General features: G+C 74.6%; 41 protein-coding genes and 1 pseudogene (1 of these 42 cut by a window edge). 26 read left to right on the top strand and 16 right to left on the bottom strand.

What is annotated here, in order from left to right; genetic code table 11:
- Positions 1-866 precede the first annotated feature (866 nt).
- The 4 genes from rsgA (at position 867) to QSK45_RS02860 (ending at position 7306) form a co-directional block, all read left to right on the top strand.
- Positions 867-1961: a ribosome small subunit-dependent GTPase A gene (gene rsgA, locus QSK45_RS02875; RefSeq protein WP_285552849.1), complete on the top strand. Its 1095-nt coding sequence runs from the start codon at positions 867-869 to the stop codon at positions 1959-1961.
- Positions 1962-2527: 566 nt separating this feature from the next.
- Positions 2528-5356, top strand: coding sequence for a SpoIIE family protein phosphatase (locus QSK45_RS02870; protein WP_490993496.1), 2829 nt, complete (start codon positions 2528-2530; stop codon positions 5354-5356).
- A 79-nt stretch (positions 5357-5435) separates the two neighbouring features.
- A complete protein-coding gene (locus QSK45_RS02865) occupies positions 5436-6830 on the top strand; it encodes an AlkA N-terminal domain-containing protein (RefSeq protein WP_285553386.1) in 1395 nt (464 codons plus the stop codon).
- A complete protein-coding gene (locus QSK45_RS02860) occupies positions 6827-7306 on the top strand; it encodes a methylated-DNA--[protein]-cysteine S-methyltransferase (protein ID WP_285552847.1) in 480 nt (159 codons plus the stop codon). Before QSK45_RS02865 ends, QSK45_RS02860 begins: the two co-directional genes overlap by 4 nt.
- On the opposite strand, the gene QSK45_RS02855 is transcribed toward QSK45_RS02860, so the two are convergent.
- Positions 7296-7985 (bottom strand): TetR/AcrR family transcriptional regulator, encoded by a 690-nt coding sequence (locus tag QSK45_RS02855; RefSeq protein ID WP_285552845.1) that lies wholly within the window; start codon positions 7983-7985, stop codon positions 7296-7298. The genes QSK45_RS02860 and QSK45_RS02855 overlap by 11 nt on opposite strands.
- A 97-nt stretch (positions 7986-8082) precedes the next feature.
- On the opposite strand from QSK45_RS02855, the gene QSK45_RS02850 reads away from it, so the two are divergent.
- The 3 genes from QSK45_RS02850 to QSK45_RS02830 all read left to right on the top strand — a co-directional run bounded on the left by QSK45_RS02850 (position 8083) and on the right by QSK45_RS02830 (position 11017).
- Positions 8083-9099: an alpha/beta fold hydrolase gene (locus QSK45_RS02850; RefSeq protein WP_285552843.1), complete on the top strand. Its 1017-nt coding sequence runs from the start codon at positions 8083-8085 to the stop codon at positions 9097-9099.
- A gap of 1090 nt (positions 9100-10189) precedes the next feature.
- The gene (locus tag QSK45_RS02835) at positions 10190-10618 is read left to right on the top strand and encodes a peptidase inhibitor family I36 protein (RefSeq protein WP_285552842.1); all 429 of its coding nucleotides are present in this window, start codon (positions 10190-10192) and stop codon (positions 10616-10618) included.
- Between the two features lie 24 nt (positions 10619-10642).
- A complete protein-coding gene (locus QSK45_RS02830; protein WP_285552841.1) occupies positions 10643-11017 on the top strand; it encodes an SH3 domain-containing protein in 375 nt (124 codons plus the stop codon).
- 165 nt (positions 11018-11182) lie between these two features.
- Here QSK45_RS02830 and QSK45_RS02825 read toward each other — a convergent pair whose 3' ends face one another.
- Positions 11183-15046: an nSTAND1 domain-containing NTPase gene (locus QSK45_RS02825; RefSeq protein WP_490993495.1), complete on the bottom strand. Its 3864-nt coding sequence runs from the start codon at positions 15044-15046 to the stop codon at positions 11183-11185.
- A gap of 259 nt (positions 15047-15305) precedes the next feature.
- On the opposite strand from QSK45_RS02825, the gene QSK45_RS02820 reads away from it, so the two are divergent.
- Positions 15306-16313 (top strand): ArsR/SmtB family transcription factor, encoded by a 1008-nt coding sequence (locus QSK45_RS02820; protein WP_285552837.1) that lies wholly within the window; start codon positions 15306-15308, stop codon positions 16311-16313.
- A 298-nt stretch (positions 16314-16611) separates the two neighbouring features.
- Positions 16612-17844, top strand: a complete 1233-nt coding sequence (locus tag QSK45_RS02815; RefSeq protein ID WP_285552835.1) for an SGNH/GDSL hydrolase family protein — start codon at positions 16612-16614, stop codon at positions 17842-17844.
- 124 nt (positions 17845-17968) lie between these two features.
- On the opposite strand, the pseudogene QSK45_RS02810 reads toward QSK45_RS02815, so the two are convergent.
- Both QSK45_RS02810 and QSK45_RS02805 read right to left on the bottom strand, forming a co-directional pair.
- Positions 17969-18449 (bottom strand): annotated as a pseudogene (locus QSK45_RS02810) (DUF456 domain-containing protein).
- 49 nt (positions 18450-18498) lie between these two features.
- Positions 18499-19488, bottom strand: a complete 990-nt coding sequence (locus QSK45_RS02805; protein WP_285552834.1) for a helix-turn-helix transcriptional regulator — start codon at positions 19486-19488, stop codon at positions 18499-18501.
- A gap of 1496 nt (positions 19489-20984) precedes the next feature.
- Here QSK45_RS02805 and QSK45_RS38295 point away from each other — a divergent pair.
- The 3 genes from QSK45_RS38295 to QSK45_RS02790 all read left to right on the top strand — a co-directional run bounded on the left by QSK45_RS38295 (position 20985) and on the right by QSK45_RS02790 (position 24615).
- The gene (locus QSK45_RS38295) at positions 20985-21842 is read left to right on the top strand and encodes a protein phosphatase 2C domain-containing protein (RefSeq protein WP_490993494.1); all 858 of its coding nucleotides are present in this window, start codon (positions 20985-20987) and stop codon (positions 21840-21842) included.
- Positions 21843-21917: 75 nt separating this feature from the next.
- Positions 21918-23660 (top strand): pyruvate dehydrogenase, encoded by a 1743-nt coding sequence (locus QSK45_RS02795; RefSeq protein ID WP_285552831.1) that lies wholly within the window; start codon positions 21918-21920, stop codon positions 23658-23660.
- A 562-nt stretch (positions 23661-24222) separates the two neighbouring features.
- Entirely contained in the window at positions 24223-24615 is a 393-nt protein-coding gene (locus QSK45_RS02790) for an ATP-binding protein (protein ID WP_285553384.1), read from the top strand.
- A gap of 70 nt (positions 24616-24685) precedes the next feature.
- Here the strand turns inward: QSK45_RS02790 and QSK45_RS02785 are convergent, their stop codons facing one another.
- Positions 24686-25735 (bottom strand): DUF2637 domain-containing protein, encoded by a 1050-nt coding sequence (locus QSK45_RS02785; protein ID WP_285552830.1) that lies wholly within the window; start codon positions 25733-25735, stop codon positions 24686-24688.
- Between the two features lie 448 nt (positions 25736-26183).
- Between QSK45_RS02785 and QSK45_RS02780 the strand changes: the two genes are divergently transcribed.
- Positions 26184-26846, top strand: a complete 663-nt coding sequence (locus QSK45_RS02780) for a GntR family transcriptional regulator (protein WP_285553382.1) — start codon at positions 26184-26186, stop codon at positions 26844-26846.
- A 129-nt stretch (positions 26847-26975) separates the two neighbouring features.
- Here the strand turns inward: QSK45_RS02780 and QSK45_RS02775 are convergent, their stop codons facing one another.
- The 3 genes from QSK45_RS02775 to QSK45_RS02765 form a co-directional block, all read right to left on the bottom strand.
- Complete coding sequence (locus QSK45_RS02775) at positions 26976-27497, bottom strand: DUF2231 domain-containing protein (protein WP_285552828.1); 522 nt, start codon at positions 27495-27497, stop codon at positions 26976-26978.
- Positions 27498-27606: 109 nt separating this feature from the next.
- Positions 27607-28374, bottom strand: a complete 768-nt coding sequence (locus tag QSK45_RS02770; protein ID WP_285552826.1) for a hypothetical protein — start codon at positions 28372-28374, stop codon at positions 27607-27609.
- A 164-nt stretch (positions 28375-28538) separates the two neighbouring features.
- Positions 28539-30221 carry a PucR family transcriptional regulator gene (locus tag QSK45_RS02765; protein ID WP_285552825.1) on the bottom strand — a complete coding sequence of 561 codons (1683 nt, stop codon included), beginning with the start codon at positions 30219-30221 and terminating at the stop codon, positions 28539-28541.
- 342 nt (positions 30222-30563) lie between these two features.
- On the opposite strand from QSK45_RS02765, the gene QSK45_RS02760 reads away from it, so the two are divergent.
- The 5 genes from QSK45_RS02760 (at position 30564) to QSK45_RS02740 (ending at position 36599) form a co-directional block, all read left to right on the top strand.
- A complete protein-coding gene (locus QSK45_RS02760; RefSeq protein WP_285552823.1) occupies positions 30564-31457 on the top strand; it encodes an FAD binding domain-containing protein in 894 nt (297 codons plus the stop codon).
- Entirely contained in the window at positions 31457-32029 is a 573-nt protein-coding gene (locus tag QSK45_RS02755; RefSeq protein WP_285552821.1) for a (2Fe-2S)-binding protein, read from the top strand. Before QSK45_RS02760 ends, QSK45_RS02755 begins: the two co-directional genes overlap by 1 nt.
- A 1-nt stretch (position 32030) precedes the next feature.
- Complete coding sequence (locus QSK45_RS02750) at positions 32031-34451, top strand: xanthine dehydrogenase family protein molybdopterin-binding subunit (protein ID WP_285552819.1); 2421 nt, start codon at positions 32031-32033, stop codon at positions 34449-34451.
- Between the two features lie 270 nt (positions 34452-34721).
- Entirely contained in the window at positions 34722-35858 is a 1137-nt protein-coding gene (locus QSK45_RS02745) for an XdhC family protein (protein WP_285552817.1), read from the top strand.
- 99 nt (positions 35859-35957) lie between these two features.
- Positions 35958-36599, top strand: a complete 642-nt coding sequence (locus QSK45_RS02740; RefSeq protein WP_285552815.1) for a LysE family translocator — start codon at positions 35958-35960, stop codon at positions 36597-36599.
- A 47-nt stretch (positions 36600-36646) separates the two neighbouring features.
- Here QSK45_RS02740 and QSK45_RS02735 read toward each other — a convergent pair whose 3' ends face one another.
- Both QSK45_RS02735 and QSK45_RS02730 read right to left on the bottom strand, forming a co-directional pair.
- Positions 36647-37087, bottom strand: coding sequence for an SRPBCC family protein (locus tag QSK45_RS02735; RefSeq protein WP_285552813.1), 441 nt, complete (start codon positions 37085-37087; stop codon positions 36647-36649).
- A gap of 82 nt (positions 37088-37169) precedes the next feature.
- The gene (locus tag QSK45_RS02730; RefSeq protein ID WP_285552811.1) at positions 37170-37988 is read right to left on the bottom strand and encodes a polysaccharide deacetylase family protein; all 819 of its coding nucleotides are present in this window, start codon (positions 37986-37988) and stop codon (positions 37170-37172) included.
- Positions 37989-38105: 117 nt separating this feature from the next.
- Between QSK45_RS02730 and QSK45_RS02725 the strand changes: the two genes are divergently transcribed.
- Genes QSK45_RS02725 through QSK45_RS02705 form a run of 5 tightly spaced genes read left to right on the top strand, consistent with a single transcriptional unit; the run spans position 38106 to position 45980 of the window.
- Complete coding sequence (locus QSK45_RS02725) at positions 38106-39983, top strand: S1 family peptidase (RefSeq protein ID WP_285552809.1); 1878 nt, start codon at positions 38106-38108, stop codon at positions 39981-39983.
- Positions 39980-42217, top strand: a complete 2238-nt coding sequence (locus QSK45_RS02720; RefSeq protein ID WP_285552807.1) for a serine/threonine-protein kinase — start codon at positions 39980-39982, stop codon at positions 42215-42217. The genes QSK45_RS02725 and QSK45_RS02720 overlap by 4 nt, the downstream gene beginning before the upstream one ends.
- A 30-nt stretch (positions 42218-42247) precedes the next feature.
- Positions 42248-43744: a VWA domain-containing protein gene (locus tag QSK45_RS02715; protein WP_285552806.1), complete on the top strand. Its 1497-nt coding sequence runs from the start codon at positions 42248-42250 to the stop codon at positions 43742-43744.
- Positions 43741-44712 (top strand): GlnX family signal transduction membrane protein, encoded by a 972-nt coding sequence (locus QSK45_RS02710; RefSeq protein ID WP_285552804.1) that lies wholly within the window; start codon positions 43741-43743, stop codon positions 44710-44712. Before QSK45_RS02715 ends, QSK45_RS02710 begins: the two co-directional genes overlap by 4 nt.
- 38 nt (positions 44713-44750) lie before the next feature.
- Positions 44751-45980, top strand: a complete 1230-nt coding sequence (locus QSK45_RS02705) for an ABC transporter substrate-binding protein (RefSeq protein WP_285552802.1) — start codon at positions 44751-44753, stop codon at positions 45978-45980.
- A 220-nt stretch (positions 45981-46200) separates the two neighbouring features.
- Here the strand turns inward: QSK45_RS02705 and QSK45_RS02700 are convergent, their stop codons facing one another.
- Complete coding sequence (locus QSK45_RS02700; protein ID WP_490993493.1) at positions 46201-47097, bottom strand: patatin-like phospholipase family protein; 897 nt, start codon at positions 47095-47097, stop codon at positions 46201-46203.
- Positions 47098-47190: 93 nt separating this feature from the next.
- Positions 47191-48027, bottom strand: coding sequence for a helix-turn-helix domain-containing protein (locus QSK45_RS02695; protein ID WP_285552800.1), 837 nt, complete (start codon positions 48025-48027; stop codon positions 47191-47193).
- A gap of 160 nt (positions 48028-48187) precedes the next feature.
- Here QSK45_RS02695 and QSK45_RS02690 point away from each other — a divergent pair, with 160 nt between their 5' ends.
- Positions 48188-48967, top strand: a complete 780-nt coding sequence (locus QSK45_RS02690) for an NAD(P)H-dependent oxidoreductase (protein ID WP_285552797.1) — start codon at positions 48188-48190, stop codon at positions 48965-48967.
- Positions 48968-49077: 110 nt separating this feature from the next.
- Here the strand turns inward: QSK45_RS02690 and QSK45_RS02685 are convergent, their stop codons facing one another.
- The 3 genes from QSK45_RS02685 to QSK45_RS02675 all read right to left on the bottom strand — a co-directional run bounded on the left by QSK45_RS02685 (position 49078) and on the right by QSK45_RS02675 (position 53991).
- Positions 49078-49869 carry a S1 family peptidase gene (locus QSK45_RS02685; RefSeq protein WP_285552795.1) on the bottom strand — a complete coding sequence of 264 codons (792 nt, stop codon included), beginning with the start codon at positions 49867-49869 and terminating at the stop codon, positions 49078-49080.
- Between the two features lie 208 nt (positions 49870-50077).
- Positions 50078-52897, bottom strand: coding sequence for an ATP-binding protein (locus QSK45_RS02680; RefSeq protein WP_285552793.1), 2820 nt, complete (start codon positions 52895-52897; stop codon positions 50078-50080).
- Positions 52898-53052: 155 nt separating this feature from the next.
- The gene (locus QSK45_RS02675) at positions 53053-53991 is read right to left on the bottom strand and encodes a response regulator transcription factor (protein WP_285553379.1); all 939 of its coding nucleotides are present in this window, start codon (positions 53989-53991) and stop codon (positions 53053-53055) included.
- A gap of 61 nt (positions 53992-54052) precedes the next feature.
- Between QSK45_RS02675 and QSK45_RS02670 the strand changes: the two genes are divergently transcribed.
- The gene (locus QSK45_RS02670; protein ID WP_285552791.1) at positions 54053-55723 is read left to right on the top strand and encodes an AMP-binding protein; all 1671 of its coding nucleotides are present in this window, start codon (positions 54053-54055) and stop codon (positions 55721-55723) included.
- The gene (locus QSK45_RS02665; RefSeq protein WP_285552790.1) at positions 55720-57333 is read left to right on the top strand and encodes an AMP-binding protein; all 1614 of its coding nucleotides are present in this window, start codon (positions 55720-55722) and stop codon (positions 57331-57333) included. Before QSK45_RS02670 ends, QSK45_RS02665 begins: the two co-directional genes overlap by 4 nt.
- Before the next feature lie 50 nt (positions 57334-57383).
- On the opposite strand, the gene QSK45_RS02660 is transcribed toward QSK45_RS02665, so the two are convergent.
- Positions 57384-57671: the 3' portion of a hypothetical protein gene (locus QSK45_RS02660; protein WP_285552788.1), read on the bottom strand. The gene runs 471 nt beyond the window's last position; only the last 288 of its 759 coding nucleotides appear in the window; its start codon lies off the right edge, out of view; the stop codon is at positions 57384-57386.

The following is a 57671-nucleotide window of genomic DNA, read 5'->3' as shown; positions in this document are numbered from 1 at the left end:
CGCAATCCGCTATTGCACCGATCATGATTGGTGATGGTCCGCAGGCGCTCCCGCCGGTGAGGCGATGCCGGGGTCGCCCAGTTGTTTCACCGTTTTATCCTGCGGGTCTTGCGCACGAAACAGAACGTTCAATGCGGCCGGTTGCCTCGATTCCTCAGGGGAGTATCAGCGATAGCCGGTCGATTCGTACACCCCCTGGCACGGATCCGTGCGGCGCGGCTCCGGCCGCAGCGGCGTCGGACCCGGCTCCGGTGCCGCTCCACGGCCGCGACGACGTCCCCTGGCGGACCTCCGGCACGCTACGGGCCCGCCGCCGACCTGCCCGTGTGCCCTCGCGTGCCGGCCCGCACCGGCTTTCCGGGGTCCCGACGGCGACCCGGCCCCCGGGGTGTGCCGGCGCGTCCCCGACCCGCGGGCCGGGCGCGGCCCGCCACCGGACAGGACCGGCCGCGCCGCCGAGGGCCGTCGGCACGGAGCCCTCGTCACCGAACGCCCGCACCGCTGGCGCGCGCCTGCGCGACGGGGGGAGCGGGTCGGTGCCGAGAGGGGGTGGCGGGGTGCGGCGCGCCGGACGACGAGGCGCGCGTGACGAGGTGCGTCACTCGCCTCCGCCACCCCGTCGCTGCGGGCGCGTCAATTCGGTGGCGCTCGCGGCGGGGTCGTCCTAGGGTGAGGGCCACTTCGCGAGGCGGCCGCCGGCCGCCGCTGGCGACCGAGCGTGGAAGAGGAGGTGTCGACGATGGCTGTCACGGTGCGGGGCGCTGCCCACATCCAGGAACTCCCCAAGTCCACCTCCGTGGCCACCGGCTGACCCGAGCGCGTCGCAGACCGCTCCTTCCCGGGGCCGCCCTTGTGAAGGGTCTCCCTTGACTTCCACCTCTGGTGTGCACTCCGCGCTGGCTCCCTACGGCTGGGACGACGACTGGGCCGACGCGTTCACCCCGCACGCGGCCGACGGGCTGCTGCCCGGCCGGGTCGTACGGGTCGACCGCGGCCAGTGCGACGTCGTCACCGCCGGCGGGGTCGTCCGCGCCGACACCGCCTTCGTCACCCCCCACGACCCGATGCGGGTCGTCTGCACCGGCGACTGGGTCGCCGTCGAGGCGGGTGGAAACCCCCGGTACGTCCGGGCGTATCTGCCGCGCCGCACCGCCTTCGTGCGGTCCACCTCCTCCAAGCGGTCCGACGGGCAGATCCTCGCGGCCAACGTCGACCACGCGGTCGTCGCGGTGTCCCTCGCGGTCGAACTCGACCTCGGCCGCGTCGAACGCTTCCTCGCGCTCGCGTGGGAGTCCGGTGCACAGCCCGTGGTCGTGCTCACCAAGGCCGACCTCGTGGGCGATCCGGTCACGCTGGCCCACCTCGTCCAGGACGTCGAGGCGAGCGCGCCCGGCGTGCCGGTGCTCGGCGTCAGCGCCCGCACCGGCGACGGGCTCGACGGCCTGCTCGCACTCGTCGGCTCCGGCACGTCCGTGCTGCTCGGCCAGTCCGGCGCGGGCAAGTCCACCCTGGCCAACGCGCTCGTCGGGGAGGACGTCATGGACGTCCGGGCCGCCCGGGACGTCGACGGCAAGGGGCGGCACACCACGACCACCCGCAACCTGCTGGTCCTGCCCTCCGGGGGTGTCCTCATCGACACTCCCGGGCTGCGCGGGGTGGGCCTGTTCGACGCCGAGAGCGGGGTCGGGCAGGTGTTCGCCGAGATCGAGGAACTGGCCGAGCGGTGCCGCTTCCACGACTGCGCCCACGAGAGCGAGCCGGGCTGCGCGGTGCGCTCCGCGGTCGACAGCGGTGAACTGGCCGCACGACGTCTGGACAGCTACCGCAAACTGGTCCGCGAGAACCAGTGGATCGTCGCCAAGACCGACGCCCGCGTCCGCGCGGAACTCCGCCGTGAATGGAAACGCAAGGGCGCGGAGGGCCGGGCCTCGATGCAGTTCAAGAGGGGCCGCTGGACCTGAGCGGTTCAGGGTGGGGCTCCGCGGGACGGCTCGGATGGCCCGGACGGCCCGGCGGCCCGGGGGCCCCGCCCGTGTCCCCGAACCCGTATCGCCCCCGCCCCGTATCGCCCCAGCCCGGGTCCGCCCCTCGCCCGGGTCCGGCCCCCGCCCCGGTTTGGTCCGGCCCGGGTTCGGGCCCCCGCCCCGGTTTGGTCCGGCCCGGGTTCGGGCCCCCGCCCCGGGTTCGGTCCGGCCCGGGTTCGGGCCCCCGCCCCGGGTTCGGTCCGGCCCGGGTCCGGCCCCCGCCCCGGGTCCGGCCCCGCCCCGGTTCGGCCCCCGCCCGGGTCCGGCCCCCGCCTCGGTTCGGCCCGGCCCGGACCGGGGCGAGGGCCACCCCGGCCGACGCGCCTCCCCGGCGCCCGCACCCTCCGTGCCCCCGTCCGGAACCCCCGGTCCCCGTCCGGAACCCCCGGTCCCCGTCCGGAACCCCCGGTCCCCGTCCGGAACCCCCACCCCGCACCCCCTGATCCGCTCTCCCCGGCAGGTCGCGCTGTGTCCCCTTCGGAGGTGAATGCTAGAAATGCACCATGAAGAGGCGTTTCGGCCTGTCTCCGGGGTGGGACGCTTCCGCCCCGGCCGGAGCGTCCTCGGCCGCCGCCGACTCCGGCCGGCTGAGGCGGCTGCCGCCGGGTGTCCGGACCGTTGCCGGACAGATGTTCGTCCTGCAGATCGTCATCCTGCTGCTGTTCGGCGCGGCGGCCGGCGTCACCCTGGTCCTCCAGGCGCGCCAGGCCGGCCTGAACGAGGCGCGGCACCGCACCCTCGCCGCCGCCGTGGGTTTCGCCCACGCGCCCGGCACGCTCGACGCGATGCGCTCCCGGGACCCCAGCGCGGTGCTGCAACCCCGCGCCGAACAGGTCCGCAGGGAGACCGGCGTCGACTACCTGGTCGCGTTCAGCCCGGCCGGCATCCGCTGGACCCACCCCGACCCCCGCCTCATCGGCAAGCACGTCATAGGCTCCTACGCGCGGCCGCTGCACGGCCACCTGAACACCCTGACCCACTCCACCCCCATCGGCGTGGCCGTGGACTCGACCGCACCCGTCCTCGACGCCCACGACAGGGTCGTCGGACTGGTCTCCGCCGGCATCACCGTGCGCAGCATCGAACAGCAGGTGATCCGCCAACTGCCCCTGCTGTTCGCCGCCGGCGGCTGCGCGCTGCTGATGGCCACCGCCGGCGGCGCCCTGGTCCACCGCCGGCTGCGGCGCCAGACCCGCGGCCTGGAACCGGACGAGCTGCGCCGGATGTACGACCACCACGACGCCGTCCTGCACGCCGCGCGCGAGGGTGTCCTCATCGTCGCCGCCGACGGCACCCTGCTGCTCGCCAACGACGAGGCCCGGCGCCTGCTCGGCCTCCCCGAGGACGCCGAGGGCCGTCAGCTCACCGACCTCGGCCTCGCGGGGCCCCTCGCCGCGGTGCTCACCTCCGACCCCCCGGCCACGGACGAGGTGTGCGAGGCGGGCGACCGGCTGCTCGCGGTGAGCGTCCGGCCGACCGCGCCGCGCGGCTGCCGGCCCTCCAGCATCGTCACCCTGCGCGACACCACCGAACTGCGTGCCGTAGCCGGCCGCGCCGCCGTCGCCCAGCGGCGGCTGCGACTGCTGTACGACGCGATGAGCAGGATCGGCACCACCCTCGACGTGGCGCGCACGGCCGAGGAACTGACCCGGTTCACCGTGCCCCGGTTCGCCGACTACGCCTGCGTGGACCTCCTCGACTCGATCCTGCGCGGCGGTGAGCCCGAGGGCACGATGATGCGCCGTACGGCCCTCACCGGCATCGACGCCGACCACCCGCTGTACCCCGTCGGCACCCTCGTGGACTTCGCCTCCCGGACCCCGCAGGCCATCGGCCTCGGCACCGGCGCGCCGGTCCTGGAGCCCGACCTGCGCAAGGACACCGGATGGCAGGAGAACGACCCCGACAACGCGCGGCGCATCCTCGATCACGGCATCCGCTCGATGCTGGTGGTGCCGGTGCGCGCCCGGGGCGTCCTCATGGGCGTGGCGAGCTTCTGGCGTTCCGCGCTCGCCGAGCCGTTCGAGGAGGAGGACCGGGCGGTCGCCGAGGAACTGGTGGCCCGCGCCGCGGTCGCCATCGACAACGCCCGCCGCTACACCCGCGAGCACACCACCGCCGTCACCCTCCAGCGCAGCCTGCTGCCGCGCGGCATCCCGGACCAGTCCGCGCTGGAGGTGGCCTACCGCTATCTGCCCGCGCAGGCCGGGGTGGGCGGCGACTGGTTCGACGTCATCCCGCTGCCGGGCGCCCGGGTGGCGCTGGTCGTCGGCGACGTCGTGGGACACGGGCTGCACGCGGCGGCCACCATGGGCCGGCTGCGCACCGCCGTGCACAACTTCTCCGCCCTCGACCTCAGCCCCGACGAACTCCTCGTCCACCTGGACGAACTGGTCAGCCGCATCGACAGCGACGAGCGCGGCGACGGCACGGCCGAGGGGTCGCCTAAGGACGGGCGGGTCGCGCGCGACGGCATCGCGCACGTCACCGGCGCCAGCTGCCTCTACGCGCTCTACGACCCGGTCGGCGGCCGCGTCACCATCGCGCGGGCCGGCCACCCCGGCCCCGCCCTGATCCTGCCCGACGGCACCGCCACCTACCCCGACGTGCCCGTCTCCCCGCCGCTCGGCCTCGGCGACGGCATGCCCGTGGAGACGCTGGAGCTGGAGCTGCCGGAGGGCTCGCACCTGGTGCTGTACACCGACGGGCTGCTGGAGGACCGCCAACGGGACATCGGCACCGGTCTCGACCTGCTGCGCGACACGCTGGCCGACTCGGCGGGGCGCGGTCCCGAGGCCCTGTGCACCGCCGTCCTCGACGCGGTGCTGCCCGCCCGGCCGATCGACGACGTCGCCCTGCTGGTGGCCCGTACCCGGCTGCTGGGCGCCGACCACGTGGCCGAGTGGGACGTGCCCCGCGATCCCGCGGCCGTGGCCCCGGTCCGCGCCGAGTGCGCCGCCACCCTGGAGGCATGGGGGCTCGGGGACGTCGGGTACACCGCCGAGCTGATCCTCAGCGAGCTGATCACCAACGCGGTCCGCTACGGCTCCCCGCCCATCCGCGTCCGCCTGCTCCGCGACCGCGGCCTGATCTGCGAGGTCGCCGACGGCAGCAGCACCGCCCCGCATCCGCGCCGGGCGGCGGCCACCGACGAGGGCGGCCGGGGGCTGTTCCTCGTCGCCCAGCTCGCCACCCGCTGGGGCACCCGCTACACCCCGCGCGGCAAGGTGATCTGGGCCGAGCTGTCCCCGCAGCAGGACGGCCCGGGGCCGGCCGAGGGCGCGGGCGAGGACAGCACGGACGACATCCTGGACCAGTGGGAGGCCCTCTAGCCTCCTCGAAGGCGCCTCAGCTGCGTGTCCGTTTTCCGCCAGCCGGCACCCGCGGCCACGGGCCACACTGGAACCCGTGATGGACGAGGACAGCAGGTACGAGGCGGTGCGCAGCCGGGACGGGCGGTTCGACGGGGCGTTCTTCTTCGCCGTCGAGACGACCGGGATCTACTGCCGGCCCAGCTGCCCCGCGGTGACACCCAGACGGCGCAACGTGCGCTTCTACCCGACGGCCGCCGCCGCCCAGCGTTCCGGGTTCCGGGCCTGCCGTCGGTGCCGGCCGGACGCGGTGCCCGGGTCGGCGGAGTGGAACGTCCGCGCGGACGTCGTCGGCCGGGCCATGCGGCTGATCGCCGACGGCGTGGTGGACCGCGAGGGCGTCGCCGGGCTCGCCGCGCGGCTCGGCTACAGCGCCCGGCAGGTGCAGCGGCAGCTCACCGCCGAGCTGGGCGCGGGGCCGGTGGCACTGGCCCGTGCGCAGCGGGCGCACACCGCACGGGTGCTGCTGCAGACCACGGAGCTGGCGGTGACCGAGATCGCGTTCGCGGCCGGGTTCGCCAGCGTGCGCCAGTTCAACCAGACCGTGCGCGAGGTGTACGCGGCGACGCCGACCGAGGTGCGGGCCGCCGCTCCGCGCGGCGGCGCCCGGCGGGCCACCGCGGGCACCGGCATCCCGCTGCGGCTCGCCCACCGCGGCCCGTACCAGGCCGCCGCCGTCCTCGACCAGCTCGCACGGGAGGCGGTGCCGGGGATCGAGGAGGTCACGGGCCGGCCCGGCGCGCGCACCTACCGGCGCACCCTGCGGCTGCCGTACGGCACCGGCATCGCCGCCGTCGCCGAGCGCCCGCGTGCCCCGCGCACGGGCACCGGCACGCATCCGGGCGGCTGGCTGGACGCCCACCTGCACCTCACGGACCCGCGGGACCTGACCACCGCCGTGCAGCGGCTGCGGCGGCTGTTCGACCTCGACGCCGATCCGTACGCCATCGACGAGCGCCTGTGCGCCGACCCCCGCCTCGCCCCCCTGGTGGCGGCCCGTCCCGGCCTGCGCGCCCCCGGCGCCGTCGACCCCCTGGAACCCGCGGCCCGCGCGCTGCTGGGGCCGGCCGGCTGCGGGCGCCTGGTCCAGGAGTGCGGCAAGCGGCTCGACACCCCGAACGGCACCCTCACCCACCTCTTTCCGGAACCGGCGGCGCTCGCGGAGGCCGGAGCGGCACCCGCACCGCTCGCCGCCCTCGCCGCCGCCCTCGCCGACGGCGCCCTGCGGCTGGACCCCGGCGCCGACCGGGACGACGCGCAGCGGGAGTTGCGCGCGCTGCCGGGGATGGACCCGGCCACGGCCGCCGTGATCCGGGCCCGCGCGCTCGGCGACCCCGACGTGCCCCCGCCCGGTGTCCGGGCGCCCGACGCCTGGCGTCCCTGGCGGACGTATGCCGTACAACACCTCTACGTGGCAGGAGAATCGTCCCGATGAACGCCGCCGGCTGCTACACCCACCTCGACACCCCCCTCGGACGGCTGCTCCTGACCGCCGACCCGGACGGCGCGCTGACCTCGCTGCACTGCGCGCGGGCCGTCCCGGACGGACTGCGCGCCGATCCCGGTCCGTTCGCCGCGGCGCGGGAGCAACTGGATGCCTACTTCGCGGGTGAACTGCGCGCGTTCCGGCTCCCGTTGCGCGCCCACGGCACCGACTTCCGGCAGCGGGTCTGGGAGGCCCTGGACGAGGTGCCCTACGGCACCACCCTCACCTACGGCGGCCTGGCCGCCCGGATCGCCGCACCCCGCGCGGCCGTTCGCGCCGTCGGCGGCGCCCTCGGCGCCAACCCCCTCCTGATCGTGCGCCCCTGCCACCGCGTCATCGGCTCCGACGGCTCCCTGACCGGCTACGCGGGCGGCCTCGACCGCAAGATCCACCTGCTGACCCTGGAGGGCGCGCTCACGGCGTAGCCGTATCGCCCCGGGAGGCGGCCTGGGCGGCGTCGGCGTGCGCCGGCGCGGACCGGCGGGGCCGGCCGCTTTCTTCGGCCGGCTGGAAGATCCGGTCCAGGTGGTACGTGAGGACCGCGGTCGCGGACCCGGCGGTGCGCTGGCCGACCAGGACGCCGGTGCCGAGTCCCGCGGACAGGGCGAGGAGGCCGGCGGCCGCGGCGGACGGGTCCGTGCCGGGGCGCAGCAGGCCGGCGCCGGCGGCCCGCCGGAGGAGGGCGGTCACGGTCGCCTCGGCCGCGTCGGGGTCCTTGATGAAGGGCTGCGCGGCGAGGGCCTCGTCCGTCACCGAGAGGACGGCGTACGCGGTGTAGAGGTGGTGGAACGTACGGCTCTCCGCGTCCACCGGGAGCGCGGCCGCCAGTAGCGCCTCGATCACCGCCCGCGGTCCCGGATCGGGTCCCGCGGCCGCGATCCGCGCGCTCACCCGTTCCCCGAACCGCCCCGCCAGGTGCTGGAGCCCGAAGAGCAGCAACTTCTCCTTGGACTCGAAGTAGTACTGCACCAGCCGCAGCGACACACCCGCCTCCGCGGCGACGTCGCGCATCCCCACGGCGTGCAGTCCGAGCCGCCCCGCCGCCCGCACCAGCGCCTCCGCGATCTCGGCCCGCCGCTCGGCGTGGTCCACGCGCCTGGGCATCTCCGCCCTCCTCCGCTCCCGCAGTCCGGTCGCCTTGATGGTACAGCCGTACCATCATTGTGATACGTTCGTATCACGAAAATCGACTGCCCCGGAGGTGGCCGTGTCCAAGCCCGCAGTCCGTCCCCCGGCCGACGTCGGCCGCTACGTCGGCGACGCCTGGCGCGAGCGCTACTTCGCCGCCTGCGACGCGCTCTACGCGCTGGGCGCGCCCGCGTCCCGGGAGGAGGACGTGGAGACGTCCTTCGGCACCACGCACGTCTACCGGTACGACCCCCCGGCCGCCCCCGGCGGCGACCGTGACGCGGCAGCCCGGGACCGCATACCCGTCGTCCTCCTGCACGGCGCCGGCAGCTGCTCGGCGATGTGGTACCCGAACACCCGCGACCTCGTCGCCGAGCGGACCGTCTACGCCGTCGACACCCCCGGGGACCCCGGCCGCAGCGTGCACCGCGCCCCCCTCCACGAGCCCGAGCGCGCCGCGCGGTGGCTGGACGAGACCCTCGTCGGGCTCGGCCTCGACCGGGTGCACCTGGTCGGCAGCTCCTACGGCGGCTGGCTCGCCCTCAACCAGGCGCACCGCCGGGCCGACCGGCTCGCCTCGGTCACACTGCTGGACCCGGGCGGCCTGGAGAAGGTCGGATTGCGCTTCTTCGTCTGGATCTTCATCAGCCTGTTCGCCACCTTCGCCCCCAAGGCGCTGCGGCCCCGCCTCGCGTCCTGGCTGGAGCAACCGGTGCTGGTCGTACCCGAACTGCGCACCATGATCCGCACCGGTGTGCGCGCCTACCGCATCCGCCGCCCGGCGCCGAAACCGCTGACCGACGCCGAACTGGCCACCGTGCGCACGCCGTTGTACCTGCTGCTCGGCCGGCGCAGCCTGCTGGTGCACCCCGAGCGGCAGGCCGAGCGCGTCCCCCGTCTCGTGCCGGGCGCCCGCGCCGAGATCATCGCGGACACCGGGCACGGCCCGCAGATCGACCACGCCGAGGCGACCAACCGGGCGATGCTCGACTTCATGGCCGACACCGAACAGGGCCGGACCGGGACGCGGCTTCCTCACGTCCCCGGCCGGGCACCAGGCTCCGACGGATCCGGACCACCTCCTCGCTGAGCCCCGGACCCAAGCCGTGCGGCCCGGCGAGGGGTGCGGCCTCGCCGCGGATGTCCCCACCGCGCACCCGCCCGGGACCGACGCGCACGACGTCGTCCACGACGAGCGCGGTCTTCGGGTACTCGGGCTCCGGGAGAGCGGACGCGACCCGCGTACCCCGGGCCTCGTGCCCCGCCGTTCGAAGAGGCCCCGTCGGCTGGTTGCCGACGCGCGCACGTACCCGTGGACGCTGCGCCACCGCCACGGCGTGGCGGACGGCGGCCGGTCTGCCGCCAGACCCTGACGCTGTACCCGCGGCCGGCCGGCGTCGGCGGCCCCCTGCGCATCGTCTTCACCGAGGGCCCCGGCAGGTATGTCCCGGGCGGGGCTCGCCTGGGATCCGGGGCCGTGGGAGAGGTCCGGAGTGCCTCCCCGAACCTTCACGAACCCGGCGCCGTCCGGGCCCTGCTCGACGTGGCGCTGACCCGCGGCCGGCACCCGGAGGTGCGGCTCGACGGCTGGTCCCCGCTGGAGGCGGCAGCCGCCGCTCGGGCCGGGACCAGAGGCCCGGCGCGTCCGCGGGCAGCCGCCCGCAGCCCTCGCGGACCACGGAGCGAACCGGGGTGACTCGGGGCCTGACGAGGAGGAGTCCGGTGATCGGCTCCTTGTCCTCGCCGGAAGCGGGGAGTGGCGCCACACGGCGCAGGTGCTCCAGGAACCGGTCCGCGGACGCCGCGCCCGTCTCGGCCCCGAAGAAGACACGGCGAGGCAGTCCGCCCGGCTGCCCTGCTCCACCGAGCCCACCTGCGGGCGCCGGTTGCGGCGTACGCGCGAAGACGCGGCACGACGGTGGTCTCCCGCCGGTCCGGCGCGGCGGTGAGCCGGTCGCAGTCCTGTGGGGCGTGCCGGTCCGGGCGTACGGCGGGTGTGCGCGCGATCCACGAACGACCGGTCCGCACGTCGGTGTCCTGGGCGCGGCCGAGTCGCCGATGCCTCCGCGTCGCCTTTCGACCAGGGTCGAAAAGCGTGGTGCGCGTGCTCCGGGCCGGGACATCCTCATGCGTACCGGATCCGGCTGACACGGCGGGATCCACCGCGAACAGGGGGAACCATGGCATTGCGTAAGGCAGCGGCGCTCGCGCTCGCGTCACTGGCGCTCGCGGGCGGCGGACTGGTGGGCTCGGCATCGGCCGCGTCGGCGACGGCGGCCGGTGACAACTCGCTCGCGACCGTCGAAGGCGTCGACGGCGTCCCGGCCAGGGGCGACGGGACGGACTGCGCGTTCGGCAGGCTGTGCCTGTACACGGAGCCGAACTACAGGGGCACCCGCTTCGACCTGTACGTCTGCCGGGACTACCGGCTGGCCCAGTGGAACGGCTTCGGATCGGCCTGGAACGCCCAGACCGTCGGTACGGTCGTCCGGTTCAAGGACCAGGAGTACCGCGTCATCGGCACCATCAAGGGACGCGACCCGAGCGGCACCATCTACGGATACAGCGCGTACGACTTCTCGCCCGTCTGGTACGCGAACAACTGCTGACACGGGAGCCGGGAGGAGCGGGACATGATGCGCACGGCAGCACGCACGGTGGCCACCCTGGCCCTGGCCGTCACTGGCGCGACGGTGACGGCGGGCTCCGCCTGGGCCGGAACCGCCACCGCCCAGGACGGGGCGATGGTGACCGCCTACGAGACGGTCAACGAGCGTTTCGCGCCCACCAGAGGCTCCGCCTCCATGGGCACCTTCCACGCCGGGGAGACCGCCCTCGGGCTGTGCTGGACGCACGGGGAAACCATCACCGACAACGGCGTCACGAACGACGTCTGGGTGTCGCTGGGCAGGGCCCGCTGGGAGGACGGATCGCTTCACCCCTCGTTCTTCGTCAGTGCGGTCTACCTCAAGGGTGACGCGACGGGCGGAGTTCCCAACCCCTGCTGACCGCGGCAGGGGAGTGCGGGCCGGCGGGCGCCTCGCGGGGAGCGGGGGCCCGCCGGCTCGTCGTCTCCGGCCTCCGGCCCGGGAAGGGGGGACGACTGCCCGGCGCACGCGGTGCCCGGCGAAGACGGTGCCGACGCCCTCCTCGCCCGTCCGCACGGCCCGGGGTCACCGGCACGGCGGGTCGTAGGACGGCGGCTGTCCGACGTAGCGGTTCCACAGAGCCCGCGTCAGATGGGGGCCGATCGCCGCGCAGATCCGCGCGGTGTCCCGGTCCGCGCGCAGGTCCCACAGCCGTACGGTCGTGTCCCAGGAGGCGCTGGCCAGCGTGTGCCCGTCGGGGCTGAAGGCGACCGAGACGACGGCGTCGGTGTGGCCGGTCAGGGGCTGCCCCAGGGCGCTCGCGCGGGTGCGGTCGCCGACGTCCCACAGGCGGACGGTGCGGTCGTTGCTGCCGCTGGCGAGGGTGTGGCCGTCGGGGCTGAAGGCGAGGGAGGTGACCCAGTCCCGGTGGCCGGTCAGGGGGCTTCCGAGGGCGGTCGGGCGGGCGGGGTCGGCGACGTTCCACAGGCGGATCGAGCGGTCCACACCGGCGCTGGCCAGGGTGCGGCCGTCGGGGCTGAACGCGACGGCCATGACCCGGTTCTCGTGCCCGGTCAGCGGCTTTCCGAGCAGGCCGGGACGGCGGCCGGCGAGGGTCCACAGCCGTACGGTGTCGTCCTCCGCGCCGCTGGCGAGGGTGCGGCCGTCGGGGCTGAAGGCGAGGGAGGTGACCGCGTCGGTGTGGCCGGTCAGGGGGGTGCCCAGGGGGGTCGGCCTGGCAGGGTCGCCGAGGTCCCACAGCCGGATCCTGCCGTCCGCCGCGCCGGCGGCCAGGGTGCGCGCGTCGGGGCTGAGGACGATCGTGTCGATCCGGCCCCCCGGGCCGGCGAGCGGCGCGCCGAGCGGCACGGGGTGCGCCGGATCGGTCACGCGGTACAGCCGTGCGGCCCCGTCGTCCCCGGCGGCGGCGAGCAGTCCTCCCTTCGGGGCGAAGGCGACCGACGTGACGGTGCCGGAGAAGCCGCGGAGGGCGGGGCCGAGGGGAACGGGGCGGGCCCGGCCGGTGCCCCACAGCTGGAGCAGGCCGTTGTCGCCCGCCGCGGCGAGGGTACGGCCGCCGGGGCCGAACGCCGTGGCCGACAGGGCGCTGCGGCTCGCCAGCAGACCCGCCGGCAGGGTCCAGAGCCGGGCGGTGCGGTCGTATCCGGCGCTGGCGAGGGTGTGGCCGTCGGGGCTGAACCGAACCGACCAGATGCCGTCGGTGTGGTCGGTCAGCGGTGCGGTGAGAGCGATCGGCCGAGCGGGGTCGGAGACGTTCCACAGCCGGATCGTGTCGTCGTACCCGGCGCTGGCGAGGATGCGGCCGTCGGGGCTGAAGGCCACCGACCACACGGCGGCGGTGTGGCCGGTCAGCGGCTCGCCCAGGGCCTTCGGGCGGGCCGGGTCCGTCACGTCGTACAGCCGTACGAGTCCGTCGTTGCCCGCGACGGCCAGGGTGGCCCCGTCCGGGCTGAACACCGCCTGGTAGACGCCCGCCGTGTTCACGGTCAGCCGGGCCAGCGGTGCCGGGTGCGCGGGGTCGGCTATCCGCCACAGCCGCACCGTGCCGTCGACGCTCCCGTCGGCGAGGGTGCGCCCGTCCCGGCTGATGGTGACGGAGTTGACCTCGTCCGTGTGACCGGTCAGGGGTGCGCCCAGGGCGGTGGCGGGAGCCGTGAGCCTCCACAGCCGTACGGTCCCGTCGTCGCTCGCGCCGGCGAGGGTACGGCCGTCCGGCGTGAAGGCGATCTGGTTGACGGCCTCGGTGGGGCCGGTCAACGGGCGGCCGACGAGCCTCGGGCGGGCTGGATCGGTGACGTTCCACAGGCGGATGGTGTGGTCGTATCCGGCGCTGGCGAGGGTGTGGCCGTCGGGGCTGAAGGCGAGGGCGTCGACCGCGCTGGCGTGGCCGGTCAAGGGGCGGCCGACGAGCCTGGGGCGGGCCGGGTCGGTGACGTTCCACAGGCGGATGGTGTGGTCGTAGCCCGCCGTCGCCAGGATGCGGCCGTCCGGGGAGTAGACCGCCGTGGTGACGATGTCGGTGTGGCCGAGCAGCGGTACCGACAGGGGGGTGGTCGCGTCCGTGATCAGGTGGGTGTAGGTGTCGGGGGCCTCGCGCATGTGGTGGGCCGTCAGGTCGAGGGCCGCCGCCAGGGAGGTCTGCGTGGACCGGGCGCCGTCGGCCTCGGCGGTGACGCGGGCGAGGACGGCGGTGTTGCGCTCGGACCGGGCGGTGGCGCGCTGCTGGAAGGCGACCACGGCGGTGGTCGAGGCCAGCAGGGCGAGCACGGCCAGCAGGGCGGTCACGGTACGGCGCATCCGGACGGACCGCAGGCGCTGGTGGCGGGAGGCGGTGAGGAAGGCCCGCTCCGCGGGGGTGAGCAGGGACTGGTCTTCCGCGGGGAACGCCTCCTCGGCCGCGGCCAGTTGGCTGCCCCGGTGCAGTAGCGCGGCGTCCTGCCCGGCCTCCTGCCAGGACCTGGCCGCCTCGGTGAGCCGGCGGTGCAGGCGCAGGCGGTGGCGCTCGGCGTCGATCCAGTCGCTCAGGCGGGGCCAGGCGGCGATCAGGGCCTCGTGGGCCAGCTCGATCGTGCCGGCGGGGGCCGTGCTCTGTCCGGGGCGGTCTGCGCCGGCCGGGGCGCCCGGTACGACGTCGAGGGGCCCCGCCGGGCCGGGGCCGGGCGGCGCGTCGACGGTGAGCAGCCGAGCCCGGACCAGCCGTTCCACCACGCTCCCCGCGTCGCCCTCGGTGCCGCCGGCGAGCTCCAGTTCGGCTTGGTCCGCGGGGCGGCGGGTGTCGGGGGTGCCGTCCTGGCCCGGGGCGACCAGGCGCAGCAGGATACGGCGGGCCAGCTCGGCCTGCGCCGGGGTGAGACCGAGGTACACGTCCTCGGCGGTGCGGCCGATGGCTCCGTGCAGACCGCCCGCGTCGTCGTAGGCCGCCTCGGTGAGGATGCGGCCCTTGCGGTGCCTCCAGGTCTCCAGCAGCGCGTGCGACATCAGGGGCAGGGCGCCGGGTTCGCCCTCCACGGCGGACAGGAGGCGCTCGGTCAGGGCGCGCTCCACGATCAGCCCGCTCACCGTGGCGGGTTTCACGATCGCCTGCCGCAGTTCCTCGCGGGACATGGGTCCGGCCAGCACGGTGCCGCCCTGAAGGGCCGCGGTCAGACCCGGGTGCTCCGTGCAGCGGCCCAGGAAGTCGGCCCGCACCGCGACGACCACCCGCAGCCCGCTGTCCGGGTCCTGGGCGGCCAGCAGCCGGTCGACGAACGCGGCCCGCTCGGCCGGGTCACCGCACAGCGTGTACAGCTCCTCGAACTGGTCCACGATCAGCCAGGTGTCGCCGTCGGCGCCGGGGGCGGGGTCCAGCCGCTCGCGGTGGGTGCGCAGCGGACGGGGCCCGGGAGTGAGCACGCGGACGGCGGCCGGCCGCGGACCGGTGCCGTCCGCGTCGCGCAGGCGCGGAATCAGTCCGGCGCGCAGCAGTGAGGACTTCCCGCTGCCCGAGGGCCCGAAGACGGCGGTGAACCGCCGCTCGCGGCATCGCTCCGCCAGGTGGGCGACGAGGTCGTCGCGGCCGAAGTACAGGCCCGCGTCACCCGGTTCGAAGCGGGCCAGCCCCCGATAGGGCGGAGTCCCGTCGTCGTGGGCGGCGGCCCGCTCCGCCGCCTCCGCCTCGGCCGCCTGCCGCCATCGCCGCTCCCATTCCCCGGGGTCCCCGCCACAGGCCCTGACGTAGGCCAGGGTCACGGGCAGCGACGGCAACCGCCGTCCTGCCGCGGCCTGCGAGAGCGTGGCGATCGAGTATCCCGCCTCCCGCGCCATCTCCCGGTAGGTGGGGGCTCCGCCGCGCTGCCGCAGCGCCCGTAATTCCGATGCGAACAGCTCCACCTTCCCCGCGCCCGGGTCCACCGGACTCTCGCGCCGACCCGTACGACCGGAATCCCGCATCCCCCACCCCGTCCCCCACCTATGTGTACATGCCAGATACCTCGGACATCACCCTACGCGGGGCCCCGGCCGGGGAAGGCGGGGTCGAGCTCCTCGGGGGCCGGCACCGGATCGGTCACCATTCGGCTTGTTCAGCACCGGCGCACCGCCCGGTGAACAACCCTCCCGCCGCCTAGCGTCATGCGACGTCCCGTCACCGAGGTACGGGGGAGCGGCCCGCCCGGACGGCAGCCGGGTCACGCTCCCCGGGAGGTTCCCCATGCCACTGCGCATGCACCTGAGCACCGACGACCTCACCCGGGTCCGCACGGCCCAGGCACCGGACCCCATGTGGGAGTCGCTGCTGAGCATGCACGTCCTGCGGTCCGCGGACGCCCCGGCCGTTTACGGGCGCTGGCGCCGCGCCACCCCCGTGACGCTGGGCGCCGCCGCCCGCCGGATCCTCCGCCTGGCCCCGCCCACCGGTTACTCCCCGGACTTCCTGACCCCCGCCGCCGGCGAGAGCGGCCTGGAATCGGGCGTCGCCGCCCTGCTGGCCACTCCACGCCACCGCCTGCGCCACGACCTGACCGAACTGGCCCGGACCGGGCCGCCACTGCCGTCCTGGGCACGCGCGCTCGCCGACGGCGAACGGGAAGCCGTACGGCAGTTGTCGGAGGGCGTGCGCGCCTACTTCCGTACGGCCCTGGAGCCGTACTGGCCCCACATCGGCAGCCGCTTCGAGGCCGAGCGGACCGCCCACGGCCACACCCTTGCCGAACAGGGCGTGTCCGGCCTGCTGAGCACCCTGCACCCCCTGCTGGTCTGGGAATCCCCCGTCCTCACCGTCCACGGTCCGCTCGGCGAACGCGACCTGCACCTCGACGGCAGGGGCGTCCTCCTGCTGCCCTCCTACTTCTGCTGGGGCGCCCCCACGGTCCTCAGGGACCCCACCCTGCCCCCGGTCGTGGTGTACCCGATGGCCCACCGGACCGGCACGACCCTGACACCGGACACCCGGGGAGAGCCGGCCGGCACCTCCCTCGAGGGCCTGATCGGCCGCACCCGGGCGGCGATCCTCAGGAACGCCGTCGGGGGACGCACCACCACCGCGCTGGCACGCGCCGCGGGCGTCTCCCCGGGAACCGCCAGCCACCACGCCTCCGTCCTGCGCGAGGCGGGCCTGGTCACGACCCGGCGGAAGGGGCCCTCGGTCCTGCATGTCGCGACGCCCCTCGGCCAGGCCCTGCTCGGGGGACGATCGCGGCACGAAGCACGCCGAGGCTGACCGGTTCCCGGCCTTCGCGTCGGCCGTCGTGACCGCCGCGGCCGCACGGCGGCTCGTCGAGGATCGCGGAGGCCAACCGCGTCACGGGCCGAGCCGAGAGCGGTCTGCCGGCGAGAGGACACCTGTCGAGGAGTCCTGGGAACGCGTCGCGTGCCCGTCGTCCCGGAGGTCATGTGGAAAGAAGGGCGGCCAACCGTCCATTGGGCCGAGCGGGTGGAATCGCGGCCGACGTGCGGCGACGCGGGCCGGTGCTGTGACACGGTCGCCTCCGGCGGATCACGGGGAAGGGCGGGCGCACATGGGCAAGGTGGGACGGGTCCTCACGGTCCTGCTGCTGGCACTGGTGCTGCCCGGCGCGAGGGCCACCGCGGGCACCGCCGCCGCACCCGGCGCCGGGCACGACACGGCGCGCTGGAGCGGCAGTTGGGAAACCGCTCCCTCCGGAACCATCGCCGCGGTGCCCGGCGCGGCCGTCCGCAACGTCGTCCATCTCAGCGTCGGCGGCACCGCCGTCCGGGTACGGCTCAGCAACCGGCTCGGCACCAAGCCCCTGCGGCTCGGCGCGGTCACCGTGGCGCTGCGCCGGGCGACCGGACCGGACGCGGTACCCGGTACCCTGCGCGCCGTCACCTTCCGGGGCGCCGCCACCGCCACCGTCCCGGTGGGGCGGGACACCGTCAGCGACCGGGTGCCGCTGGCCGTGCCGGACGCCGCCGACCTCCTCGTGACCGTGTACACCCCCGAGGACGACGGTCGCGCCACGTACCACGCCACCGCCCTGCAGACCGGGTACCTGGCCCCCGAGGGCGCGGGCCACGCCGATGACGAAAGCGGATCGTCGTACAAGACGATCGTCAAGTCCTGGTACTACGTCACCGGCGTGGACGTCCTCGGCGACGCCACCGGCAGCGTCGTGGCCTTCGGCGACTCCCTCACCGACGGCACCGGCTCCACCCCCGACGCCAACCACCGCTGGCCGGACCGGCTCGCCGCCCGGCTGCTCGACCGGGGGCTCGGCGTCCTCAACGCCGGGATCAGCGGCAACCGGCTGCTGCGCGACGGCACCGGACCGAGCGCCCTCGCCCGCCTCGACGCCGACGCCCTCGACCGGGCCGGCGCCCGGGTCCTCGTCGTCTTCGAGGGCATCAACGACATCAAGGGCCTTCCCCCGGCGAACGACCCCGCCGCCTACGCCGACGCCTACCGCACCCTCGTCTCCCGCGCCCACGCCCGCGGCATCCGCGTCGTCGGCGTCACCCTCACCCCGTTCTTCGGGTACGCCGCCTACACGGACGGCCGCGAGGAGGTACGCCAGCGGATCAACACCTTCATCCGCACCGGCGGCGCCTTCGACGCGGTCGCCGACGCCGACGCGGTCGTCCGCGACCCCACCCGGCCGAACCGCATCCTCGCGGCCTACGACCCCGGTGACCATCTGCACTTCGACGACGCGGGGATGGCGGCGGTGGCGGAGACGGTACGGCGGGCGCTGGGCGGGACGGGGAGCCGGGGTCCCGCGGGGGAGAGGTGACCGCCGGCGTCGTACCGCCGAGGCCGCGCACGGCGCGGGAGCGACCGCGGCGTCGTACGGCCCGGACCGGACGCCGGCGGCGCACCTAACGGGGACAGCCGACGGCCGTGCGGCGCGGGCCGTTTCACCCCCGCTGCGCCACTGCCGGCCACGCCCCCGCGATCAGCAGGCACGCGAACAGTTCGGTTAGAACGCGGGAGCCGCCCGTGCGCATGGTCGTGCGCGGAGCGGCCGTCGCCTCGCCGTGCCGGCCCAGGCGCAGCCGCTCGTGGAGGTCGATCCCGGCCAGGAAACCCGGTACCGCCCCCACCCCCGGCAGCGGCCCGAAGCTCAGCAGCGCGCCCACGCCGGCGTACGCCGGCGTCGCGGGCGTCGCGCCGCTCCCGCGTAGCCGGCGCGGCGGCAGGGTCCAGCGCACCACCCGCGCGAGCAGCAGCACCGCCGTGGCGCCCGCGGCACCGTCCACGCTGCGGGCGGGGATCCTTCAGCGCCCACCACAGGACCCCGGCCCACACCAGCCACGGCCCCGGCACCCCGGGCACCGGCACACCCGCCGGCCCGAACGCGACCACCACGCCGACCGGCAGGAGTTCCCGGGCGTGCATCTGCCCAGGGTGCCGGAGAACCGGCGGACCGGCGAAGCCGGCGGCGGGATCAGTCCCGCCGCTCGCGGGCGACCCAGCCGCGCTCGTGGGCGTGCCAGCCCAGCTGGAGCCGGGTGGTCACCCCGGCCAGTTCCATCAGCCGCTTCACCCGGCGCTGCACGGTCCGCAGGCCCAGGTCCAGTTGCTTGGCCACGCTCGCGTCGGTCAGCCCGGCCAGCAGCAGCGAGAGCACCTCCAGATCGGTGGCGTCCGGGCCGTCCGGCACCTCCTCGGCCGCGCCGTCCGTGTTCAGCCGCAGCGGCAGCGCCGCGCGCCACACCGACTCGAACAGCCCGGCCAACAGCTCCAGGAGGCCGCTCGCGTGCACCACCAGCGCGGCCGGCTCCGCGCTGTGCGAGGTCAGGGGCACCATCGCCAGCGCACGGTCGGCCACCACCAGCTTCGTCGGCACCCGGTCCACCACCCGCACCCGCTCGCCCCGGCCGAGCGCCTCGGTCAGCCCCTCGAACGCGCGGGGCAGATCGAGCACCGCCCGCTCCATCACCACCCGGTACCGCACCCCGCGGGCGGCCGCCTGTTCCTCCGCCTCGTTCTCCGCCGCGGAGACCGCCACGGGGTTGTCGGTCACCAGCGCGCACACCTCCTCCGCGGCGCCCAACTGGAGCTGGAGGAAGCGCTGGGCGACCGCCGAGGCACCGGTCACCACCTCCACCAGGTCGTGCACCGCGGGTTCGGCCGCCGCCGCCCGGTACTCCCGCGCGAGCAGCGCCGCCGCCAGCTCCGCCCGCTCCAACTCGTGCCGCTGCCTGGTCAGCAGCGCGCCCAGCGCCACCGCGGGCGGCGCCGCGACCCACCGGCCGGGCCGCGCCGAGGAACGGGCCGCGAGTCCGTGCCGCTCCAGCCCCCGCAACGCGCGCTCGGTCTCCTGCGTCCCCAGCGCCAGCCGCCGCGCCAGATCGGCGACATCGGCCGCGCCCACCGCCACCAGCGCCCGGTACGCCGCCTCGTGCCTCTCGTCCAGCCCTATCGCCGCCAGCATCGCCCCGCGCCCCTCCCCTGGGTTCCCTCGCGCACCCGAGTCCCTGCGTACCCGGGTACCGCATGTCTACAGCCACCTGAGGAGCGGGCCGTGCGTGCACCGGCCGTCCGAGAACAGGCTGTCGCGGAGGACCGCGGCTGGCGGAAACCGGCCACGGCGTAAACCCGCCGCCGCCCATCATCGCGGCACCGCGGGTGCCTCTGCCAAGGTGGGCCTCACCGCGGCAGGACGAGTACGCCGCGATCCGGCCACCGGGCGGGTGGCCGACATGGTCCGGTCCGGGACACGGCGCCGGGCCACTTCCTACGCCGTCGGGCGGTCTCCCCGTGGGGGGTGGGACCGCCCGGCGGCCGCCACCCTTTTCGTACGGCTGTCCGGACCATCCCTCGACACGCCGTCGCGCGCGGGCGTGCGCGCGGGAATTTCCCGATGCCCCGTTTTCCGCCCGCCCGCGTGGTGACAATCAGGGCATGAGCCAGCAGGGGGGAAGGCCCACCGCCCGTCCCGAGGACGACTGGTGGGGGCGGTTGTACGACGACTCCACCGGGGACACGGGCCCGACGACCGCGCCCGACTCCCTGGACGACCGCTTCACCTCGGTACGGAACACGGTCCGGAAGAGACCGGCCCCGCCCGATCCCCCGGTACCCGCCGACGCCCCGGGACCCATGGACATCCCGGGACCCATGGACATCCCGGGACCTGCGGACGGGCCGGCTCGGCGCGACGTCCCGGTGCGGTCCGATGCCTCGGCTCCGGCCGGCGTCCGGAGACCCGCCGATGGCCCGGGACCCGCCGGCGCCCGGCCAGACGCCCCGGGACCCGCCGTCGTCCGGAGTCCCGCCCGCGTTCCCGCGCAGCCCGGAGCCCCGGGGCCCGCCGGCGTCCGGGTGCCGGGCGATGACCCGGTGGCGCCCGACGTCCCGGCTCCACCGCGCGCCGTCCCGCCCGACGCTCCGGCTCCACCGCACGTCCCCGCCCCGCCCGATGTCCCGGAACCGGCTGACGTTGCCCTGTCGTGCGACGTTGCGGCTCCACCGCATGGCGTCCCGCCCGACCTCCCGGAACCGGTCGACGTCCCTCCGACGCCCGATGTCCCGGAACCGGCTGACGTTGCCCTGTCGTGCGACGTTGCGGCTCCACCGCATGGCGTCCCGCCCGGCCTCCCGGAACCGGTCGACGTCCCTCCGCCGCCCGACCTCCCGGAACCGGCTGACGTTCCCCTGTCGCGAGCCGTCCCGGCTCCACCGCATGGCGCCCCGCCTGACGTTGCGGCTCCATCGGAGGTCCCCACCCCGCCCGATGTCCCGGCCCTTCCCGTCCTCCCGGCCCAGCGCCCGGCGCCCGAATCCGCCTCGGCCCACCACTCGGCGTACGACCCCGCCCCCGGGCCGGCCCATGACTCCGGCCTCGACTACGTCGGCTCCGGACCCCCCACCTACGACCCCGAGCCCACCGCCCTCCCCGTCGCCGAGCCGGAGGAACTGGGGGAGCTGGTGCCGGACACGGTGGTGGACGGCGCCCGGTACGGGAGCTGGACGCTGCGGTCCGCGTCGGTGCGCGGGGACTCGGCGCGCTACCGGGGCGAGCCGCGCCGGGACGCGCTGCTGACCGCGCGGTTCGGGACCGGCGAACACGCGCTGGTGCTCGTCGCGATGGCCACCGGCGCGCGGGCCACCCCCCAGGCGCACCTGGCGGCGGCGGAGGCGTGCCGCTGGATCGGCCGGGCGGTGGGCCGCAGCCACCGGCGGCTGGCCGAGGACATCCGCGCGACCCGGCGCGCCGACCTCAAGGCGGGGCTGCACCGGCTGACCGACCGCAGCCTCGGCCGGCTCCGGGAGAGCGCCGCCGCACGGGGAGTGGAGCCGCCGGAGTACACGGCCACGCTGCGCTGCCTGCTGCTGCCCGCCGACCCGCACTGCCGCACCCGCGTGTTCTTCGGCGTCGGCGACGGCGGCCTCTTCCTGCTGAGGGACGGCACCTGGCGGGACATCGAGCCGGGCGCCGCCCCGCACGAGGAGGCGCCCGGTCCGCCCGGCGACGACCGCCTCACCCCCGCCCTCGGCTTCCCCGGCCCGCCGGGGGCGTACGACCCCGTGCCCGAGCCGCCGCCGGAGCCCGCCCGCGACCCCTTCCGCTTCCGGGTCTCGCTAGCCCGCCCGGGTGATGCGCTGATGATGTGCACGCCGGGCCTGGCCGAGCCGCTGCGCGGTGAGCCGGCGCTGAACGCCTATCTGTCCCGCCGCTGGTCCGGCCGCCGCGCGCCGGGACTCGCCGCCTTCCTCGCCGACGCCCGGGTACGGGTCAAGGGTTACGCCGACGACCGCACGGCGGCGGCCCTGTGGGAGGCGTGAAGGCCCCTTGTGTGCCTCCATGGAACCGGGAACCAGGGACGGGTCCGGGACCTCGGAAGGGGCAGACGAGAGAACATGGCCAAGCAGACCGTAGCCGAACAGTTCGTCGACATCCTCGCCCGCGCCGGCGTGCGCCGCCTCTACGGCGTCGTCGGCGACAGCCTCAACCCGGTCGTGGACGCCGTCCGCCGCCACTCCGGCATCGACTGGGTGCATGTCCGCCATGAGGAGACCGCCGCCTTCGCGGCCGGTGCCGAGGCCCAGATCACCGGGAAGCTGACCGCCTGCGCCGGCTCCTGCGGTCCCGGCAACCTCCACCTCATCAACGGCCTGTACGACGCCCACCGCTCCATGGCCCCCGTGCTCGCCCTCGCCTCCCACATCCCCTCCAGCGAGATCGGCCTCGGGTACTTCCAGGAGACCCACCCCGATCGGCTCTTCCAGGAGTGCAGCCACTACAGCGAGCTGATCTCCAGCGCCAAGCAGATGCCCCGGCTGCTGCAGACCGCCATCCAGCACGCGGTCGGCCAGAGCGGGGTCAGCGTGGTCTCGCTGCCCGGCGACATCGCCGCCGAACCCGCCCCGGAGAAGGCCGCGCAGAGCGCCCTGGTCACCTCACGGCCCACCGTGCGCCCCGGCGACGCCGAGATCGACGCCCTGGTGGACATGATCGACAAGGCCGGCAAGGTCACCCTCTTCTGCGGCAGCGGCACGGCGGGGGCGCACGCCGAGGTCATGCGGTTCGCCGAGAAGGTCAAGTCCCCGGTGGGACACGCCCTGCGCGGCAAGGAATTCATTCAGTACGACAATCCGTACGACGTCGGCATGAGCGGACTCCTGGGCTACGGCGCCGCGTACGAGGCCACCCACGAGTGCGACCTGCTGATCCTGCTCGGCACCGACTTCCCGTACAACGCCTTCCTGCCCGACGACGTCCGGATCGCGCAGGTCGACGTACGGCCCGAGGTGCTCGGCCGGCGCTCCCGGCTCGACCTCGCGGTGTGGGGCGACGTGCGCGAGACGCTGCGCTGCCTCATCCCGAGGGTCGCGGAGAAGACCAGCCGGCGCTTCCTCGACCGGATGCTGAAGAAGCACGCCGACGCGCTGGAGGGCGTGGTCAAGGCGTACACCAGGAAGGTCGACCGGCACGTCCCGATCCACCCCGAGTACGTGGCCGCCGTACTCGACGAAGTCGCCGACGACGACGCCGTGTTCACCGTGGACACCGGCATGTGCAACGTGTGGGCGGCGCGCTACATCTCGCCCAACGGCCGCCGCCGGATCATCGGTTCGTTCTCGCACGGCTCGATGGCCAACGCGCTGCCCATGGCGATCGGCGCGCAGTTCACCGACCGGCGCCGGCAGGTGGTGTCGGTGTCCGGGGACGGCGGGTTCACCATGCTGATGGGGGACTTCCTGACCTTGGTGCAGCACGACCTCCCGGTCAAGGTGGTGCTGTTCGACAACTCCGCGCTCGGCATGATCGAACTGGAGATGATGGTCTCCGGGCTGCCCGCGTACGGCACCGCCAACGTCAACCCCGACTTCGCCGCCGTGGCCCGCGCGTGCGGGGCGTACGGGGTGCGGGTGGAGAAGCCCAAGCAGCTCGCCGGCGCGCTCAAGGACGCGTTCCGGCACAAGGGCCCGGCCCTGGTGGACGTCGTCACCGACCCGAACGCCCTCTCCATCCCGCCGAAGATCAGCGCCGAGATGGTCACCGGGTTCGCGCTGTCGGCCTCCAAGATCGTGCTGGACGGCGGGGTGGGCCGCATGGTCCAGATGGCGCGCTCCAACCTGCGCAACGTGCCCCGGCCCTGACACCACCCGGACCGGGGAGTCAATTTCGGCCAGTTTCACGGCCCGTGACGGCCTGCCGACCGGCTGTGCCGGGCGCGGCTGACCGGCCGTCACGGGGCGTCAGCGGCGTCAGGTGGCCGTCCGGAAGGCCGTCCCGCGGTCCGTGCCCGCGCCCCGTGCCCGGGTGTGGCGGGCCCGGGAGGTGGCCGAACCGCCGGTCATCGGGCCGGCCCCAGGACTGGCCGTTGGTCCACTGGGCAAGCATCCCCCCGTGAACGTGTTCGACCAGGAGGGGCAGGGTTCGAGCGGCGTGCGGGCGGGGGCCATGAAGAGGCAGGCACGAGGGGGCGGTCCCGTGACCACCGGGGCCCCCTCCGCGGAACCGGGGGACGGCACGGGGGAGACCCTGGGGGAGGTTCCCGGCGGTGTCATGGAGACCGCGGGGACCGCCGGGGCCACGGGGGAGTCGCCGGGGCGGCTGGTGCGGACTCCCGTCGCGGACTCCGTGGAGGACGTGCGGGACCGGCGGGACGGGCGAGAGCGCCGGGACCGGACCGACGCGCGGGAGCGCCGCGGGCGGGCCGTGGAGCCGCCGCAGCGGCTGTGGCGCAGGCTCGGGCGGGCGGATCTGCGGGCCGTGCCGGAGGCCCGCCGGGAGCTGCGCGAGCTGCTGCGGGACTGGGGCAAGCCCGGACGGTCGGAGATCGCCGAGCTGCTCACCAGCGAACTGGTCACCAACGCGCTCGTGCACACCGACGACGACGCCGTCCTCACGGCGGTCGTGGTACCCGGCGGACTGCGCGTGGAGGTGCGGGACTTCGTGCCCCGAAGACCCCGGGTGCGCACTCCCGATCCGGACGACGACACCCACGGCCGGGGCATGGTCCTGGTGGAGTCCCTCGCGGACGCCTGGGGTGTACGGCCGCACGGGGTCGGCAAGTCGGTGTGGTTCGAGCTGGGCGCCGAGGCGGCGTGAGGGGGCGCGGGCACGGGTCGGGGGCGCGACCGCGGCGGTCACGCCCCCGACCCGTGAAGCTCCGTGTTTCCTAGCCGAACTGCTGCTCCAGGTCCTTGAGCTTGCGCTCCAGGGAGTCCAGGCGGGGCAGGGCCATGGTGTCGTCCTCCGCGGTGAGGTCGACGGTCACCGGCTCAGACCCTTTGCGGACCGGCTGGAGGGAGGGACGCGACGGTACCGGCAGCTGTTCCGCGGTCGTCGATATGGCAGGCTCCGCGGGTGCGGAAGCGGGGCCGCGCTCGACCGCCTGCACCTCGACCTGCCGCCCGCCGCCGACGCGGCCCACGAAGCGGCCGTGGCCCCGGCTGATGGCCTTGAGCTGGGCGCGTTCCATGCGCTCCTGCTCGCGCCGGCGCACGCGCGCCTGGTCCTTCTGGCGCTTGTCCTCGCGGACCTCCTCGACGGCCTCGTCCAGGCTGCGCACGCCCTCGAGGAGCATCAGCGACCAGGCCTTGTAGGTCTCGCGAGGGGCGCGCAGCCAGCGCACGATGCGGATCTGCGGCAGCGGGCGCGGCACCAGGCCCTGCTCGCGCAGGGCGGCGCGGCGGGTCTGCTTCAGCGCGCGGTCGAACAGGACCGCCGCCGACAGGGACATGCCGGAGAAGAACTGCGGGGCACCCGCGTGGTCGACGCCGCGGGGGGCGTGCACCCAGTTGAACCAGGCCGCGGCGGCGGCGAACAGCCACACCAGGATGCGCGAGCCGAGGGCCGCGTCACCGTGGCTGGCCTCGCGCACCGCGAGGACGGAGCAGAACATGGCCGCGCCGTCGAGGCCGAAGGGCACCAGGTACTGCCAGCCGTCGGTCAGGCCGAGGTTCTGCTCGCCGAAGCCGACCAGGCCGTGGAAGGACAGGGCGGCCGCCACCGCCGCACAGCAGAACAGCAGCACGTAGGAGGCGGTGCCGTAGATGGCCTCCTTGCGCCTGCGGCGCTCCTCGCTGCGCTCCCAGGAGTCGTCCGCGCTCGCGTTCTCCCCGGAGGAGCGCTTTCCGCGCGCGAGCACCGCCACCGCCACCAGCATGCCCAGGAGCAGTACGGCGCCCGGAAGCAGCCAGTTCAGCGATATGTCGGTCAGTCTCATCAGGGGTCCCTTGCATTGGGATAGGGCGTAACGCCCGCCATAGTGGCCCACTCCCGACGGCCCTCAGGGGGTTTCGCGGCAAGAGGCCGCCAAGAGGGTGCGGGGGGATGCCCAGGGACGGCGATCTGCTCGAACTGCCGCTTGAGGGGCGGGAGTTGAGTTCGAATAAGACTACCCGTACGGATGGTTCCTCGGAAAGTTCCTGCGAAGGGTGAGGAAGTTGTGAATCACCTGTCCGTGCGCGGCGGTCCGGCTCGCGTTGATCTTAATGGACGCCGGGGGCTGCTCGTCCTCGATCGAGTTTGACGTACCGCTCGGTACGTCTAGGGTGCTTGACGAACAACCGACAACCCGTCGTCAATGACCCCAAGTACCGACAAGCCGCCAGGAGGACCCCGTGAGGCAGGGCGTGCAGGGCTCCGCGGCGGCGCACACGCACGGTGAGGGGATGGTTCCGGACCAGCGGCGGCCCGACGCCGGGCGGCCCGTGATACAGCGGGCCTCGGTGCGCGGACAGATCCTGGAGGCGCTGCGTACGGCGCTGGTGGCGGGCGAGCTGAAGCCGGGGGAGGTGTACTCGGCCCCGGTGCTCGGGGAGCGCTTCGGGGTCTCGGCGACGCCGGTGCGGGAGGCGATGCAGCAGCTGGCCCTGGAGGGCGCCGTCGAGGTGGTGCTCAACCGGGGCTTCCGGGTCGTCGAGCGGGGCGCGCGGGAGCTGGCCGAGCTGGCGGAGGTGCGGGGGCTGATCGAGGTGCCGGTGATGCTGCGGCTGGCCCGCTCGGTGCCGGCGGCCCGCTGGGCCGAGCTGCGGCCGCTGGCGGAGGACACGGTCCGGGCGGCGGCCTCCGGCTGCCCCGCGACGTACGCCGAGTCCGACCGGGCCTTCCACCGCGCGATGCTGGCTCTCTCCGGCAACGGGGAACTGGTGCGCATCGCGTGCGACCTGCACCGCCGTGCGCAGTGGCCACTGGTCGGGGGCCCGGTCCGGCACGCCCGCGCGGATCTCCTCGCGGACGCGGCGGAACACGTGTCCTTGCTGGACGCGCTGGTGGCCCGGGATTTCGAGGTGGTCCGGGAGCTGGTGGCGGAACACTTCGCGGGCGCGGCCTGAACAGGGCCGGTGAACGGAGCACGCCCGGGTGCGGCCGCGGGCTCGCGGCCGCACCCGGGCGTGAACCCGTCGTGTCCGGTCGTGTCTAGACGGCGGAGCCGCACCGGGGACGCGCCCCTTCGGGACGCCTCACGAACCGTCGCCGTCGTGCTCGGCGTGCGCCGTCTTCGAGAAGCTGTCGTGCCACGCGGCCTTCGCCCCCGAGTCGCCGATGCGGTACACGTCCACCACCGCGCCCACCGCGATCACCGCGGACAGCAGCCCCAGGACGATCCGCACCGGCAGCGCGGACCAGCGCGAGCTGCCCCCCGCCGCGCTCTCCGTCCGGCGGAGTTCGCGGGCCCCCCACCACACCAGCACCGCGAGGACGAACAGCCCCAGCGCCCACGGCAGCAGCCCGTCGCCCAGCTCGGTGTGCTTGCGGACGAGCGGGTCGTCGTCGACATGGCGCTCCAGCCACTCACCGGCGTTCGTCGCGAGCGGCACGCTGGCCAGGGCGACGAGCGCCAGTGAGGGCAGCAGGACGCCCAGCCGGTTCGCGGCCCGCGGCCACACCGCCGCGGCGACCAGGGCGAGGGCGGTCAGCGGGATGAGCACCACGACGAAGTGGACAAGCAGAACATGGGCCGGAAGGCCGTTGATGAGTGACATCCGACGCTCTCCTGGAGTGGGGGGTCTCGGGCGCCTCACCCTGGCACAGCCGTCTCTGAGTTCCCTCTGAGCACGCCGGACAACCCCGGCACCACGCATCCGTCCCGGTTCACGCCGTGGCCGGGCCCGCCGCCGGAGGCGCCAGCTGGGCCGCGAGCCACGTCGGCACGCCCCCCAGCAGGCGGAAGAGCCGCCGCGCCTCGTCCCGCAGCCGCGTCGCCGCCGGTTCGTCCTCCGTGTCCGCCAGGGAGACCAGCGCGGGCGCCGTGCCGACCAGGTACCCCAGCTCCTCCCGGATCCGCAGGGACTCGGCGAAGCCGTGCCGCGCCTCCGCCAGCTCCCCGTCGCGCAGGGCGAGCCCGGCGAGATGCCGCCAGGTGAAGGACAGCAGCAGGGGATCGGCGTGCGCGGTCGCGCCCGCGTGTGCCCTGCGGTACGCGGCGCGCGCGGCCTGCGGGGAACGGGACAGGTTCTCCGCCAGCAGCCCCCGCCGGAAGTCCAGCAGGGCGCGCCCCGCGGCCCCCGGCGGGATCAGTGCCGCCGCCCGTCCCAGCGCGGCCCGCGCCTCGTCCACCCGGTCCCGGACGCCGTGCAGCGTCGCGGCGTACGCCAGCTGCCCCCGCTCGCACGCCGCCGCGCCCCGCTCCTCGTCGGTGTGCGCGAGGGCCTCCGCCGTACGCAGCGCGTCCTCCGCGTCCGCCCAGCCGCCCTCGGTGTACAGGCAGCGCTCCACCAGCAGCATCGCCCGTTGCAGCGCCGTGCCCGGCGTGTCGGGCGGCAGCAGGGCCGCCGCGTCGGCCCAGCAGGCTCGCGAGCGCAGCCGCCATACCGCGGTCTGGAGAGGATCGTCACCGGCGGTCGTTCCGTTCCCAGACATGGCGGTATACGCCACGTTGACCTCCCCAGGCACGCCATCGGGCTGTTGAGTGGTGGCGGCATTCCAGCACCGATCGCCACGCCCGGCCAAGAGGGTGGGTGAAAGTTTTCACAAAGTCGTGGGGGCGCGACGGTTCGCCATATGTCCGCTTCGTCCCCGTCGGCTCAGCTCATACGCAGTGCCAGGAAGAAATCGAGCTTGTCCTCCAGGCGCGACAGGTCCCGTCCCGTCAACTGCTCGATCCGGCCGACGCGGTAGCGCAGCGTGTTGACGTGCAGGTGCAGACGGGTGGCGCAGCGGGTCCAGGAGCCGTCGCAGTCGAGGAACGCCTCCAGGGTCGGTATCAGCTCCGCGCGGTGCCGGCGGTCGTAGTCCGTCAGGGGGTCCAGCAGCCGGGCCGTGAAGGCGCGGCGCACGTCGTCCGGGACGAACGGCAGCAGCAGCACATGGCTCGCCAGCTCCTGGTGCCCGGCCGCGCAGACCCGGCCGGGCCGGGCCGCCGCCACCCGGCGGGCGTGCCGGGCCTCCTCCAGCGCGCCGCGCAGCCCCTCCGCCGAGTGCACGGCCGCGCTGACCCCGAGCGTGAGCCGCCCGTCGTCGTCCAGGCCCGCCGACAGCGGCTCGCGCACCGCCCGGAGCAGCGCGTCGGCGAGCAGCCCCGTCTCCGCGCCCTCCTGGTCGGCGGCGACGGCCGGTACGGCGGGCAGCGGCACCAGTGCGACCGCCTCGTCCCCGGTGTGCGCCACGGCGATGCGGTCGGAGGGCTCGGGGCCGGTCGCCAGCGGGTCGACCAGCACCTCCTCCAGCAGCGACTGCGCCACCGGGCCGCCCTCGATCTCCTCGCCGTCCCACTCCACCCGGGCCACCACGACCTGCCAGTGCGGGGCGGCGTCCAAGCCGGGCAGCAGCACGGGAGCGGCCACCCGCAGCCGGGCGGCGATCTCGGCGGGCGCGGCGCCCGTCTGCACCAGCTCCAGGACCTCCTGGGCGAGCCGGCGGCGCACCGTACGGGCGGCCTCGCGGCGGTCGCGCTCCACGGCGATCAGCTGGGTGACGCCCTGGAGCAGGTCCATGCGCTGCCCGTCCCAGTCGCCCGCGTCCGCCTCCACGGCCAGCAGCCAGTCCGACAGCACCGTCTCGCGCACATCGCGCGCGGCCTGCGGGGAGCGCCCCGAGGAGCGGATCGGGAAGAGCGAGTACGTCGTCCCCCCCAGCTGGACCCGGTGCGGGCCGCGCCGGCCGGTGCGGGCCGCGGCCAACTGCTCGGCGGCCAGCCGCGCGCAGGTCTCGGCGGGCAGGTCCGGGCCCGCCACCTTGGAACCGGCGATCAGCCGGCCGGTGGGGGAGAGCACCCAGGCGCGCAGGTCGAGGTCGCTGCCGAGCAGGTCGAGTACCACGTCGGGGCCGCCGCCCGCCGGACCCGAGGTCATCATCCGGCGGTGCCGGTCCACCACGGCGGCCAGGTCTCCGGCGCGCTCGCCCGAGACCTGCCGTACGACGTGCTCGGTGATCGTCGCGAAGGCCACCGACTCGTGCACCTCGAACAGCGGCAGCCGATGCCTGGCGCAGGCCAGCACCAGGTCCTCCGGCACCATGCCCAGCTCGGCGGTGCCCGCCGCGAGGGCCGCCACTCCGGCCTGCACCAGGGTGCGCACGAACGGCTCCGAGTCCGCCGCGTCCCGCCGCCACGCGAGGCCGGTCAGCACCAGCTCGCCGCCGGAGAGGTAGCGGCTCGGGTCGCGCAGGTCGGTCGTCATCACACCGCGCACCGAGCGGTCCAGCTCGTCCTCGCCGCCGAGCAGCAGCAGGCCCAGCCCGTCGGTGTCCAGCAGTGCGCGCAGCCGCATCTCAGTTGCCGCCGTTTCTGTGTCTCGAAACCTACGATGGATCTTCGGAGGGTGACGGGAAAGGAGCCGGTGCGCCGCACCCGGGGGACCGCTCCGGGTCTCCACGCTGGTTCCCGCGTTTCTCCGGGAAAACGGAGAGGTTTCCGGTGACCTCCGTTCATACGAATCTACAAGATGCTCCCCCTGGCCAGCGAACTCCTTCATGGTTTCGGTGACTGACCCCGCCGGAGTACACGGCGGTGTACTGACCCCACTCCGCGTCAAAACGACAGGAACGAGCCGGGCCCGCCACACGGATTGGCTCAGATCCGTACGACCCCGAGACGAAGAAGAGAGCCGGTCATGGACTTCCTTCGCCCCGCCAGCTGGGAGGAGGCGCTCGCCGCGAAGGCCGAGCACCCCACCGCTGTGCCGATTGCGGGTGGCACCGATGTGATGGTCGAGATCAACTTCGACCACCGCAGGCCCGAGTACCTGCTCGACCTCAACCGCGTCGGCGACCTCTACGAATGGGAGAGGGGCGAGGACTCCGTACGGCTGGGCGCCTCCGTGCCGTACACGCACATCATGGAACAGCTCCGTGCCGAGTTGCCGGGCCTCGCGCTCGCCTCGCACACGGTCGCCTCCCCGCAGATCCGCAACCGCGGCGGCGTCGGCGGCAACCTCGGCACGGCCTCGCCCGCCGGCGACGCCCACCCCGCCCTCCTCGCCGCCGGCGCCGAGGTCGAGGTGGCGTCGGCGGCGCGCGGCACCCGGATGATCCCGGTCGACGACTTCTACACCGGCGTCAAGCGCAACGCGCTCCGGCCCGACGAGCTGATCCGCGCCGTGCACGTCAAGAAGGCGGACGGACCGCAGCAGTACTCCAAGGTCGGCACCCGCAACGCCATGGTCATCGCCGTGTGCGCCTTCGGCCTCGCCCTGCACCCCGGGACCCGCACGGTGCGCACCGGCATCGGCTCGGCCGCGCCCACGCCGGTGCGCGCGAAGGCCGCCGAGGAGTTCCTGAACGCGGCCCTGGAGGAGGGCGGCTCGTGGGACAACCGGAAGACCATCGCCCCGTCGGTCGCCCAGCGGTTCGCCGATCTGTGCTCCGCCGCCTGCAACCCGATCGACGACGTCCGGGGCACCGCGAGCTACCGCAGGCACGCGGTCGGCGTGATGGCCCGCCGGACGCTGACCTGGGCCTGGGAGTCGTACCGCGGCGCCCGCCGCGCCACCGAGGGAGCTGCGTGATGCGCGTCACCTTCACCGTCAACGGACGCCCGCAGGAGGCGGACGACGTCTGGGAGGGCGAGTCCCTGCTCTACGTGCTGCGCGAGCGGCTCGGCCTGCCCGGCTCCAAGAACGCCTGCGAGCAGGGCGAGTGCGGCTCCTGCACGGTGCGCCTGGACGGCGTGCCGGTCTGCTCCTGCCTGGTCGCGGCCGGACAGGCCGAGGGCCGGGACGTGGTGACCGTCGAGGGCCTCGCCGACCACGCCCGGCGGCGCTCGCGCGGCGACTCGGCGGGCACCCCTTTGGACGAGGCGAAGGGATGGCGGGCCGAGGGCGGCACCGACTCCCGGGCCGGCGCGGGCACCGGACTCGCCCCGGTCCAGCAGGCGTTCATCGACGCCGGCGCCGTCCAGTGCGGCTTCTGCACCCCGGGCCTGCTCGTCGCCTCCGACGACCTCTTGGAGCGCAACCCGAACCCGTCCGACGCCGACATCCGCGAGGCGCTGTCCGGGAACCTGTGCCGCTGCACGGGCTACGAGAAGATCATGGACGCGGTCCGCCTCGCGGCCGCCCGCCGGTCGGAGGGGGTCTGACATGCCTTCCCCCCAGCTCGGCTCCGCTCGCGCGGGCGGTGCCCCCACCGGCGCACCAACGAAGATCACGCAGGGCGCGGGCACCAAGGGCGGCATCGGCGAGTCCACCCTCCGCCCGGACGGCACCCTCAAGGTCACCGGCGAGTTCGCCTACTCCTCGGACATGTGGCACGAGGACATGCTGTGGGGCCAGATCCTGCGCTCCACCGTCGCGCACGCCGAGATCGTCTCCATCGACACCTCCGAGGCACTCGCCCTGCCGGGCGTGTACGCCGTCATGACGTACGACGACCTGCCCACCGAGGTGAAGCACTACGGCCTGGAGATCCGGGACACCCCGGTCCTCGCGCACGGCAAGGTGCGCCACCACGGCGAGCCGGTCGCCATCGTCGCCGCCGACCACCCGGAGACCGCCCGCCGCGCCGCCGCCAGGATCAAGGTGGAGTACCGCGAACTCCCCGTGATCACCGACGAGGAGTCCGCCCTCGCGCCGGACGCCGTCCTCGTCCACGAGCACCGCGACGACCACCACGTCGGGCATGTCGCGCACCCGAACATCGTGCACCGCCAGCCGATCGTGCGCGGCGACGCGGCGGCGGCCGCCGGGCGCGCCGAGGTGATCGTCACGGGCGAGTACACCTTCGGCATGCAGGACCAGGCCTTCCTCGGCCCCGAGTCGGGGCTCGCGGTGCCCGAGGAGGACGGCGGCGTCCACCTCTACATCGCCACCCAGTGGCTCCACTCCGACCTGCGCCAGATCGCGCCCGTGCTCGGCCTGCCCGAGCGCAAGGTGCGGATGACGCTGTCCGGCGTCGGCGGCGCGTTCGGCGGTCGCGAGGACCTGTCCATGCAGATCCACGCCTGCCTGCTCGCGCTGCGCACCGGCAAGCCCGTCAAGATCGTCTACAACCGGTTCGAGTCCTTCTTCGGGCACGTCCACCGCCACCCGGCCAAGCTGCACTACGAGCACGGGGCCACGCGCGACGGCAGGCTGACGCACGTCAGGTGCCGCATCGTGCTCGACGGCGGCGCCTACGCCTCAGCGTCCCCGGCCGTCGTCGGCAACGCCGCCTCGCTGGGCATCGGGCCGTACGTCGTGGACGACGTCGACATCGAGGCCCTCGCCCTCTACACCAACAACCCGCCCTGCGGCGCGATGCGTGGCTTCGGCGCGGTCCAGGCGTGCTTCGCGTACGAGGCCCAGATGGACAAGCTGGCGAAGGAACTCGGCATGGACCCCGTCGAGTTCAGGCAGCTGAACGCCATGGAACAGGGCACGGTCATGCCGACCGGGCAGCCGGTCGACTCCCCGGCGCCGGTCGCCGAACTCCTGCGCCGCGTCAAGGCGATGCCGCTGCCGCCCGAGCGCCAGTGGGAGTCCAGCGAGGGCGCCGACGTACGGCAGCTGCCCGGCGGTCTGTCCAACACCACGCACGGCGAGGGCGTCGTGCGGGGGATCGGCTACGCCGTCGGCATCAAGAACGTCGGCTTCTCCGAGGGGTTCGACGACTACTCCACCGCCAGGGTGCGCATGGAGGTGATCGCCGGCGAGCCCGTCGCCACCGTGCACACCGCGATGGCGGAGGTCGGCCAGGGCGGCGTCACCGTGCACGCCCAGATCGCCCGCACCGAACTCGGCGTCGCCCAGGTGACCATCCACCCGGCCGACACCCAGGTCGGCTCGGCCGGCTCCACCTCCGCCTCCCGGCAGACGTACGTCACCGGCGGCGCCGTCAAGAACGCCTGTGAACGGGTCCGCGCACAGGTCCTGGAGATCGGCCGCCGCAAGTTCGGCTCCCGCCATCCGGCGTGGGCGACCGCGGAGCTGCTGCTGGAGAACGGCAAGGTCGTCACCGACGGCGGCGAGGTGCTCGCCGACCTGGTCGACGTCCTCGAAGGGGAGGCCGTGGAGGTGGCGGAGGAGTGGCGGCACCGGCCGACCGAGGCATTCGACCTGCGCACCGGCCAGGGCAACGGCCATGTCCAGTACTCCTTCGCCGCGCACCGCGCCGTGGTCGAGGTCGACACCGAACTCGGCCTCGTCAAGGTCGTCGAGCTGGCCTGCGCCCAGGACGTCGGCAAGGCGCTCAACCCGCTGTCCGTCGTCGGCCAGATCCAGGGCGGCACCGCACAGGGCCTGGGCATCGCGGTGATGGAGGAGATCATCGTGGACCCGAGGACCGCGAAGGTCAGGAACCCCTCCTTCACGGACTACCTGATCCCGACCATCCTCGACACGCCGACCATCCCGGTCGACGTCCTCGAACTCGCCGACGTGCACGCCCCGTACGGTCTGCGCGGCGTCGGCGAGGCCCCGACCCTGTCGTCGACCCCGGCCGTCCTGGCGGCGATCCGGAACGCGACGGGGCTTGAGCTGAACCGGACACCGGTACGCCCGGAGCACCTCACGGGCACCGCCTGATCCGCCTCCGCCGCCGCGGGCACGCGTGCCCTTCCCCGAGCCTGGGGGCCCGGGGGAGGGCGGCGGCGCACCCCGGCGCCGGGCATCCGCTCACCCCTGCCGCAGACGCAAGACGCAAGACGCAAGACGCAAGACGCATGCCGCAAGACGCATGCCGCACCGGGCCGTCCTCCGAGATCGTGCACATCCCCAGTCCCGCTCAACTCGACCGGGTGCCCCGGTGAACCTCGGGAGACGGCACCATGACCGATCCCCTGAGGAGACCGACACATGCTGGACATCGCCGAGGAGCTGGACCGGTGGGCCGGGCGGGGGCGGGACTTCGCCGTCGCCACCGTCGTGGGCGTCGGCGGCAGCGCCCCGCGGCAGCCCGGCGCCGCGCTCGCGGTGGACGCCGACGGCACGGCGATCGGGTCGGTCTCCGGCGGCTGCGTGGAGGGCGCGGTGTACGAGCTGTGCCGGCAGGCGCTCCGGGACGGGGAGACCGTCCTCGAACGCTTCGGGTACAGCGACGAGGACGCCTTCGCGGTCGGCCTGACCTGCGGCGGCGTCATCGACATACTGGTCGCCCCGGTCCGGGCGGTCGACCCCGCCCGGCCGGTGATCGCCGCCGCGCTGGCCGCCGCCGCCCGCGGGGAGGCGGCGGCGCTCGCGCGGATCGTGGCGGGACCGGACGGTCCGGTGAGCCGCGCCCTCCTCGTCCGCCCCGACGGGTCGTACGACGGCGGCCTCGGTGGCCACCCCGGGCTGGACCGCGCCGTCGCCGCCGAGGCCCGCGCCCTGCTGGACGCGGGCCGCACCGGCACCCTGGAGATCGGCGCCAGGGGCTCGTGCCGCGGCGCCCCGCTCACCGTCCTGGTGGAGTCCTCGGTGCCCGCTCCCCGGATGATCGTCTTCGGCGCGATCGACTTCGCCGCCGCCCTGGTCCGCGTCGGCAGGTTCCTCGGCTACCACGTCACGGTGTGCGACGCCCGCCCGGTGTTCGCCACCCGTGCCCGCTTCCCGGAGGCCGACGAGATCGTGGTCGAGTGGCCCCACACCTACCTGGAGCGCACCGGGACCGACGGCCGCACCGTCCTGTGCGTCCTCACCCACGACGCCAGGTTCGACGTGCCCCTGCTGAAGGCGGCGCTGCGGCTCCCGGTCGCCTACGTCGGAGCGATGGGCTCCCGGCGCACCCACCTCGACCGCACCGCGCGCCTGCGCGAGGCCGGTCTCACCGAAGGGGAACTGGCGCGGCTCCGGGCGCCGATCGGCCTCGACCTCGGCGCCCGTACGCCCGAGGAGACGGCCCTGTCGATCGCCGCGGAGATCGTCGCCGAGCGGCGCGGCGGCAGCGGCGTCGCCCTGACCGGCGGACACACCCCGATCCACCACGACGCGCGGGAGGAGGCGCGGATCGGCTAGGTGGCCTGAGCCCGGGACCGGGCCGCGGGGAAACCCCGGACCGGGCCGCGGGGAAAAAGGGATTGCCGCGCGCCCCGGGCCCTGTGTTGTCATGGGCCCATGGTCTCCACCGACCGGCTGCTCGCCTTCGCGGCGCTGTCCCTCCTGCTGATCGTGATACCCGGCCCGAGCGTGCTCTTCGTCGTCGGGCGGGCGCTGGCGCACGGCCGTCGCGCCGCGCTGACCACGGTCGCCGGCAACACGCTCGGCGCCTACGTCCTCGTCGCCGCCGTGGCCCTCGGCATCGGACCGGTGGTGGAACGCTCGGTGCTGCTCTTCACCGCGCTCAAGCTCGCGGGCGCCGCCTATCTGGTGTACCTCGGGATCAAGGCGTGGCGGCGACGCGGTTCCCTGCGTGCCGCGTTCGCCGAGTCCGGTGCACCCGAGCGGGGCGGGCTGCGCACCCTGGGGGAGGGCTTCGCGGTCGGCGTGGCCAACCCCAAGACGATGGTGTTCTTCGCCGCCGTACTGCCCCAGTTCGTGGACCGCGCCCAGGGTCATGTGCCGGCGCAGATGCTGCTGCTGGGCCTGGTCTTCAACGTCATCGCGCTGGCCTCCGACAGCCTCTGGGGCCTGGTCGCCTCCGCCGCCCGCGACTGGTTCGCCCGCTCGCCCCGCCGACTGTCCGCGGTCGGCGGCGTCGGCGGCCTGGCGATGATCGGCCTGGGCGTGACGGTGGCGGCGACGGGCCGCAAGGACTGAGGTCCCGGTCGCCGCGGGATCGTCGGGGCCGTCCGGAGCGCCGCCGTTCAGGCCCGCCTGAGCAGCCTGTTCACCCCGCGCCCGAAGACCGCGCGCGCCGTACGCGTGACGACCCCGTCGAAGGCGCGCGGCAGGAACCGCACCCGCAGTTCCTCCCGCCACACCACCCGGCTGCGGCCTCCCGGCCCCGGCCGTACCTCGATCTCCGCCCAGCCGAGCACCACCCGCCCCCGCTTCTCCAGCCGGCACAGCCCGCCCTCGTCACCCACGGGCGGGCGCCAGACGGTCACCTCCATGGTGTCGTCCACGGTGAGCGGACCGATGCCGGAGCGGGCCGTGAAACGGGTGCCCACGTCGGTCGGCCCGGGGGTGAGCAGCCTGATCCGGGTCAGCGGCACGGCGCCCGCGTGGCGGGGCCACTCGGTGAGCCGGCGCCAGGTCTCGGCCAGGGGGAGCGGGACGGTGCGGGTGAGGGAGAAGGTCGGCACGCCGACGATCGTAGGCAATGAGCGCCGCCCGGCCGGGAGTTCGGCACCGCCTCACCCGGTCGGCCCAACCGTGCGCGGCGGTTCAGGGGCGGTAGACCTTGCCCGGTTCCGCCCTGCCGGGCGCGAGCAGCCGGGGGACGGTCACGAAGGTGTATCCGCGTTGCTTGAGGGCGTCGATGATGCCGGGGACGGCGGGCACGGTCCCGGGGTAGATGTCGTGCAGCAGGATGATCCCGTCCCGGTCGGCCTGGTCGAGGACGCGCTTCTTGATGAGCGCCGAGTCATTGGTCGTGTAGTCCTTGGCGGTGACGCTCCACAGAACCTCCGCGAGCCCCAGCTCCTCGCAGATTCTGTGGACGTCGGCGTCCGTGCGGCCCTGCGGCGGGCGCATCAGCGTGGGCTTGCGGCCCGTGAGCCGCTCGATGGCGTCATTGGGCCGCCGCAGCTCGTCGCGCACCTGGTCGTCGGATATGTCCGTGAGGATCCTGTGGTCCCAGGTGTGGCTGGCCACCTCGTGCCCCTCGGCCGACATGCGCTTGACCAGCTGCGGATACCTCTCGATGTGCCGCTTGCCGAGCAGGAAGAACGTCGCGTGGACCCGCTTCTCCTTCAGGATGTCCAGCAGCTTCGGTGAGTTCTCGCTGGGGCCGGCGTCGAAGGTGAGCGCGATGCACCTGGCCTTGCGGCAGTCGACGCCGCCGAAGCTCGCCGGCGCCCCCTGCGCCGCCTGCTCGCGCGCGGTGCTCGGCGAGGTGGTCTCGACCTGCGCGCAGCCGGTCAGGGCGAGTGCCACGCAGGCGGCGGCGGAGAGGAGCGCGGCCGGGCGGAACCCGCGGCGCCCTGCGCCCGTCTTCCGGGGCGCGGACGACGGCGTCCGGGTGTTCTCGAACGTACGAGGCATGCGCGGACTATACACACGATGTATAGCTCATGTGTTTGATTATGGGCGAACATTCACATGCGGCATCCTCGTGCACACCGGTAGTTCCGAGCCGGTACGGGGAGTAGCCTCGGCAGCATGACGCGCACGGGGGAACGAGCCGTCAAGTCCCGCTTACGTACACCGACTTGGATCGCCCGCATCGAGGCACCGGACGGCGAGGTGCTCGGAGCCGGGGTGCTGCTCGCGCCCGACCGGGTGCTCACCGCGGGGCATGTCGTCACGCCGGGCGAGCGGTATGTCGTACGGCTCGTCGGCGTCCCCGGACAGGGCGCGGTCACCGCCACGGTCCGCCCGGACGAGCACGTACCGGAGCAGGAGGACGCGTTCGGCGACCGCAGCGGCGACCTCGCCCTGCTGCGCCTCGCCGAACCGCTGCCCGCCGGGCACACCACCCGGCTCTACCGGCTCGCCTCGCCGCACGGACCGGTGAGCATGTACGGCTTCCCGCCCGGCGACGACGGCGGCCGCTGGCACGGCGCCACCCTGGTCGCCGCCCGGGGCCGGGACAGCCGGGTGCAGCTGCGCCCGCTCACCCCCGGCGAGCTGGCCGTCCCCGGCTTCAGCGGCGGCGGAGTGGTCGACCACGCCACCGACCAGGTCATCGGCATCGTGCTCAGCGTGGACGAGGGACAGGTCTCCGCCTTCAGCCACATGAGCCCCACCGAGACCGTCCTCAGCCATCTGCCGCAGGCCGCCGCCTGGAGCGACGGCGCCTCGGCCGTCGACCCCCGGCTGCGCAGTCGTACGCCCACCGGGGCGGGGCGGCTCGACGTGCGGTTCGCCACCGAACTCGCGGGCTGGTTCCGGGGCGAGGGCTGGCCGGTGCTCGTCACCGTCGTCCCCGCCCGGGGCGACCGCGCCTTCACCCTCGAACGGGCCGTCACCCTCGCGGACCGCGAGCTGCGCACCCACCGCAACACCAGTGCCTACAGCCACGACCCGCCCGAGACCGTGCCCCCGGCGGGCGCCCACGATCTCGCCCTGGACGTCAAGGGGCTGACCACCGCCCAGGTCATGGACCGCATCGCCGAACGCCTCGGCATCCGCGACGACCCCCGGCCCGAGCGGCTCGCCACCCTGCGCGTCCCGCTCGCCGCCGTGCTGGTCGGCGTCGACCAGTGCGCCGAACCCCAGGACCTGCTCGCCCTGCTGGACCTGCTCGCCCGGCACGGCGCCCGGCTGCTGCTGGTCCACCGCCGCCAGGGCGGCCTGGCGGCCCAGGCCGCCGAGTCCCTGGTGCACCGTCCGCTGCGCGAACGCTGGACCCGGCTCGGCGCCGAACTCGACCGCCTGGTGGACGAGTTGGGGCCCGCGCTCGACGCCCGCCGGGACCGGGTGACCGCCGCCCCCGGCACCGAGGCGCTGCTCGACCAGGCCGAGGGCGCCGTCGGCCGCAGCCGGATGCTCCGGGCCTGGGTCGCCCACAGCTCGGAACAGGACCGTGAACCCCGGCGCGCGGACCTGCTGTTCACCTTCGAGGACGCCGCCGAGCGCCGCCGCCAGCGCCTGGAGCAGGCCGTGGGGATGCTCGACACGCGGCTGCGCCGCTGGGAGGAGCTCCGCGGCCGGGTCACCGCGGAGTGGCCGCTGTGCCGCCGGCGCGCGGGGGAGGACGGCGACCGGGTGGTGGAGGCGTACCGCCTCTACGAGGCCGCGCTGTCCCTGCTCCGCGAGACCCCGTGCGACATCGAACGGGCCCAGGGCGCGGCGGACCGGTTCATCGGGTTCTGCTCGGGGGCGGGCGGGGCGGCGGACGACGCGGGCGGGGGCGGCGCGGAGCCGGTGGAGGAAGGCGACTCGCCCCCGGACACCGGGGGTCCGGGCGGCGGGGAGGCGCCCGGCCACGCCGGTCACGAGCGCCCCGTACGACCCCCCGAACACGCCCGCACCCCCGACCGGCCCCCGCCTCCCCGCCGAACCGCCGCCGAAGCCCGGAGGGAGCGCGGCTCATGACCTCCTGCGTCCGTCCCGGGTGCGCGGGCCGCATCATGGGGACCGGGTACTGCGACACCTGCGGACACCGGCACATCGAACCGCGCAGCGAGCCACGCACCGCACCGGCCGCCCCGCCGTCCGCCGTGGTCGAGGAGAGCCCGGGACCGCCGACCGTGCACGCCGTGGCCGGGGTGGGCGAACTCGACCAGCACGCACTGGTGGTGCTGCCCGAGGTGCCCGAGCCCGACGACGTGCTGATCGAGGACCCGCGTCCGCCCACCGAGGGCCGGCGCTGCGGCGCGGGCGGCTGCACCATGGTCGTCGGGGTGGGGTACGGAGGCCAGCCCGCCCGCGCCACCGGCCGCTGCCCCCGCTGCGGCACCCCGTACTCCTTCCTGCCCCAACTGGCCCGGGGCGACCTGGTCGCCGGGCACTACCGGGTGCTCGGCTGCCTCGCGCGCGGGGGGCTCGGCTGGATCCACCTCGCGGAGGACACCCGAGCCGAGGGCCACCGCGTCGTCCTCAAGAGCCAGATCAACGCGAACGACGCGCTGGCCCGCCGCACGGCCGTCGAGGAGCGCCGCTCCCTCACCGACCTGCACCACCCGGACATCGTGCGGATCATCACGTACGCCGAACACCAGCCGCCCGGCGGGGCCGCCACCGGCTACCTGGTCATGGACTACATCGGCGGCCGCTCCCTGCAACAGCTCTTCGACGCCGACGACATCGAGCGCGTCTTCCACGGCCGCCCGCGCCTCGACCACGTCCTCACCTACGGCTGCAAGATCCTCGGCGTACTGGAGTACATGCACGAACGGGGCCTGCTCTACTGCGACATGAAGCCCGCCAACGTCATCCATTTCGGGCGGGCCGTGAAGGTCATCGACCTCGGCGCGGTCCGCGCGATCGGCGACCGGGCGTCGGCGTACGTCTACACGGCGACCTTCGCGCCGCCGAAGGCGGAGATCGACCGGCGCGGCTGGCACGTCGACAGCGACCTCTACACCGTCGGCATGACCCTTCAGGCCCTGGCCCGCGACACCGAACCGGCGCGCGGACTCGCGCACGACTCCTTCCGCCGTCTCGTCGACCGCGCCACCCACCCCGAACCCCAGGCCCGGTTCCGGTCGGCCGCCGAGATGTCCCGCCAACTCTGGGAGGTCCTGCGGGAGTTCCGCTCGCTCCAGTTCGGCGAGCAACTGCCCGAGAGCTCCACCCGGTTCCGCGCCACCGGCGCCAGCCTCGACGCCGGGCTCGGTGCGATCCCCGCCCTCGACCACTGGACCGCCCGCCCCGGCCGGCGCCCGGCCGAGCTGGACGCCTCCCCGCCCTCGCCCGCCGAGGTCGCCGGCGCCCTCCCGGAACCGGTCCCCGACCCGGCCGACGGCGCCGCCCTGATGCTGGACACCTTCTCGCCCGACGCCCCCGACCGGGTGGCCCGGCAGTGGTCCCGCGACTCCCGGCTCGGCACCCCGGAGACCGCGCTGTGGCTGTGCCGGGCCTACCTCAGACGCGGCGAGCAAGACGCGGCGGCCGACTGGCTCGCCGAGGCCGAGACCCAGCTCGGCGAGCGCGCCGCCGGCCACGACTGGCGGATCGCCTGGCACCGGGGCGTCCTGCACCTGAGCAGGGGCGAGGTCGACCTGGCAGGCGCCCGCTTCGAGGCCGTGTACCGGGCGCTGCCCGGCGAGTACGTGCCCAAGCTCGCCCTCGGCCACTGCGCCGAGCACGGCGCCCGCACCGCACGGGCCATGCGCTTCTACGAGGCCGTGTGGAAACGGGACGGCGCGCACACCGCCGCCGCCTTCGGCCTGGCCCGCGGCCATCTGGCCGGCGGCGACCGGGACGCCGCCGTGCGCGTCCTGGACGACGTGCCGGCCACCTCCCGCCACCACGACGCCGCCCGCATCGCCGCCGTCCGCGTCCGCGCCGGCATCCTGGGCGGGCTGCCGCCCACACCCGCCGATCTGGCCGACGCGGCCCGGCGGCTGCCCGAACTGCGCCTGGACGGCGGCGCCGAGGACGGCGAGTCCCGGGCCCGGCTCATCGCCGAGGTCCGGGAGAACGCGCTGTACGGCGGTGCCCGCTCCTGGCCCTCCGGAGACCTCCTCGGACCCGGCGACGAGCACGGCCTGCGCACCCTCCTCGAACACTCCTTCCGCCAGCTGGCCGCCCAGGCCCGCACCGCCCGGGAACACGGCCGGCTGCTCGATCTGGCCCACGCGGTACGGCCGTTGACCACCTTCTGAGCCCATGACCGACCCCCGGGAGAGACGCCGATGACCGTGGCCGAGGAGACCGAGGTGACGCTCGAGGTCGGCCAGCAGAAGGATCTGCCCGCCGAGCCGCCCGCCCGAGGAGAGGGCGCCGAACGGGAGATGCACGCCATCCTGGAGATCGGCGTGCGCGGCCACGGCGGCGCCGGGCTCGCCGGGGGACGGGCTCCCGGCGGCGGTCCCGCGCTGGCCGAGGTGCTGATCGTGGACACCTCCCGCTCCATGCTCTACCCGGCCGCCAAGCTGCGCGCCGCCAAGGACGCCACCGTGGCCGCCGTCCGGCTGCTGCCCGAGGGCACCGCGTTCGCCGTCCTGTCCGGCCACTTCCACGCCGACGTCGTCCACCCCGGCCCGGACCGGGCCGCTCTCGCCGTCGCGGGGCCCGCCGAACGCGCCGCCGCCGCACGGGCCGTGCGCATCCTCGACGCCAACGGCGGTACGGCCATCGGCACCTGGCTCGACCTCGCCCGCCGCCTCCTGAAGGACCACCCCGCGCCCGTCAAGCACGTCCTGCTGCTCACCGACGGGCGCAACGAGCACGACCACCGGGCCGCCATGTCCCTGGAGACCGCCCTGGACGCCTGCGAGGGCCGGTTCGTCTGCGACGCCTGGGGCATCGGCGAGGACTGGGACGCCGAACTGCTGCTGCGCATCACCCGACGGCTGCACGGCCGCGCCGGAGCCGTCCGGGAGGAATCCGAACTCACCGCCGCCTACGAGGAGCTGGTGACCGGACTGCTCGGCACCGCGGTGCCCGAGCTGCGCATCAGGATCACCCCCACCCCCGGCACCGTCATCCGCCAGGTCAAACAGGTCGTCCCCGGCGAGCGGGAACTCCTCCCCGCCGGTGGCGACGGGCGCGGCACCGAGTACGTCACCCGGGCCTGGGGCGAGGAGGTGCGGCACTTCCAGGTGGTGCTGGCCGCCGACCCGACCGGCCGGGACCGGGGCGAGGACCTCCAGCTGGCCGCCGTCGAGGTCGTGGTACCCGACTTCGGGCATCCGGTACGGCTGCCGGCGCCCCGGCCCGTCCTGGTGCGCTGGACCGACAATCCGCTCGACGCCTCCCGGCGGCACCCCGGGGTCCACCGGCAGGAGCTGTACCAGCAGGCGAGCGCCGCCGTGGCCCGCGCGTACCGGGCCTGGCTGCGCGGCACCGACGGCCGCGACGCCGCGGACCGCGAACTCGACCGCGCCCTGCGGCTGGCCGGCGAACTCGGCGACGCCCACCTCCTGGACGCGCTGCGCCGGATCGAGGACGGTCCCGGCAGCGGCCGGATCCGCACCGGCCTCAAGGACGTCGACTGGCAGCACCTGATCCTCTCCAGTGCGATGACCACCCCGCCGCACCATCCGGCCGCCGGTCCGCCGCCCGACCCGGAGGTCCCCCCGGCCGCGGCCGACCTCGCGGAATGTCCGGACTGCGGCTGGCTCGGCCCCGCCGACTCCGTGTACTGCGGGGGCGAGTGCGGCCGCCGGCTCAGCGGGCCGCCGGCATGAGCGCCGGCACGGACACCGTGTCCGACGGCCCGCCGCGCGGACGGCCGAGGCCGGTGGAGGGCGGCAGCACGACCGCCCACGACCTGGCGGTACGCCACCGGCTGCTGCTCGTCCTGTCGGGGCTGCTGACGCTCTCCCTCTTCCTGTCGTACGAGGGCGTGCACGGCGACGCCAACCCGCTGCGCACCTCCAGCGCCCCGGCGGTGCTGTCCATCGACACCGCGCTGTACGCGCTCGGGCAGGCGGAGCGGGACGCCGGGGCGGCGACCCCGACCAGCGACTTCCAGAAGCAGATCTCGGTCGCCGCGCAGAGCGTCGCGGCGGCCGCCGGGGACGACGTGGGAGGGGCGTCGGGGCGGCAGGCGCTGCAGACCGTCGCCGCGCTGATCACCGTGTACGCCGTCAAGGTCCAGCAGGCCCAACTCCAGCCCGAGGGAGACGTGTTGCGCCAGGCGTACCTCAGCTACGCCACGAGCATCCTGTCGGACCCGGGCTCCGGGATACTGGCCCGGCTGAAGGTGCTCCAGGAGCAGCAGCGGGCCGCCGTGCACCGGCAGACGTCCTTCGGGCCGCTGCTGTGGTCCGGCTGGGCCGCGACGCTGCTGCTCGCGCTCGCGCTGGCCGGGTGCCTGCTGGAGACGCAGCTGTTCCTGCGCCGCCGCTTCCGGCGCCGCTACAACCGGGGCCTGCTGGCGGCGGGCGCGCTGCTCGCGGCCGGACTCGCCGTCACGCTGCTGTTCACGGTGTGGACGCACGCGGGGATGACCGACACCCGGCGACTGCTCGACCGCCCGCTGGCCGGGCGGCAGCTCACCGACGCGGGGCGGGCGACCGCCGCGTACCTGGCGGACACCGGCCTCCGCGCCTCGGCGGCCGGGTGGATCCTGATCGGAGGCATCCTGGTCATGGCACTGGCCGAGACGGGACTGCGGCGGCACATCGACGAGTACCGGTTCAGGCCCCGGTGAGCGGGCCCGTGCGAGGCCGCGCGCGTACGGTCACCGTGGTGGCGAGCTGCCTCGTCCTGCTGGCGGCGGCCGTCGTGCTGGGCGTCCGCGCGCTCGGCCGGGAGCCGACGGTCACCCTGCTGGCGAACTGGACGGGGGATGACGAGCGGAACCTGCGGCAGGCGGTGATCGAGCCGTTCGAGCGGAAGTACCACGTGCACGTGGACTACCAGGGCAGTTCGGCCGAGAGCCAGGTGCTCGGCGCGGACGTCGAGGCCGGGACACCGCCGGACGTGGTGGTCCTGACCGGGCCCGGCGAACTCGCCGACTACGCGGGCCAGAAGCAGCTCCAGCCGCTCGACGGGCTCATCCCGCGCGAGGACTTCGGCGCGTCCTGGGCGACGCCGCTCGCGGACGGGCACGTCTACTGGTTCCCGCTCAAGGCCGACCTCAAGAGCATCGTCTGGTACCCGGCGGGCACGAGCGAGGCGGAACGCCGGCGGGCCCGGGACGACCCGGCGCAGTGGTGCGTCGGCATGGGCTCCGGCGCGACGAGCGGGTGGCCCGGCACGGACTGGATCGAGGACATCCTGCTCCAGCAACACGGGCCGGGCGTCTACCAGTCCTGGGCCGGCGGCCGGCTGTCCTGGCGGTCACCGCAGGTACGGCGGGCGTGGACGACCTGGGGCCGCCTGATGGGCGCGGGCACGTCGTCGTCGCTCCTGCGCCGCACCCTGCAAACGGGCTACGCCGAGGCATCCGCCCCGGTCACGGCCACTCCCCGGGGCTGCACCCTCGAACACCAGGCATCCTTCATCCGCACCCAGTCCACCGCCTGGAACCAGGTCGACGGCCGCTACGCGCCCTCGTCCGAACTCATCCCGGGGTCCACCGCCGACGACTCCTGGGAGGTCTCCGGCGACCTGGTCGCCCTCCTCCACACCACCCCCCAGGCCAGGCAGCTGATCCGCTACCTGTCCTCCCCGACGGCCCAACGCGCCTGGGCCACAGCCGAGTCCGCCTTCTCCGTGGACACCAGGGCCCAGCCCACCACCACGGGCCCCACCTGGCACCACACCCTCGCCACCACCCTCCTCTCGCCCTCCGCCACCCACTGCTTCGACGCCTCCGACGCCATGCCCCCCACCATCCGCGACGCCTTCGCCGAGGCGGCCATCGACTACCTGGCCCACCCCGGCCACCTGGACTCCCTGCTCACCACCTTGGACACGCTGAGACAGGCACCGGGGCAGACGTGGTTGCCGGCGGTGTGTGATCGGGTGCCCTGAGGGGCGGGCGGTCCGGGGACCGCTCGGCGAGTGACCCCGCGCGGCGACCCCCCCGGGCCCGGCGGCCCGGCGCACCGGAGCCCGTCGACGTGGCGCGGCTCCCGCGTCCGGCCCCCGCCCCCGGACGCGGAGCGGTCCGGGGGCGGCCGGAGGGCGAGGGGCTTGTCCCGGCACCCGCCCGACGGGCCGAGAGGGGCGGGGTCCGCCGAGTCCGGTGCCGTCAGGACCGCGGCCACTCCAACGTCAGCCCGCGGCCCTGAGCGCGGCCCGCCTCCGCCGCGGGGCGGCGCGTCGCCGGGTCGAGGGGGTTGGGGCCGATCGCCGCGGTCGAGGCTTCGTCGGGGGCGATGAGGAGGACCTCGGCGCCCTCCGCGCGCAGGGCGGAGACCGTGTCGTCCAGGGCGTGGTCGCTCGGGAAGGGTTCGACGGGGCCGAGGGGGACGAGGACGAGGACGTGGTCGGCGCCGGAGGCGAGGTCCGCGTTGGCGACGGAGCGGATGCCGCCGTCGACGTAGCGGCGGTCGGCGATGGTCACCGGGGGCCATACGCCCGGGACGGCGCAGCTCGCGGCGACCGCGTCGACCAGGGGCACGCCCGAGTCCCGGTCGAAGATCCGCGTGTCACCGCTCTCGGCGTCGACCGCGACGACCTTCAGGGCACGCTCGGGCCAGGTGTGGACCGGGAGACGGGACGCGATCACCGCGCGGCGCTCCGGCTCGCCCACCGTCTGCGCGGCGAGGGCCAACCGGCCGACCGCCCGCCGCAGCTCCGCCGCCGAGCCGGCCGTGGCCGTCGCCGCGCCGATCTCCGCGGAGAACTTCTCGACATCCAGCTCGGCCATGATCTCGCGGGCCTGTGCCGAAGGCTCCACCTGCCGCGCGTACAGCTCCTCCAAGTCCAGCCCGCTGCCCAGTTGCGCCGCGACGGTGGCGCCGGCGGAGGTGCCCACCAGCAGCCCGGCCCCGGTGACGTCCTGTCCGGCATCGGCGAGACCGGCGAGCAGCCCGGTCATCCAGGCGATCCCGCCCACGCCGCCGCCACCCAGTACCAACGCCTCGGTCATCTCTGCTCCTCCAGCGGATTCGACGACGCCGGCGACGCCGGCGATCTCAGGCATCTCGATCTTCGTACCGGCAACGCCGGCCCGGCGAGGAACGATTCCCTCCGCCCTCCCCGTCCAAGGTCCGCTCCCGGTAGAGCCCCGGCGGGCTCAGGCGGTGTCCGAGGGGACCGGGTCGCCGGTGGCGCCGAGACTCGCCAGCAGGCGCAGGCCGTCGTGGGCGGCGGTGCCGGGCGCGGCCGACTGCACGATCAGTTCCGTGCCCGTGCCGTCCGGCAGGGCGAAGTTCTCCTGGTGCAGTTCCAGACGGCCGACCTCGGCGTGCTGGTACGCCTTGCGCCCGTGGGTGCGCCTGCGCACATCGGCCCGCGCCCACAGCCGGCGGAAGCGCGCGCTGCCCATGGCGAGTTCGCCGATGAGGGAGGCCAGTTCGGGATCGTCGGGGTAGCGGCCGGCGGACAGGCGCAGATGGCCGACGGCGTCGAGGGTGCACCCCTCCCAGTCGGCGAACAGCGCGCGCCCCTCCTCGCCGAGGAAGACGTGCCGGGCGAGGTTCAGCCCCTGCACGCGACGCCCGTAGAGAAGATCGGCGAGCCGGTTCGCGGCCAGCACCGTCAGCCGGTGGTCGATGAGGAACGCCGGTGCGTCCACGACGAGTTCGAGCACCCGCAGCAGCTCGGGGCGCGGCCGCGCGACGGGCACCCGCCGCGGCACCCGCTCGGGCCGGTGGGCGAGCCGGTGCAGATGCCCGCGTTCCACCTCGTCCAGGTGGAGCACCCGCGCGAGCGCGTCGAGGACCTGTGCCGAGGGCCGGCGCGCCCGCCCCTGTTCCAGCCGGACGTAGTAGTCGACGCTCACGCCCGACAGGTGCGCGACCTCCTCGCGCCGCAGCCCGCTCACCCGGCGGCGCGCGTCGGCGCGGATGCCGACGGACTCCGGCAGGACCCGGGCCCGCCGCGTGCGCAGGAAGTCAGCCAGATCGTCCATCGCTCCAGTATCCGTGCCGGACGGGCGGGCCGGGTGGTCCTGCCGGTACCAGGAAGCCGGGACCTACGGAGCGGGCGCCCCTGAATCGCGCCGCCCGAGCCCGCGAGGATCGGACCGCGATCGGCCCCCGATCGCACTCCCGTCGACCCGAGGAGCAGACATGAAGGTCTTCATCGTGCACGCCCACCCCGAACGGCGGTCGCTGAACGGCGCGCTCACCGACATCGCGGTGGACACCCTGACCGGTGCCGGTCACGAGGTACGGGTCAGCGACCTGTACGCGATGCGCTGGAAAACCACCGTCGACGCCGCCGACTTCGGCCCTGCCGCCTCCGATCCGCTGGACACGGTGCGCGACTCCGGCCGCGCCTACGAGAGTGGCGCGCTCACCGAAGACATCCGCGCGGAGCAGGAGAAACTGCGCTGGGCCGACACCGTGATCCTGCAGTTCCCGCTGTGGTGGTACACGATGCCGGCGATCCTCAAGGGCTGGGTGGACCGCGTCTTCACCCACGGCTTCGGCTACGGCGTGGGCCAGCACGACGCCACCCGGTACGGCGACCGCTTCGGCGAGGGCGCCCTCCAAGGCAGGCGCGCCATGCTGTCGTTGACCGTCGGCGGTCCCGCCTCGCACTACTCCGACCGCGGCATCAACGGCCCGATCGACGACCTGCTGTACCCGATCCAGCACGGCATCCTCTACCACCCCGGCATGCGGGTGCTGCCGCCGTTCGTCCTGTACCGCGCGGGACGGCTGTCACCCGAGGCCTTCGCGGACGCGGCCGAGCGGTGGCGGAAGCGGCTGCTGAGCCTGGAGGAGACCGAGCCGGTCCCGTACCGCACGCAGAACGGCGGCGACTACGAGATCCCCGCGGCCCGGCTGCGCGAGGGACTGGAGGCACCGGGCCGCAGCGGATTCGCCCTGCACGTCGCCGAGTAGCCCCGCGCGCGGCGGGGCGGGACGTGGAGAGGGGGGCGCTGCGGGCTGCTCGTGGTCGCTCGCAACGCCCCCCTGGCCTTACCCGAGGGGTACTCGGGAGATCTTTAGGGTCACGAGTTCACCTGTGCGGTGACCTGGTCCGAGAAGGTGGTCAGCCGGGTGTAGACACCCGGGTAACCCGCCTCCGCGCACCCCTCGCCCCATGAAGTGATCCCTGCCAGGACGCCCCCGATGAGCAGGGGACCGCCGCTGTCGCCCTGGCAGGTGTCTACGCCGCCGGAGCTGTATCCGGCGCACACCATGTCGGACTGCACGTAGTCCGAACCGTAGGAGGAACGGCAACCGGAGTCGGACACGACCGGTACGGTCGCGGTCCGCAGCTGGTTGGAGGAGCTGCCGTTCTCCGAAGTCGTGCCCCAGCCGAGGATCCGCGCCGTGGTGCCGGCCGCGTACACGCCCGTCTGGGAGGAGGAGACGTACGACACCGGCTTGTACGGCATCGACGTCGAGAGGGTCAGCACGGCCACGTCGTCGCCGTTGGTGGCGTCCGAGTAGTCCGGGTTCACCCAGATCCTGCTGACCTTGCTCACCGTGCCGTCGGTGCCGTTCAGCTTGGTGCGGCCGCCGACGACGCGGACGCTGCCGGTGGTCTCGCCGGCCATGCAGTGCGCGGCCGTCACCACCTTCTCGGCGGCCACCAGGGTGCCGCCGCAGAACTGGCTGCCGGACGCGTCCGTGATCTGCATGACGAACGGGTACGCGGTGGTGGTGGTCGTCGTACCACCGACAATGGGCTGGGGAGCCGCGCTCGCTGAGGGGGCGGCGAGCAGAGCGGTCGCCGCCGCGGCGGCGGTGGCCACCACGATCGCGGCGGACTGTCTGGCACGTGTGGGCCCGAACATGAGTCTCCTCAGTGGGGTTGCACCGGTGGGGGGTTCGCACGGGTGGGGGTGGTGCTGGGTGGTGGGGGGAGGGTCCGACCCCCTGTACCCGGGCGAGCGGTACGCCCATTACGCTAGGTCCCGGAACCTTCGGCTCCCAATGAGGGAACCCCCTAGGGGGTCGGGTGAGGGAAAACCCTCGGTCCGGTTCAGTTAACAGGCGGCGTGCTCAGTGCGCGCGCCGACCTGCGGCCAATCGGACGATGTCGACCCGCGACCGGATCCCCAGCTTGCGGTAGACCCGCGTGAGCGTGGCCTCGACCGTCTTGACGCTGATGAACAGCCGCGCGGCTATCTCCCGGTTGGTGGCACCCTCCATGACCAGCGCGGCGACCTGACGCTCCATCGCGGCCAGCACGTCCAGCGCGTCCAGGGGAGCGGGCACCGGACAGGCGGGCTGTGTGTCGAGGCTGGTGAGGACCTCCTCCACCTGGCGCAGCCAGGGCAGCGCACGGCAGCGGCGGAACATCCGGGTGGCCTCGTCGTAGGCCCCGGGCCCCGGGCGCCGGCCGCGCAGCCGGGCCAGCGCGAAGGCGGCCCGCGCCTCCTCCAGGCCGTAGCCGAGCTTCCCGAGCCGCTCCTGAGCTGACCTCAGCTGGGCGAGCGCCGCCTCGGTGGCGCCCTGCGCGGCGCGCACCAGCGCCTCGGAGCGGTCGAGCACGGCGAGGACACTCTCCCGGCCGAGCCGCAGCGCGTGGTCGCGGGCGGCGTCGATGACGTCCTGCGCCTCGGCGGGTTCGCCGACGCGGACCAGCGCCTCGGCGAGGTCGCCCTGCCAGCGGCCGCGGGCCGGGTCGGTGATGCCGAGCCCCAGCTCCAGGCTGCGCACCCGGCGCAGCGAGCGCACCGTGCCCGCCGGGTCCCCGGCCACCAACTGGGCGTACCCGAGCGCGCCGAGGGCCCGCGAGAGGTACATCTGGTCGCCGTCCTCCTCGGCGTGCTCCACCGCCTCCCGGGCGAGGGTGAGCGCCCGGTCCACGTCCCCGCCGGATGCCTCCGCGAGTGAGGTCAGCATCGCCGAGGCGGTCTCGCCGATCCCGGAGTCCCGGGCGAGCCTGAGGCTGTCACGGGCCAGGTCCAGGGCGCGCCCGCAGTGCCCGGCGCGCAGCTCGGTCTCGGCCAGCCCGCGCAGGAAGTGCACCTCGCTCTCCACCGAGCCGCGCCGGCGCACCTCGCGCAGCAGCCCGGTGACGGTGGCCCGCGCCTCGGCCAGCTGGTCGCCCATGACCAGCCAGCGGAACCGGGCGCTGCCCGCGCCGTTGTGGTGCCAGGCCACCCGGGGGTCCTGGGGTTCCTTCAGGGCACGCTTGATGGTGCGGGGCGCCTCCGGATGGCCCATCAGGGTCTCGGTCTGCGCCTGGAAGGCGAGGGCGAGCAGCTCGGTGCGCCGGTCCTTGCTCCGCGCGGCCAGCTCGGCGGCGTGCGCGGCGGCGTCGCGGGCCGCGGTGAAGTCGCCCTCCACGATCAGGGCCCGCCAGCCCAGCTGGTAGTGGACCAGGGCGAGCAGCCGCGGGTCGTCGCCCGCGTCGGCGAGGGCCTGCGGGAAGAAGGCGTCGACCTCGGCCATGGTGTGGCCCGCGGTGTCGATGGCGATGATCCAGGCGCGCACCCGTTCGGCGGGCACGCTCGCCCGGTTCAGCACCTCCCGGGCGATGTCCCGGGCGAGGTCGACCTCGCCGGCGGTGATGGCGTCCTCGGCCGCCTGGAGCCGGCGCTCCTGCGGGCCGGGCGTGCCGTCCGCCGGAGTGTGCCGGGCGGCCAGCAGCCCCAGCTGGGCGGCGACCGAGGGCGCGCCGCGGTCCCGGGCGAGGGCGGCGGCCTCGGCGAGCCGCGCGGCGACCTCGGGGTCCGCGCCGGTCGCGGCGAGGGCGAGGTGGCGGGCCCGCTCGATGGGGTCGGAGGCGGCCGTGGACAGCGCCGCGTGCGCGGCCCGCCGCTCTTGCGCGGGCGCCTCCGCGTACAGCGCGGCGGAGATGAGCGGATGCGCGAAGCGTACGGCGGGAGCGTCGGACTCCGTTGCCAGTAGACCGAGTTCGGCGGCCTGGGCGCACTCGGCCTCGGCGTTCTCCCGGCCGGCCGCGTGCAGCAGGGCCACGGTGGGACGGGCACCGGCGCTGGCCACCAGGAGCGTGCGGCGGGCCTCCACGGACAGCATGTCCAGACGGCTGAGCACCAGGGCGCGCAGCGAGGTGGGCACCGGCAGCGGCTCGCCCGGCCGGGGCGGGGTGGGGTTCTCGGCGAGCGCGCGGCCGAGTTCGAGCGCGAACAGCGGGTTGCCGCCGCTGGTGCGGTGTATCTCGCGGATCGTGGAGCGGGGCAGCCCGCCGTGGCCGCGGTGACCGAGCAGCTCGGCGACCTGGGTGTGCGAGAGCGGGCCGAGGCGCACGGCGAGGCTGTCCGGCGGGCAGGACCGCAGATGACGGTCGTACTCCTGGCTGTCCTGGCCCTCGGTCCTTACGGCGCACAGGAGTTGGACCGGGGTGCCGCCGAGCCGGCGGGCGGCGAAGCCGAGCAGTTCGGCGCTGGCCGGATCCAGCCACTGCAGATCGTCGGCGACGATCAGCACCGGGCCGCGGGCGGCGAGCACGCGCAGCGCGGACAGGACCGCGAGGCGCAGGGCGAGGCCGTCGCGCTGGAGGCTGGACTCGCCGCGACCGGTGAGCGCCGACTCCAGGGCGGTGCGCTGGGCGGCGGGCAGCCGGGGGCAGACGTCGTCGAGCACCAGGCCGAGGAGGTCGGCGAGGGCGAGGAAGGGAAGGTGGGATTCGGACTCGGTCGCCGAGCAGCGCAGGACGGTGTGCGCGGTGGCGGCGTATTCCTCGGCCAATGCCCGCAGGATGGTGGATTTCCCTATTCCGGCCGGGCCGTGGAGCAGCACGCTGCCGCCGGAGGCGAGTTGGGTGCGGGCGGCGGCGCACAGCTCCTCCCGGCCGATGACCAGGTCCGAGCGGCATCTGGCAGGCTCCTGGAAGTCCCGTCGCACGGTCACCGCTCCCCTCGCATGTCGTGTCCGGGCCAAATTCTAGGCAACGATCCCCGAAATTCGGACGGAAGCCGTGGTGAGGGAAATAACAAACGGTCAAGCATGAGGAAATTCAAAGCATCCGCGCATGAATGGAAACGTTTCCTTCGTCGTCTCGGGGGCTACGGCAGCAGCCCCGCCCTGCGTGCCGCGGTCACCGCCTCCCCTCGTGTGTGCGCGCCCAACTTCCGCATGGCGGACCGCAGATAGCCCTTGACCGTCTCCGGGCGCAGCCCCAGCCGCTCGGCCACCGCGGCGTTGGTCGCACCCGCCGCCACCCAGGACAGCACGTCCAGCTCACGCGGCGCCAGAGCCGGTCCATCGGCCGGGCGCGGCGCCGTCAACAGACCGCAGGCGGCGAGCAGATCGGCCCGCAGGACGGGATCGGCGATCCGGGGCGCCAGCGCCCGCAGCGCCGCGTGCGCCTCCCGCACCTGCTCCCAGTCCCCCGACCCGCCGGGCGCCTCCGCCCCCGCGCCCTTGGCCGGCCCCGTGCACGCCGCCGCCAGCAGGTCCCGCGCCTCGTCCCGCAGCACCAGCGTCTGCTCCACGTCCCGCGCCACCGCGACCGCCGCGCCGAGCGCCCGGTCGCCGAGCGGCTGGGCCGAGCGCAGCGCGCCGTAGAGCACCCCGCGCACCCGGCGCCGTACCACCACCGGCACCGCGAGCACCGAGCGGATGCCCTCCGCGGCCACCGGCACGTCGTACTCGTGGCTGATGTGCCGGGAACTGGAGTAGTCCGCCACCGCGCACGGCCGCGCCAGCGCCACCGCCTTGCCGCCGAGCCCGCTGCCGGAGCTCACCGCGAGACAGCGCAGCGCGGCCGTCGCCGTGCCGCTGAGCTCGCTGATGCGCACCTGCGGCCGGCCGGACTCCACCAGCCCGCCGAAGGCGACCGGCAGCCCCGTCGCGCGCCGCAACCGGAGCAGCGCACCGCGGATCTCCACCACCGTCACGGCCTCTGCTGTCACCTCATCGCTCCTTCGGTGCGGCTGATGTGCGGACCACACCACCGTGCTCACAGGGACCACCCCCCCGTTCGGGGGTAGTGAGACCTGCATCACGGATTAGACGATGCGGGGGAGCCGCCCGGCAATGGTCGGGAACATAGGAGGACGACGGATGACGACGGCGACCGATGCCTTCAGGAACGCACGGGACTTCCTGCTGGCACACCGCGAGGACTATGCCACCGCCTACGACGGATTCGCGTGGCCCCGGCCGGAGCACTTCAACTGGGCGCTGGACTGGTTCGACGTGATCGCCGCCGGCAACGACCGGACCGCGCTGCACATCGTGGAGGAGGACGGCCGCGAGACCAAGCTGTCCTTCGCCGAACTGTCCGAGCGCTCCGACCGCGTCGCGGGCTGGCTGCGCGCGCGGGGCGTGGCGGCCGAGGACCGCGTCCTCGTGATGCTCGGCAACCAGGCCGAGCTGTGGGAGACCATGCTGGCCGCGATGAAGCTGCGCGCGGTCGTCATTCCGGCCACCCCGCTGCTCGGCCCCGCCGACCTGCGCGACCGCGTCGAACGCGGCCGGGTCAAGCACGTCCTCGTACGGTCCGAGGACGCCCCCAAGTTCGCCGAGGTGCCCGGCACCTACACCCGGATCGCGGTCGGCGGCGCGGAGGAGGGCTGGCTGGCGTACGAGGACGCGTACGACGCCCCCGCCGGCTTCACCGCCGACGGACCGACCCTCGCCGACGACCCGCTGATGCTCTACTTCACCTCGGGCACCACCGCCCGCCCCAAGCTGGTCGAGCACACCCACGTCTCGTACCCCGTCGGCCACCTGGCCACCATGTACTGGGTGGGCCTGAAGCCCGGGGACGTCCACCTCAACATCTCCTCGCCCGGCTGGGCCAAGCACGCCTGGTCCAACCTGTTCGCCCCGTGGAACGCCGAGGCGACCGTCTTCATCTTCAACTACACGAGGTTCGACGCGGGCCGGCTGATGGCCGAGATGGACCGCGCCGGGGTCACCACCTTCTGCGCCCCGCCGACCGTGTGGCGCATGCTCATCCAGGCCGACCTCGGCCAGCTGCGCACCCCGCCCCGCGAGGTGGTGGCCGCGGGCGAGCCCCTCAATCCCGAGGTCATCGAACAGGTGCGGCGCGCCTGGGGGGTGACCATCCGCGACGGCTTCGGACAGACCGAGACCGCCGTACAGGTCTCCAACGCCCCCGGCCAGCGGCTGAAGACCGGCTCCATGGGCCGCCCCAGCCCCGGCTACCGCGTGGAACTCCTCGACCCGGTCACCGGCGCGCCCGGCGCCACCGAGGGCGAGATCGCGCTCGACCTCGGCGCCCGCCCCGTCGGCCTGATGGCCGGCTACCACGGCGACCCCGACCGCACCGCCGAGGCCATGGCCGGCGGCTACTACCGCACCGGTGACATCGCCGCCCGCGACGAGGACGGCTACCTGACCTACATCGGCCGCGCCGACGACGTCTTCAAGGCATCCGACTACAAGATCAGCCCCTTCGAGCTGGAGAGCGCGCTGCTGGAGCACGAGGCGGTGGCAGAGGCGGCCGTGGTGCCCGCCCCGGACGAGCTGCGGCTCGCCGTGCCCAAGGCGTACGTCGTCCTCGCGGAGGGCTACGAGCCGGGCCCCGACACCGCCAAGGTCATCTTCGAGCACTCCCGCCAGGTGCTCGCCCCCTACAAGCGCATCCGCCGCCTCGAGTTCGGCTCGCTGCCCAAGACCGTCTCCGGCAAGATCCGCCGCATCGAGCTGCGCGAGGCCACCGCGCAGGGCTCGGCGGACGAGTACCGCGAGGAGGACTTCCGGTGAGCGCTCCACGACTCTCCTACGCCCACGGAACCGGCACCACCGCGCTGCTCGGCGACACCATCGGCGCTGACCTCGCCCGTACGGCGGCCACGTGGCCGGAGCGCGAGGCCCTGGTCGACGTCGCGAGCGGGCGCCGCTGGACGTACGCCGCCTTCGACGCCGACGTGGACCGGCTCGCCCGCGCCCTGCTGGCGAGCGGCATCGCCAAGGGCGACCGGGTGGGCATCTGGGCGGTCAACTGCGCCGAGTGGGTGCTCGTGCAGTACGCCACCGCCCGCGTCGGCGCCATCCTGGTCAACATCAACCCGGCCTACCGCACCCACGAGGTGCGGTTCGTCCTGCGCCAGGCGGGCGTACGGCTGCTGTTCGCCTCCCTCAGCCACAAGACCAGCGACTACCGCGCCATGGTCGAGGAGGTCCGCGGCAGCTGCCACGAACTGCGCGAGGTCGTGTACATCGGGGACCCGGGCTGGGCGGCGTTCAGCGCGCGGGGCGCCGCCGGCGACCGGTCGGAACTGGAGGCGCGGGAAGCCGAGCTGTCCTGCGACGACCCGATCAACATCCAGTACACGTCGGGCACCACGGGCTTCCCCAAGGGCGCCACCCTCTCCCACCACAACATCCTCAACAACGGTTACTTCGTGGGGGAGCTGGTCAAGTACACCGAGCAGGACCGGATCTGCGTCCCGGTGCCCTTCTACCACTGCTTCGGCATGGTGATGGCCAACCTGGCGGCCACCTCGCACGGCGCCTGCATGGTGATACCGGCCCCGTCCTTCGAGCCGAAGGCGAGCCTGGAGGCGGTGCAGCGGGAGCGGTGCACGTCCCTGTACGGCGTCCCGACCATGTTCATCGCCGAGCTGAACCTCCCGGACTTCGCGTCGTACGACCTCTCCACCCTGCGCACCGGCATCATGGCGGGCTCGCCCTGCCCGGTGGAGGTGATGAAGCGGGTCGTCGCCGAGATGCACATGGCCGAGGTCGCCATCTGCTACGGCATGACCGAGACCTCGCCGGTGTCCCTGCAGACCCGCACCGACGACGACCTGGAACACCGCACCGCGACCGTCGGCCGTGTCCTGCCGCACCTGGAGGTCAAGGTCGTCGACCCCGCCACCGGAGTCACCCAGCCCCGTGGCAGGACGGGCGAGCTGTGCACCCGCGGCTACAGCGTGATGCTCGGGTACTGGGACGAGCCCGAGAAGACCGCCGAGGTCGTCGACGCGGGCCGCTGGATGCACACCGGGGACCTGGCGGTGATGCGCGAGGACGGGTACGTCGAGATCGTCGGCCGGATCAAGGACATGATCATCCGCGGCGGCGAGAACATCTACCCCCGCGAGATCGAGGAGTTCCTCTACGCCCACCCCAAGATCAGGGACGTGCAGGTGGTCGGGGTGCCGCACGAGAAGTACGGCGAGGAGGTGCTGGCCTGCGTGATCCCGCGCGACGAGGCCGATCCGCCGACCCTGGACGAGCTGCACGCCTTCTGCCGGGGGCGGCTCGCGCACTACAAGGTGCCGAGCAGGCTCCGGGTCCTCGACACCTTCCCGATGACGGTGTCGGGGAAGGTGCGCAAGATCGAGCTGAGGGAGCGGTACCGGGACTGAGGCGGGCGCGGGACCGGCGCTCGTGGCGGCCCCCTGACCCCCGGCCCTTCTCAGCCCTTCCGATCGCGTGCGCGGCGCCCCGGTTCCGGGGCGCCGTCGGCGTTCAGGGCGTCGGCGGGGTCGTTCACCGGCTGCGGGACGCCCGCGAGGTCGAGCACGAACAGCGGCACGCCCAGGGCGTCCGCCCGGCCGCGGGCCGCTTCCGTGTACCCGGCCAGGGAGAAGTAGACGCAGTCCGCGGACTCCGTCATCGCCGTCAGCCACAGGCACTCCACGTCCCGGGGCGAGGCGGGCCGTACCGTCGGGTCCACCTGGGCGAGCAGCCCCCGGGCGGCGAG

The sequence above is a fragment of the Streptomyces hygroscopicus subsp. hygroscopicus genome, assembly GCF_030269125.1.
GTDB classification, from domain to species: Bacteria; Actinomycetota; Actinomycetes; order Streptomycetales; family Streptomycetaceae; genus Streptomyces; species Streptomyces hygroscopicus_C.
Note: the sequence above shows the minus strand (reverse complement) of the source record. Positions and strands in the feature narration are given on the sequence as shown.

Excerpts from the sequence above, each read along its gene's own strand:
- QSK45_RS02870 (WP_490993496.1), top strand. The coding sequence starts at position 2,528 with ATGAAGAGGCGTTTCGGCCTGTCTCCGGGGTGGGACGCTTCCGCCCCG.
- QSK45_RS02865 (WP_285553386.1), top strand. The coding sequence starts at position 5,436 with ATGGACGAGGACAGCAGGTACGAGGCGGTGCGCAGCCGGGACGGGCGG.
- QSK45_RS02860 (WP_285552847.1), top strand. The coding sequence starts at position 6,827 with ATGAACGCCGCCGGCTGCTACACCCACCTCGACACCCCCCTCGGACGG.
- QSK45_RS02855 (WP_285552845.1), bottom strand. The coding sequence starts at position 7,985 with ATGCCCAGGCGCGTGGACCACGCCGAGCGGCGGGCCGAGATCGCGGAG.
- QSK45_RS02835 (WP_285552842.1), top strand. The coding sequence starts at position 10,190 with ATGGCATTGCGTAAGGCAGCGGCGCTCGCGCTCGCGTCACTGGCGCTC.
- QSK45_RS02830 (WP_285552841.1), top strand. The coding sequence starts at position 10,643 with ATGATGCGCACGGCAGCACGCACGGTGGCCACCCTGGCCCTGGCCGTC.
- QSK45_RS02825 (WP_490993495.1), bottom strand. The coding sequence starts at position 15,046 with ATGCGGGATTCCGGTCGTACGGGTCGGCGCGAGAGTCCGGTGGACCCG.
- QSK45_RS02820 (WP_285552837.1), top strand. The coding sequence starts at position 15,306 with ATGCCACTGCGCATGCACCTGAGCACCGACGACCTCACCCGGGTCCGC.
- QSK45_RS02815 (WP_285552835.1), top strand. The coding sequence starts at position 16,612 with ATGGGCAAGGTGGGACGGGTCCTCACGGTCCTGCTGCTGGCACTGGTG.
- QSK45_RS02805 (WP_285552834.1), bottom strand. The coding sequence starts at position 19,488 with ATGCTGGCGGCGATAGGGCTGGACGAGAGGCACGAGGCGGCGTACCGG.
- QSK45_RS02795 (WP_285552831.1), top strand. The coding sequence starts at position 21,918 with ATGGCCAAGCAGACCGTAGCCGAACAGTTCGTCGACATCCTCGCCCGC.
- QSK45_RS02785 (WP_285552830.1), bottom strand. The coding sequence starts at position 25,735 with ATGAGACTGACCGACATATCGCTGAACTGGCTGCTTCCGGGCGCCGTA.
- QSK45_RS02780 (WP_285553382.1), top strand. The coding sequence starts at position 26,184 with ATGGTTCCGGACCAGCGGCGGCCCGACGCCGGGCGGCCCGTGATACAG.
- QSK45_RS02775 (WP_285552828.1), bottom strand. The coding sequence starts at position 27,497 with ATGTCACTCATCAACGGCCTTCCGGCCCATGTTCTGCTTGTCCACTTC.
- QSK45_RS02770 (WP_285552826.1), bottom strand. The coding sequence starts at position 28,374 with ATGTCTGGGAACGGAACGACCGCCGGTGACGATCCTCTCCAGACCGCG.
- QSK45_RS02765 (WP_285552825.1), bottom strand. The coding sequence starts at position 30,221 with ATGCGGCTGCGCGCACTGCTGGACACCGACGGGCTGGGCCTGCTGCTG.
- QSK45_RS02760 (WP_285552823.1), top strand. The coding sequence starts at position 30,564 with ATGGACTTCCTTCGCCCCGCCAGCTGGGAGGAGGCGCTCGCCGCGAAG.
- QSK45_RS02755 (WP_285552821.1), top strand. The coding sequence starts at position 31,457 with ATGCGCGTCACCTTCACCGTCAACGGACGCCCGCAGGAGGCGGACGAC.
- QSK45_RS02750 (WP_285552819.1), top strand. The coding sequence starts at position 32,031 with ATGCCTTCCCCCCAGCTCGGCTCCGCTCGCGCGGGCGGTGCCCCCACC.
- QSK45_RS02745 (WP_285552817.1), top strand. The coding sequence starts at position 34,722 with ATGCTGGACATCGCCGAGGAGCTGGACCGGTGGGCCGGGCGGGGGCGG.
- QSK45_RS02740 (WP_285552815.1), top strand. The coding sequence starts at position 35,958 with ATGGTCTCCACCGACCGGCTGCTCGCCTTCGCGGCGCTGTCCCTCCTG.
- QSK45_RS02730 (WP_285552811.1), bottom strand. The coding sequence starts at position 37,988 with ATGCCTCGTACGTTCGAGAACACCCGGACGCCGTCGTCCGCGCCCCGG.
- QSK45_RS02725 (WP_285552809.1), top strand. The coding sequence starts at position 38,106 with ATGACGCGCACGGGGGAACGAGCCGTCAAGTCCCGCTTACGTACACCG.
- QSK45_RS02720 (WP_285552807.1), top strand. The coding sequence starts at position 39,980 with ATGACCTCCTGCGTCCGTCCCGGGTGCGCGGGCCGCATCATGGGGACC.
- QSK45_RS02715 (WP_285552806.1), top strand. The coding sequence starts at position 42,248 with ATGACCGTGGCCGAGGAGACCGAGGTGACGCTCGAGGTCGGCCAGCAG.
- QSK45_RS02710 (WP_285552804.1), top strand. The coding sequence starts at position 43,741 with ATGAGCGCCGGCACGGACACCGTGTCCGACGGCCCGCCGCGCGGACGG.
- QSK45_RS02700 (WP_490993493.1), bottom strand. The coding sequence starts at position 47,097 with ATGCCTGAGATCGCCGGCGTCGCCGGCGTCGTCGAATCCGCTGGAGGA.
- QSK45_RS02695 (WP_285552800.1), bottom strand. The coding sequence starts at position 48,027 with ATGGACGATCTGGCTGACTTCCTGCGCACGCGGCGGGCCCGGGTCCTG.
- QSK45_RS02690 (WP_285552797.1), top strand. The coding sequence starts at position 48,188 with ATGAAGGTCTTCATCGTGCACGCCCACCCCGAACGGCGGTCGCTGAAC.
- QSK45_RS02685 (WP_285552795.1), bottom strand. The coding sequence starts at position 49,869 with ATGTTCGGGCCCACACGTGCCAGACAGTCCGCCGCGATCGTGGTGGCC.
- QSK45_RS02675 (WP_285553379.1), bottom strand. The coding sequence starts at position 53,991 with ATGCAGGTCTCACTACCCCCGAACGGGGGGGTGGTCCCTGTGAGCACG.
- QSK45_RS02670 (WP_285552791.1), top strand. The coding sequence starts at position 54,053 with ATGACGACGGCGACCGATGCCTTCAGGAACGCACGGGACTTCCTGCTG.